At 70.0% G+C, this 55,977-nt stretch carries 57 protein-coding genes (1 of these 57 running past the window's edge); 25 read left to right on the top strand and 32 right to left on the bottom strand.

What is annotated here, in order from left to right; all coding sequences use genetic code 11:
• Positions 1-53 precede the first annotated feature (53 nt).
• Complete coding sequence (locus ABD241_RS04885; RefSeq protein WP_344058983.1) at positions 54-833, bottom strand: hypothetical protein; 780 nt, start codon at positions 831-833, stop codon at positions 54-56.
• An 80-nt stretch (positions 834-913) separates the two neighbouring features.
• Between ABD241_RS04885 and ABD241_RS04880 the strand changes: the two genes are divergently transcribed.
• Entirely contained in the window at positions 914-2,140 is a 1,227-nt protein-coding gene (locus ABD241_RS04880) for a flavin-containing monooxygenase (RefSeq protein WP_344058981.1), read from the top strand.
• A 426-nt stretch (positions 2,141-2,566) separates the two neighbouring features.
• Here the strand turns inward: ABD241_RS04880 and ABD241_RS04875 are convergent, their stop codons facing one another.
• A complete protein-coding gene (locus tag ABD241_RS04875) occupies positions 2,567-2,785 on the bottom strand; it encodes a hypothetical protein (RefSeq protein ID WP_344058979.1) in 219 nt (72 codons plus the stop codon).
• Positions 2,786-3,050: 265 nt separating this feature from the next.
• Here ABD241_RS04875 and ABD241_RS04870 point away from each other — a divergent pair, with 265 nt between their 5' ends.
• Positions 3,051-5,666 (top strand): WD40/YVTN/BNR-like repeat-containing protein, encoded by a 2,616-nt coding sequence (locus ABD241_RS04870; protein ID WP_344058977.1) that lies wholly within the window; start codon positions 3,051-3,053, stop codon positions 5,664-5,666.
• 66 nt (positions 5,667-5,732) lie between these two features.
• Here ABD241_RS04870 and ABD241_RS04865 read toward each other — a convergent pair whose 3' ends face one another.
• The 6 genes from ABD241_RS04865 to ABD241_RS04840 all read right to left on the bottom strand — a co-directional run bounded on the left by ABD241_RS04865 (position 5,733) and on the right by ABD241_RS04840 (position 10,434).
• Positions 5,733-6,110 (bottom strand): nuclear transport factor 2 family protein, encoded by a 378-nt coding sequence (locus ABD241_RS04865; protein WP_344058975.1) that lies wholly within the window; start codon positions 6,108-6,110, stop codon positions 5,733-5,735.
• Positions 6,111-6,206: 96 nt separating this feature from the next.
• On the bottom strand, positions 6,207-6,947 hold the full coding sequence (locus ABD241_RS04860; protein WP_344058973.1) for a GntR family transcriptional regulator: 741 nt from the start codon (positions 6,945-6,947) through the stop codon (positions 6,207-6,209).
• A 69-nt stretch (positions 6,948-7,016) separates the two neighbouring features.
• Positions 7,017-7,430 carry a universal stress protein gene (locus ABD241_RS04855; protein WP_344058971.1) on the bottom strand — a complete coding sequence of 138 codons (414 nt, stop codon included), beginning with the start codon at positions 7,428-7,430 and terminating at the stop codon, positions 7,017-7,019.
• 4 nt (positions 7,431-7,434) lie between these two features.
• The gene (locus ABD241_RS04850; RefSeq protein WP_344058969.1) at positions 7,435-8,259 is read right to left on the bottom strand and encodes an ATP-binding cassette domain-containing protein; all 825 of its coding nucleotides are present in this window, start codon (positions 8,257-8,259) and stop codon (positions 7,435-7,437) included.
• A gap of 1 nt (position 8,260) precedes the next feature.
• Positions 8,261-9,331, bottom strand: a complete 1,071-nt coding sequence (locus ABD241_RS04845; protein WP_344058967.1) for an ABC transporter permease — start codon at positions 9,329-9,331, stop codon at positions 8,261-8,263.
• Positions 9,332-9,435: 104 nt separating this feature from the next.
• Complete coding sequence (locus tag ABD241_RS04840) at positions 9,436-10,434, bottom strand: substrate-binding domain-containing protein (protein ID WP_344058965.1); 999 nt, start codon at positions 10,432-10,434, stop codon at positions 9,436-9,438.
• A gap of 499 nt (positions 10,435-10,933) precedes the next feature.
• On the opposite strand from ABD241_RS04840, the gene ABD241_RS04835 reads away from it, so the two are divergent.
• The 9 genes from ABD241_RS04835 (at position 10,934) to ABD241_RS04795 (ending at position 21,270) form a co-directional block, all read left to right on the top strand.
• Positions 10,934-11,938 carry a Gfo/Idh/MocA family protein gene (locus ABD241_RS04835; RefSeq protein ID WP_344058963.1) on the top strand — a complete coding sequence of 335 codons (1,005 nt, stop codon included), beginning with the start codon at positions 10,934-10,936 and terminating at the stop codon, positions 11,936-11,938.
• A 13-nt stretch (positions 11,939-11,951) separates the two neighbouring features.
• Complete coding sequence (gene iolC / locus ABD241_RS04830; RefSeq protein ID WP_344058961.1) at positions 11,952-12,989, top strand: 5-dehydro-2-deoxygluconokinase; 1,038 nt, start codon at positions 11,952-11,954, stop codon at positions 12,987-12,989.
• Positions 12,986-13,906, top strand: coding sequence for a Cgl0159 family (beta/alpha)8-fold protein (locus ABD241_RS04825; protein ID WP_344058959.1), 921 nt, complete (start codon positions 12,986-12,988; stop codon positions 13,904-13,906). Before iolC ends, ABD241_RS04825 begins: the two co-directional genes overlap by 4 nt.
• Positions 13,903-14,808 carry a 5-deoxy-glucuronate isomerase gene (gene iolB / locus ABD241_RS04820; protein ID WP_344058957.1) on the top strand — a complete coding sequence of 302 codons (906 nt, stop codon included), beginning with the start codon at positions 13,903-13,905 and terminating at the stop codon, positions 14,806-14,808. Before ABD241_RS04825 ends, iolB begins: the two co-directional genes overlap by 4 nt.
• Positions 14,805-16,781, top strand: coding sequence for a 3D-(3,5/4)-trihydroxycyclohexane-1,2-dione acylhydrolase (decyclizing) (iolD, locus tag ABD241_RS04815; protein WP_344058955.1), 1,977 nt, complete (start codon positions 14,805-14,807; stop codon positions 16,779-16,781). Before iolB ends, iolD begins: the two co-directional genes overlap by 4 nt.
• Positions 16,782-16,811: 30 nt before the next feature.
• On the top strand, positions 16,812-17,693 hold the full coding sequence (locus ABD241_RS04810) for a sugar phosphate isomerase/epimerase family protein (RefSeq protein ID WP_344058953.1): 882 nt from the start codon (positions 16,812-16,814) through the stop codon (positions 17,691-17,693).
• Between the two features lie 44 nt (positions 17,694-17,737).
• Positions 17,738-19,237 carry a CoA-acylating methylmalonate-semialdehyde dehydrogenase gene (locus ABD241_RS04805; protein ID WP_344058951.1) on the top strand — a complete coding sequence of 500 codons (1,500 nt, stop codon included), beginning with the start codon at positions 17,738-17,740 and terminating at the stop codon, positions 19,235-19,237.
• Between the two features lie 68 nt (positions 19,238-19,305).
• Positions 19,306-20,238 (top strand): TIM barrel protein, encoded by a 933-nt coding sequence (locus ABD241_RS04800; RefSeq protein ID WP_344058949.1) that lies wholly within the window; start codon positions 19,306-19,308, stop codon positions 20,236-20,238.
• 27 nt (positions 20,239-20,265) lie between these two features.
• On the top strand, positions 20,266-21,270 hold the full coding sequence (locus ABD241_RS04795; protein WP_344058947.1) for a Gfo/Idh/MocA family protein: 1,005 nt from the start codon (positions 20,266-20,268) through the stop codon (positions 21,268-21,270).
• A 125-nt stretch (positions 21,271-21,395) separates the two neighbouring features.
• Here ABD241_RS04795 and ABD241_RS04790 read toward each other — a convergent pair whose 3' ends face one another.
• From ABD241_RS04790 to ABD241_RS04770, 5 genes are all read right to left on the bottom strand, one after another.
• The gene (locus ABD241_RS04790) at positions 21,396-22,130 is read right to left on the bottom strand and encodes a sulfite exporter TauE/SafE family protein (protein WP_344058944.1); all 735 of its coding nucleotides are present in this window, start codon (positions 22,128-22,130) and stop codon (positions 21,396-21,398) included.
• A 9-nt stretch (positions 22,131-22,139) separates the two neighbouring features.
• Positions 22,140-23,042 carry a sugar phosphate isomerase/epimerase family protein gene (locus ABD241_RS04785; RefSeq protein WP_344058942.1) on the bottom strand — a complete coding sequence of 301 codons (903 nt, stop codon included), beginning with the start codon at positions 23,040-23,042 and terminating at the stop codon, positions 22,140-22,142.
• Positions 23,039-24,040: a Gfo/Idh/MocA family protein gene (locus ABD241_RS04780; RefSeq protein WP_344058940.1), complete on the bottom strand. Its 1,002-nt coding sequence runs from the start codon at positions 24,038-24,040 to the stop codon at positions 23,039-23,041. The genes ABD241_RS04785 and ABD241_RS04780 overlap by 4 nt, the downstream gene beginning before the upstream one ends.
• Positions 24,041-24,086: 46 nt before the next feature.
• On the bottom strand, positions 24,087-24,866 hold the full coding sequence (locus tag ABD241_RS04775) for an SDR family oxidoreductase (RefSeq protein ID WP_344058938.1): 780 nt from the start codon (positions 24,864-24,866) through the stop codon (positions 24,087-24,089).
• 132 nt (positions 24,867-24,998) lie between these two features.
• Complete coding sequence (locus ABD241_RS04770; RefSeq protein ID WP_344058936.1) at positions 24,999-26,051, bottom strand: LacI family DNA-binding transcriptional regulator; 1,053 nt, start codon at positions 26,049-26,051, stop codon at positions 24,999-25,001.
• Positions 26,052-26,203: 152 nt separating this feature from the next.
• On the opposite strand from ABD241_RS04770, the gene ABD241_RS04765 reads away from it, so the two are divergent.
• From ABD241_RS04765 to ABD241_RS04755, 3 genes are all read left to right on the top strand, one after another.
• Complete coding sequence (locus ABD241_RS04765; RefSeq protein WP_344058934.1) at positions 26,204-27,385, top strand: phytanoyl-CoA dioxygenase family protein; 1,182 nt, start codon at positions 26,204-26,206, stop codon at positions 27,383-27,385.
• A 120-nt stretch (positions 27,386-27,505) separates the two neighbouring features.
• Positions 27,506-28,459, top strand: coding sequence for a hypothetical protein (locus tag ABD241_RS04760; protein WP_344058932.1), 954 nt, complete (start codon positions 27,506-27,508; stop codon positions 28,457-28,459).
• Positions 28,460-28,598: 139 nt separating this feature from the next.
• Entirely contained in the window at positions 28,599-29,030 is a 432-nt protein-coding gene (locus ABD241_RS04755) for a VOC family protein (protein WP_344058930.1), read from the top strand.
• Between the two features lie 186 nt (positions 29,031-29,216).
• On the opposite strand, the gene ABD241_RS04750 is transcribed toward ABD241_RS04755, so the two are convergent.
• Entirely contained in the window at positions 29,217-29,390 is a 174-nt protein-coding gene (locus ABD241_RS04750) for a CsbD family protein (protein WP_142222125.1), read from the bottom strand.
• Positions 29,391-29,637: 247 nt separating this feature from the next.
• A complete protein-coding gene (locus tag ABD241_RS04745) occupies positions 29,638-29,904 on the bottom strand; it encodes a BldC family transcriptional regulator (protein ID WP_425580688.1) in 267 nt (88 codons plus the stop codon).
• A 293-nt stretch (positions 29,905-30,197) separates the two neighbouring features.
• Here ABD241_RS04745 and ABD241_RS04740 point away from each other — a divergent pair, with 293 nt between their 5' ends.
• Both ABD241_RS04740 and ABD241_RS04735 read left to right on the top strand, forming a co-directional pair.
• Positions 30,198-30,875 (top strand): RNA polymerase sigma factor, encoded by a 678-nt coding sequence (locus ABD241_RS04740; RefSeq protein WP_344058926.1) that lies wholly within the window; start codon positions 30,198-30,200, stop codon positions 30,873-30,875.
• Complete coding sequence (locus tag ABD241_RS04735; protein ID WP_344058924.1) at positions 30,860-31,990, top strand: CU044_5270 family protein; 1,131 nt, start codon at positions 30,860-30,862, stop codon at positions 31,988-31,990. Before ABD241_RS04740 ends, ABD241_RS04735 begins: the two co-directional genes overlap by 16 nt.
• Before the next feature lie 196 nt (positions 31,991-32,186).
• Here ABD241_RS04735 and ABD241_RS04730 read toward each other — a convergent pair whose 3' ends face one another.
• The 8 genes from ABD241_RS04730 to ABD241_RS04700 all read right to left on the bottom strand — a co-directional run bounded on the left by ABD241_RS04730 (position 32,187) and on the right by ABD241_RS04700 (position 40,720).
• A complete protein-coding gene (locus ABD241_RS04730; protein WP_344058922.1) occupies positions 32,187-32,591 on the bottom strand; it encodes an NUDIX domain-containing protein in 405 nt (134 codons plus the stop codon).
• 12 nt (positions 32,592-32,603) lie between these two features.
• A complete protein-coding gene (locus tag ABD241_RS20665) occupies positions 32,604-32,804 on the bottom strand; it encodes a twin-arginine translocation signal domain-containing protein (RefSeq protein ID WP_425580686.1) in 201 nt (66 codons plus the stop codon).
• Positions 32,805-32,930: 126 nt separating this feature from the next.
• Positions 32,931-34,577 (bottom strand): phosphodiester glycosidase family protein, encoded by a 1,647-nt coding sequence (locus ABD241_RS04725; protein ID WP_344058920.1) that lies wholly within the window; start codon positions 34,575-34,577, stop codon positions 32,931-32,933.
• Positions 34,578-34,738: 161 nt separating this feature from the next.
• On the bottom strand, positions 34,739-36,364 hold the full coding sequence (locus ABD241_RS04720) for a GntT/GntP/DsdX family permease (protein WP_344058918.1): 1,626 nt from the start codon (positions 36,362-36,364) through the stop codon (positions 34,739-34,741).
• Positions 36,364-36,903: a gluconokinase gene (locus ABD241_RS04715; RefSeq protein WP_344058916.1), complete on the bottom strand. Its 540-nt coding sequence runs from the start codon at positions 36,901-36,903 to the stop codon at positions 36,364-36,366. The genes ABD241_RS04720 and ABD241_RS04715 overlap by 1 nt, the downstream gene beginning before the upstream one ends.
• A 166-nt stretch (positions 36,904-37,069) precedes the next feature.
• A complete protein-coding gene (locus ABD241_RS04710) occupies positions 37,070-39,445 on the bottom strand; it encodes a zinc metalloprotease (protein ID WP_344058914.1) in 2,376 nt (791 codons plus the stop codon).
• 11 nt (positions 39,446-39,456) lie between these two features.
• Complete coding sequence (locus ABD241_RS04705) at positions 39,457-40,110, bottom strand: peptidoglycan-binding protein (protein ID WP_344058912.1); 654 nt, start codon at positions 40,108-40,110, stop codon at positions 39,457-39,459.
• 388 nt (positions 40,111-40,498) lie between these two features.
• The gene (locus ABD241_RS04700; RefSeq protein WP_344058910.1) at positions 40,499-40,720 is read right to left on the bottom strand and encodes a hypothetical protein; all 222 of its coding nucleotides are present in this window, start codon (positions 40,718-40,720) and stop codon (positions 40,499-40,501) included.
• A 215-nt stretch (positions 40,721-40,935) separates the two neighbouring features.
• Here ABD241_RS04700 and ABD241_RS04695 point away from each other — a divergent pair, with 215 nt between their 5' ends.
• A complete protein-coding gene (locus tag ABD241_RS04695; protein WP_344058907.1) occupies positions 40,936-41,379 on the top strand; it encodes an AAA family ATPase in 444 nt (147 codons plus the stop codon).
• A gap of 70 nt (positions 41,380-41,449) precedes the next feature.
• Here ABD241_RS04695 and ABD241_RS04690 read toward each other — a convergent pair whose 3' ends face one another.
• From ABD241_RS04690 to ABD241_RS04680, 3 genes are all read right to left on the bottom strand, one after another.
• Positions 41,450-42,178, bottom strand: coding sequence for an alpha/beta hydrolase family protein (locus ABD241_RS04690; protein WP_344058905.1), 729 nt, complete (start codon positions 42,176-42,178; stop codon positions 41,450-41,452).
• Between the two features lie 206 nt (positions 42,179-42,384).
• Positions 42,385-42,810 carry a pyridoxamine 5'-phosphate oxidase family protein gene (locus ABD241_RS04685; protein WP_344058903.1) on the bottom strand — a complete coding sequence of 142 codons (426 nt, stop codon included), beginning with the start codon at positions 42,808-42,810 and terminating at the stop codon, positions 42,385-42,387.
• Positions 42,811-43,283: 473 nt separating this feature from the next.
• Complete coding sequence (locus ABD241_RS04680; RefSeq protein ID WP_344058900.1) at positions 43,284-44,192, bottom strand: molybdopterin-dependent oxidoreductase; 909 nt, start codon at positions 44,190-44,192, stop codon at positions 43,284-43,286.
• Positions 44,193-44,398: 206 nt separating this feature from the next.
• On the opposite strand from ABD241_RS04680, the gene ABD241_RS04675 reads away from it, so the two are divergent.
• From ABD241_RS04675 to ABD241_RS04665, 3 genes are all read left to right on the top strand, one after another.
• Positions 44,399-44,935, top strand: coding sequence for an NUDIX hydrolase (locus tag ABD241_RS04675; protein WP_344058898.1), 537 nt, complete (start codon positions 44,399-44,401; stop codon positions 44,933-44,935).
• 407 nt (positions 44,936-45,342) lie between these two features.
• Entirely contained in the window at positions 45,343-45,978 is a 636-nt protein-coding gene (locus tag ABD241_RS04670) for a lytic murein transglycosylase (RefSeq protein WP_344058896.1), read from the top strand.
• A 568-nt stretch (positions 45,979-46,546) separates the two neighbouring features.
• Positions 46,547-47,302 carry a hypothetical protein gene (locus ABD241_RS04665; RefSeq protein WP_344058893.1) on the top strand — a complete coding sequence of 252 codons (756 nt, stop codon included), beginning with the start codon at positions 46,547-46,549 and terminating at the stop codon, positions 47,300-47,302.
• Here ABD241_RS04665 and ABD241_RS04660 read toward each other — a convergent pair.
• The 5 genes from ABD241_RS04660 to ABD241_RS04640 form a co-directional block, all read right to left on the bottom strand.
• Positions 47,275-47,631, bottom strand: coding sequence for a hypothetical protein (locus tag ABD241_RS04660; RefSeq protein ID WP_344059530.1), 357 nt, complete (start codon positions 47,629-47,631; stop codon positions 47,275-47,277). The genes ABD241_RS04665 and ABD241_RS04660 overlap by 28 nt on opposite strands.
• A 124-nt stretch (positions 47,632-47,755) precedes the next feature.
• Complete coding sequence (locus tag ABD241_RS04655; protein WP_344058891.1) at positions 47,756-48,286, bottom strand: hypothetical protein; 531 nt, start codon at positions 48,284-48,286, stop codon at positions 47,756-47,758.
• Entirely contained in the window at positions 48,283-48,696 is a 414-nt protein-coding gene (locus ABD241_RS04650; protein WP_344058890.1) for a hypothetical protein, read from the bottom strand. Before ABD241_RS04650 ends, ABD241_RS04655 begins: the two co-directional genes overlap by 4 nt.
• Positions 48,697-48,954: 258 nt before the next feature.
• Positions 48,955-49,713: an alpha/beta fold hydrolase gene (locus ABD241_RS04645; RefSeq protein ID WP_344058889.1), complete on the bottom strand. Its 759-nt coding sequence runs from the start codon at positions 49,711-49,713 to the stop codon at positions 48,955-48,957.
• A gap of 597 nt (positions 49,714-50,310) precedes the next feature.
• Positions 50,311-50,922: a TetR/AcrR family transcriptional regulator gene (locus ABD241_RS04640; protein ID WP_344058887.1), complete on the bottom strand. Its 612-nt coding sequence runs from the start codon at positions 50,920-50,922 to the stop codon at positions 50,311-50,313.
• A gap of 126 nt (positions 50,923-51,048) precedes the next feature.
• On the opposite strand from ABD241_RS04640, the gene ABD241_RS04635 reads away from it, so the two are divergent.
• From ABD241_RS04635 to ABD241_RS04615, 5 genes are all read left to right on the top strand, one after another.
• Positions 51,049-51,798 carry an SDR family oxidoreductase gene (locus ABD241_RS04635; protein ID WP_344058885.1) on the top strand — a complete coding sequence of 250 codons (750 nt, stop codon included), beginning with the start codon at positions 51,049-51,051 and terminating at the stop codon, positions 51,796-51,798.
• Positions 51,799-51,936: 138 nt separating this feature from the next.
• A complete protein-coding gene (locus ABD241_RS04630) occupies positions 51,937-52,587 on the top strand; it encodes a TetR family transcriptional regulator (protein ID WP_344058883.1) in 651 nt (216 codons plus the stop codon).
• Positions 52,588-52,647: 60 nt separating this feature from the next.
• The gene (locus ABD241_RS04625; RefSeq protein WP_344058881.1) at positions 52,648-53,094 is read left to right on the top strand and encodes a LysR family transcriptional regulator; all 447 of its coding nucleotides are present in this window, start codon (positions 52,648-52,650) and stop codon (positions 53,092-53,094) included.
• Positions 53,095-53,487: 393 nt separating this feature from the next.
• A complete protein-coding gene (locus tag ABD241_RS04620) occupies positions 53,488-54,285 on the top strand; it encodes an alpha/beta fold hydrolase (protein WP_344058879.1) in 798 nt (265 codons plus the stop codon).
• A 179-nt stretch (positions 54,286-54,464) separates the two neighbouring features.
• The gene (locus tag ABD241_RS04615) at positions 54,465-55,424 is read left to right on the top strand and encodes an alpha/beta fold hydrolase (protein ID WP_344058877.1); all 960 of its coding nucleotides are present in this window, start codon (positions 54,465-54,467) and stop codon (positions 55,422-55,424) included.
• 496 nt (positions 55,425-55,920) lie between these two features.
• Here the strand turns inward: ABD241_RS04615 and ctaD are convergent, their stop codons facing one another.
• Positions 55,921-55,977, bottom strand: the final stretch of a protein-coding gene (gene ctaD / locus ABD241_RS04610) for an aa3-type cytochrome oxidase subunit I (RefSeq protein ID WP_425580683.1). The gene runs 1,641 nt beyond the window's last position; the window shows 57 of its 1,698 coding nt (coding positions 1,642-1,698); the start codon falls outside the window, past its right edge; the stop codon is at positions 55,921-55,923.

Raw genomic sequence — 55,977 nt, 5'->3', positions numbered from 1 at the left:
CTCTGGTTGAAGGACCTGGCACGAGGTAGATCGTGGTTCGGTCCCTCGCCGGGTCACCCCTGACGGAGATGGCCCGCGATCGCGGCGAGGGCACGCTTGCGCTCTGCCGGCGTCCACGGCCGCCCGTCGAGGATGACCCAGGCGACGCGCTTGGACGTCAGGAACGCGAACGCGTCGGCCTCGTGCACGCCCCCGACCATGGAGGGGACCTCGCCGGTGACGGCAGACAGTCCCTGAACCTGAGCGGCGGTGCCGTGCGCGCACCGCTGGAATGCTCGCCGCACGAAGTCGGCCACACCCTTCGGGTCGGCGCCGCCCAGCTCGAGCTCGACGTAGGAGAGCGAGCGTGAGACCTGCCCGCCCGAGCTCGACCGACCCTCGTCCGTGCTGACCCCGACACGGCGGACCCGGGTGGCTCCGGATGCGATCGTGAACTGGTCCCAGCCCAGGGACGCCCACGGCGCCGGCTGCCCGCACCAGACGTCGTCCCCGCCAGGAAGCACCGCGCCGCAGCTACCGGCGTCTCTCGCGTCAGGCCCCGGCGTGAACGCGTCGTTCACGTCCACACCGCGGGCCACCCTTCCCTGGAGCAGATCCTTGAACGGCAGGTCGACGCCGGCGTCCCGCCCGAGGTCCTGGTGAGTGACGCACTGCGCCGCCTCGGGCACAGCTGTCATCGTCGGCGCAGCCGTGGTGCCGTGCACTGTGGACGGACGCGGCCCGGTCGCGCCCTCGCTCGTGCAGCCTGCGAGCAGCATGGCGGCGGCCACCGCAACCGTGAGTGCCGGTATGCGGCGTGGTGAGCGTCTGCTGCCTTGCGAGGCTGTGGCCATGCTCGGGAGTGTGCCAGCGGAACTCGCACGCGCATCCGGTTCCGGTGACGGGGCGGACGCCGAGGTGCGACGGTGGGCAGGTGTCCGAGGACATCGACGTCGTCGTCATCGGGGCGGGGCAGGCCGGCCTCGCAACGAGCCATGAGCTGGGCCTGCGCGGAATCGAGCACGTCGTCCTCGAGGCGACCACGGTCGGCTCGTCCTGGCTCGGGAGGTGGGACAGCTTCACCCTGGTCGGGCCGAACCACACCGTGCGCCTACCGGGGGCGGCGTACACCGGCGACGACCCGGGCGGCTACCTGACCCGCGCCGAGATCGCCGGACACCTCCAGGCGTATGCCGGCCGGCTGGGCCGCGTCCGCGAGGGTGTGCCCGTGCGTCGGCTGGGGCGCCGAGAGGCCGGAGGCTACGAGCTCGCCACCGACGGCGAGACCATCCACAGCCGAGTCGTCGTGCTCGCCACGGGGGCCTACCAGCGGCCGCTGCGACCGGCAGCCGTGGCCGGGCTGTCCGCCGACGTCCTGTGCGTCGACGTCCTCGGCTACCGCAACCCGGGCAGCCTCCCGGACGGCCCGGTTCTTGTCGTCGGCAGCGGGCAGAGCGCCTGCCAGATAGCCGAGGAGCTCGTGCTCTCGGGACGTGAGGTGGTGATGGCGTGCGGCCGGGCGCCGTGGTTCCTGCGCCGGGTCGGCGGCCGAGACGTCTTCGAGTGGCTGATCGACTCCTCGTTCTACGAGCAGACGCCCGAGCAGCTGGCGAGTCCGGCCGCCCGGCACGGCGCCAACCTCCAGGCCAGCGGCGCCGGCGGTGGGCACGACCTGCACTACCGGACCCTCGCCGGGCTGGGGGTGCGGCTCATGGGGCACCTGCTCGACGTCGATGGGCACCGTGCCCGCTTCGCGCCCGACCTCCCAGAGGTGATCGCCGCCGGGGATGCCGGCTTCCGCTTCGTGTGCGACAGCGTCGCCGCCGTCTGCCGTCGGGACGGTTTCGCGGTCCCGGAGATCCTGGAGCCTGCGGCCCTGGACACGACCGCCCCGACCGAGCTCGACCTACGAGGGTTCGGCGCGGTCGTGGTCGCCGTGGGCTTCCGGTCGCGCTACACCGAGTGGGTCGATGTGCCGGGCCTGGTGGACGCACAGGGCTTCCCGGTCCATGCGGACGGCGAGAGCCTCGTGGCGCCCGACCTGCATTTCGTGGGGGTGCACTTCCTGCGTCGGCGCCGCTCGTCGCTGCTCTTCGGCGTCGGCGACGACGCGGCCGCCACAGCGAGCCGCATCACCGCTCGCCTCCGCCTCCGCACCTGATCGCCCCAGACCACTCCCCCGCCCCGAAGCGGGTGTGGCGCCGGCGAGAACCGCGGCATTCTCGCCGCAAACGCGGTTCTCGGGTTTCACGTGGACGAGCAATGGCTCACCCTGACCCCTTTGGAAACGAGGTGGACTGAGCTCACCAACTGCGCCCGCGGGACTTCCTGCTTTCGCCGCGTCGCGCCGACCAGAACGACAGCCGTCGGCTCGAGGCTGCTCACAAGCAACCATCTCCGGCGGGGACCGGGCCCGCTGTTCGCACGTGCACAATGAGATACCGATGCGTTGTCGAAAGCGCCGTCGTCCACGTTTCGGCGCCCTGCTCATTATGGCCGCGCACGACAAGATCGGCTCGCCCCGAGATGGGCATGCCGAAGCTGCAGGGCTTGAACGGAAAGACCGGCGGGACGGGCGGCGCCGCCCTCAACGGCGCCGCGAGCGATACGCGCGCCGCAGCATCCAGACCGACAGCACAAAGGCGGCGAGGCCGGCCAGAACCAGTCCTCCCGCACCTTGGTTCGAGCACGAAGTGGCGTTCGGGTCCGGAGCGTCGACGCACCGACCGGAGCGGTCACCGAGGGCAATGACCAGCATCGCCACCGATGCCACCAGGACCGTCCACCACAGCAGAACCCGAGCCATGGGGAGATCTTCCCGCGCCGAGCCGATGTGCGGTGGACGTCAACGCCACGTCCTACGCCGAACACCTGATGCTCAAGCTGTTCTCCTGCCGAGGCCCAATTCCTAAGCCTGTCGAAGAGGCAGCGCCATTCTGCTCGCGGGTCTAAAGTCAAGCCATTCTGTGCCGGACTTCGAGCGGGGACGACCGACACGGGACCCGCATCTCCAGATGACGGGATGACGTGCGCGCCCGACCAAAGGGCGCCCGGCAGGGAGGGTTCTACAGATGATTCTCACTCCTGATGTCTCCGCCACGAAGCGCCGCGGTGTACGCCGAGCGGCCCTTTGCGTCGTGGCCGGCGCGGCTCTTGCATTCACGCCGCTTCTCGCTCTGCCCAGCTATGCCGGCAACGGCGGGGGCGGCGGAGGCGGCGGCGGCCGCTTCGTCGACGCGGGCGACCAGGCGGCCGAGCTGATGACCTCGCAGGCGGAGTTCGCCCAGGCGCGCTCGGCCCCCACCGGGCTCGTCGCCCCCGGGGCCTACGCCGCGGCCTACAGCCAGCTGTCCGCTCTCCCCGCGGCCTCGTCGTCGTGGACCTCGATCACGAACGTCCCGTACAACTCGGACGACCCGCGCTACCGCGACCCGAGCGCGTCGAACAGCAGTGGCGGCGCCGGCTACGTGAGCGGTCGGGTGCAGGCGCTCGCCGTGGACGGCCACTGCATCTTCGCCGGGGGTGCGGCCGGGGGCATCAAGCGCTCCTGCGACAACGGAACCTCGTGGACCCCGATCGCCGATGCCCTGCCGACCCAGTCGATCGGCAGCATGTCGATCGCGCCCGACGGCGCCCTGTGGGTGGCCACGGGCGACGGCACGACCGGCTCGACCACCTACGTCGGCGCAGGCGTCTTCCGGCTCGCGTCGCCCGACACCACCACCTTCTCGGCCGCCTCGAAGGTCGGCGGCACCGAGCTCGACAGCCAGGTCATCCGGCGCATCCTCGTCGACGCGGCCAACGGGCGCGTCTTCGTCGCCGCCTCACGCGGCCTCTACGTGCACTCCCTGTCGGGGGCCTCGAACACCGCGTGGAACCGGTCGCTCGCGCCCTGCGCGCAGGGCATGGTCTCGTGCACCGACGTCAACGCCAGCTACCGCGACATCGCCAACGACGTGGCGGTCCAACCGGGCACCGGCGGCCAGGTGATCCTCGCCAACGTGGCGTGGCGCAGCGGCGCGGCATACAACGGCTTCTACCTCAGCCGCGACGGCGGCGCCACGTGGGCGAAGGTCAACCCGCTGGGGGCGATCAACCCCAAGGACGTGGGCAACGCCACCGTGCAGTACTCCGCTGACGGGTCCAAGCTGTACGTCGTCCTGGAGTCCCCGACTGCCCTGAACTCCGGCGCCGCGAGCGCGCTGGCGGGTGTCTACGTCTCCGACACCGGTGCCGCCGCAGGTCCTTACAACCAGATCGCCAACCCGAGCACCTTGGCCCAGAGCGGGTCGGCCGAGCGCAAGCAGCGGATCGGCAAGGGCTACGCCCCTGGCGTGCAGTCCTGGTACAACCAGTTCATCGGCGTGGACCCGGCGAACGCCAAGCACGTCTACGTCGGCCTCGAAGAGGTCTACGAGTCCTGGGACGGTGGCACGAGCTGGAAGACCATCGGACGGTACTGGGACTTCGGCTTCCCCTGCTGGTCGAACATCGACGCCGACAACACCTGTGACGGCAACGTCCTCCACTCCGACCAGCACACCATCGCCTTCGGCTCCGGGACGAGCGCCGGCCAGGTGTACGTCGGCAACGACGGCGGCCTCTACCAGCGGGCCGTCTCGCCGACGGCCTCGTCCTGGCGCTCGCTGTCGACCTCCGGGCAGCTCAACCTGCTGCAGTACTACTCGGTCGGCGTCGGCAAGGATGTCGCCCACCCAGGGCAGGTGCAGGTGTGGGGCGGCCTGCAGGACAACGGTGTCTCGCTGCTCGACCCCGCCAACAACGGCGTGATGGTCTCGCCCTACGGAGGCGACGGTGGCCAGCAGCTCGTCGACCCCGAGAACGGGTGCCGCACGGTCGGCGAGTACGTCGACCTGACGTTGCAGATGACGACGAACTGCGGTGTCGCCGACGGCAGCGCGGCCTCGGACAGCTCCATCGTCACCATCGCGCCGGCCGACCCGCTGCCTCGCTTCATCGCCCCGTTCAGCGCCGACCAGACCGACCCCAACACATGGGTCGCCGGCGGCGAGTACGTCTGGACCAACACCAAGACATGGGCGAGCACGAGCGGCGCGGACTGGACCAAGGCCGCCGACACCGGCGCGGGCCACTCCATCACGGCACTCGCCAGCCGCAACCACGTCGTGTGGGCGGGCTGGTGCGGCTCGTGCAACCCCGGCTCGAGCTTCGCTCGCGGGCTGATGACGAACGCCAACGGCAGCTACCAGCAGGTGGCCGCGCCGGCCGGCGCCCCCCTGCGGATGGTCACCGGGGTGACGCCGGACCCAGCCGACGCGCACAGCTCGTACGTGCTGTTCGGTGGGTACTCCCGCAGCTGGGTCGACGGGCCGGGCAGTGACCTGGCAGGAGCGGGCCACCTGTGGAAGGTCACCCTCACCGGGGCGACCGACTCCGCGGGCCAGGCGGTGGCCACCTGGACCGACGTCAGCGGCAACCTGCCGGACGTCCCCGCCGACAACCTCCTCATCACGTCGACGGGACGGGTGGTCCTGGCCACCGACCTCGGGGTCGTGGAGACGACGCTCGCGTCGCTGCGCACCGGCTCGCCCCGGTGGTCGCGGGACGCCATCCCGGTCACCATCGCCACGCAGGCGGTCGAGGGCCCGGACGGCAAGCTCTATGTCGCGACCTACGGACGTGGGATCTACCGCACCACCGCGTGACGACCGCTGCCTGCGGGTGAGGCGGGTGCCCGCCTCACCCGCAGGCAGTCCCGGCGTGGTCGCGGGCTACTTCCGGCCCCACACGCGTTCCTGGAGCGCCGTGTCTCCGAAGGGCTGGAACCTCGCGACCTTGCCGTCCGAGCGGAAGGTGACCACGTCGACCTGGTCCGCGGACTGTCCGTCCACCGTGATCCGGGTCAGCACGGCGACGTGGTCGCCCTCTGCGATGAACTGCTGCGGCTCCGTCCGGAAGGACTTGCCGGCGATCGTCCTGAAGTAGCCCGCCACCTCGTCCTTGCCCCGGTAGGTGCCACTGATCCCGCTGTCCCCCGGCACGATCCACTCGATGTCGTCCGCCATGTTGCTCATGACGTTCTCGAGGTCGCCGGCAGCGAAGGCCTTGTAGGCAGCCTCGGCCTGTGCCTTGTTCTCCGATGCGGACATGCCACCCTCCTCAAGGTCGTGGTCCTTCCAGAGAAGTCCCGCGCCCTGGCACCCGTCAAGGCCCCGCCGCGACTGGGAACTGGCGCGCCCGGTCGATCAGCGCTCGTCGAGCATGACCTCGATCGAGTAGTCCTGGGCGCGGTAGCAGTGGTCGCCGTACTCGACGGGGCCACCGATGGCGTCGAAAGCGGTGCGAGACATGGTCAGGACCGGCTGGGACGGCCGCAGGTTCAGGTGCTTGCGCTCGTCGGCCGACGGTGGACGGGCTCCGATGCGCTGGTGGGCGACCACGGGCTTGCCGCCGCGACTGCGGAGCAGCGCATAGAGTCCGTCCCGCTCGAGGTCCTCCCGGCTGACGTCCGAGTATGCCGGCGGCAGCCAGTTGCGCAGGATGGCCAGCGGCCGGTCACCGTCCAGCCTCAGCCGGACGAGGTAGAGCAGGGGGGTGTCGGCGGGTAGGCCCATCGCCGCCGCGGCCACGTCGTCGGTGGTGACCTCGTGGGTCAGCACCACGGTGCGCGGGTCCCCCGAGCCCTCTCGTCGTAGGTCGTCGTAGAGACTCGTGAGCTCGGCCCGCCGGTGGATCTGGCGACCGGCGACCGTGGTGCCGAGCCCGCGGCGGCGCAGCAGCAGCCCCTGTGACACCAGCTCCTGGATGGCCCGGCGCACGGTCGGCCGCGAGAGCCCGAGGCGGTCGGCCATGGCCACCTCGTTCTCGAACGCGTCGCCCGGCTGCAGGTCGCCCCGGGCGATCGCCGCGCTCAGCTGCTCGGCCAGCTGGTGGTAGAGCGGAACCGGCGTCTCGCGGTCGATGCGGACGTCAACGGGCTGGGGCATGGCCGCAGACTAACGACGAGCCGAGGTGGTGGACCACCGTGGTCGTGCCTCTCCCCCGCCGGGACGGCCTCACCGTGGGCTCTTCACCACGAGCACCGGCACCTCGGCGTCGAGTATGAGGTTCTGGGCGACGCTGCCCAGGAAGGCCTTCCCGACCGGCGACCGTCGTCGAGCGCCGATGACCAGCAGGTCGGGGCCGAGCTCCTCCACCGCGCCCAGCAGGGCGGCGGACACCTCCGCGACCTCCCGGCCGCCTGCCACGAGCCGGACGTCCCACCGCAGGTCCGGTAGGTCGGCAGCGCTCAGCGCCTTCTCCACCGCGTCGGAGATGCCGGCCCGGTTGGCCTCGGCGATGTCGTTGTCCAGCGAGTCGACGACGTGGACGACGACGAGGTCCGTCCCGCGGTATGCCGCCTGGCGGGCTCCTTCCTCCAGGGCCGCACCGCTCGAGCTGCTGGCGTGATGGGCGACGGCGACGCTCATGACGTCACCCCGCTCCCTGCTGCAGCTCGTGGGAGAGCTCGGTGAGCTCGTCGCCGCCGGCCATCTGGCGGGTGAGCTCGTCGAGCGCCACCTCGGAGCGTTTCTTGTCGAGCACGGCCTGGCCGAGCTTGAGGATGACGAAGTGGTTGCCGACGAGGTAGGCGTGGTGCGGGTTGTGGGTGATGAAGACGACGCCGAGGCCCGCGTCGCGTGCCGCGGCGGTGTACTTCAGCACGACTCCGGACTGCTTGACGCCGAGCGCCGCCGTCGGCTCGTCGAGGATGAGGACGCGTGCGCCGAAGTAGACGGCCCGGGCGATGGCGACGCACTGGCGCTGGCCGCCGGAGAGCTCGCCGATGGGCTGGTTGATGTCCTTGACGACGATCCCCATCTTGCGCAGCTCCTGGTCGGCGATCTCCTTCATGTCGTTGATCTTCAGCGGCGCCAACGGGGTTCCGCCCGAGACCATCTCGGAGCCGAGGAAGAAGTTGCGCCAGACCTCCATCAGGTTGACGACCGCCAGGTCCTGGTAGACGGTCGCGATGCCGTGCGCCAGGGAGTCACGCGGCGAGGAGAACGAGACCTCCTTGCCGTCGACCTTCATCGTGCCCTCGTTGTGCGGGTGCAAGCCGGAGATGATCTTGATCAGGGTCGACTTGCCGGCGCCGTTGTCGCCCAGGACGCAGGTGACCTCCCCGGCCCTGACGGTCAGGTTGATGCCCTTGAGGGCGCGGACGGCGCCGTAGGTCTTGCCGATGTCGGTCATCTCGACGAGCGGCTCGCCCTTGTGCAGCTCGCGGTCGGCGTGCTCGTGCAGGGTGTCGGTCATGTCAGCCCACCTTCCGGGCGGTCGAGAGTCGCTTGACGTAGGAGTTGACCATCACGGCGAGCAGGAGCATGACGCCGAGGAAGGCCTTGAACCAGTTGGGGTCCCAGCCGGCGTAGACGATGCACAGGCTGGTCATGCCGAAGATGAAGGCGCCGATGGCCACGCCGATCGCGTTGCCGTAGCCGCCGGTCAGCAGCGTGCCGCCGACGACCGCGGCGATGATGTAGAGGAACTCGTTGCCCACGCCGTTGCCGGCCTGCAGGGTGTTGTAGTTGTACAGGTAGTGCATGCCGGCGAACCACCCGAGGAACGCCACGGTCATGAAGAGGCCGACCTTGACCCGGGTGACGGGGACACCGACCGCGCGGGCCGAGGCGGCGTTGCCGCCGACGGCGAAGATCCAGTTGCCGATCTTGGTGCGCTGCAGCACGTAGCCCGACAGCGCCACGAAGAGGAACCACCAGATGACGGTGATGGACAGCGTGACGGAGCCGATCTGCCACTCGTGGGCGAAGACCCAGTTGAGGGAGTCGTAGCCGGCCATCTGGTTGATGTTCGGGCTGGACACCGACCCCGTGACGAGCTTGGTCACGCCGAGGTTCGCCCCCTGCAGCACGAAGAAGGTGCCCAGGGTGATCAGGAAGCTCGGGATGCCGGTGCGCATGACGAGGTAGCCGTTGAGGAACCCGATCGCAAGGCACAGCACGAGCGAGAGGACCGCGCCGACCCACAGGTTGATCCCGAGCTGGTAGCAGAACATCGCGTTGAAGAGCCCCGCCGTGGTGACCAGGACGCCCGCGGACAGGTCGAACTCACCGCCGATCATCAGCATGCCGACCCCTACGGCGACGATGCCGATGGTCGAGGACTGGTAGAGGACGGTGAAGAACGAGGCGGGGGTGCGGAAGGCCGGCGCGACGATCAGGAAGAAGATGAAGATGACGATCGCCGCGACGAGGGCGCCGATCTCGGGTCGAGCCAACAACCGGTTGGACCAGCCCAGCGTGACCCGGTTGGAGGCCTCGGTGGGGGCCGACGGCGACGGGTCCGTCTTGACGGGGGTGCTACTCATGACAGCTCCAGTGCTGTTCGGCGGGGGCCGAGCCCGCCAGGACCATCCTCGGACAGACGGTCCTCGGCGGACGGTCCTGGACGGACCCGGCCCCCTCGAGGCGGTTAGCGGGTGTTCTGCTTGATGAACGGGAGGACCGTGTCGATGTTCGACTTGTCGACGAAGGAGGGGCCGGTCAGCACGGCCTGGCCGCCACCGAGGACGTTGCCGTTCTTCTTGAAGAGGTAGAGCTGGGTGATGGCCATGTAGCCCTGCAGGTAGGGCTGCTGGTCGATGAACCACTGGATCTTGCCGTCGCTGACCGCCTGCGCCGCGTCCGGGTTGGTGTCGAACGTGCCGATCTTGACGTCCGTGCGCCCGGCGGTCTGGGCCGCCTTGATCGTGTCGAGGGCCTGCGGTGCGCCGAGGGTGATGACCCAGTTGATCGTCTTGTCCTCGGTCAGCTTGGCCTGGATCGCGCTCGTGACTGCCGCGTCGTCCGCGCCGTTGACCTGCAGGTTCTCGGTGTTCGGGAAGGACTGCTTGACGCCGGCGCAGCGGTCCTCGAGGGCCACCGACCCGGTCTGCTGGATGGTGCAGAGGATCTTGGTGGCGCCGGCGGCGGCCGCGCGCTTGCCTCCCTCCTCGCCGCCCAGCTTCTCGTTGGAGGCGAAGTGCGTCAGCGACCCTGCCTGCTTGAAGTAGTCGATGCCCGAGTTGAACGAGTCCACCGGGATGCCGGCTGCGACGGCCTTCTTGATCGTGGGGATGAGCGCGTCAGGGGTGACCAGGGTCGTGGCGATGCCGTCGACCTTCGAGTCGATGGCGTTCTGGATCAGCACCGCCTGCTTGCTGGCGTCGGGGTCCGAGGAGTACTTCAGGTTCGAGCCGGTGTCCTTCGCGGCCTGCTGCGCGCCGGCCTTGATGCGGTCCCAGAAGGTGTCGCCTGGCGTCTCGTGCGTGATCATGGCGAAGGTGTAGCCGCTGTTGCCGCCACCCCCGCCGCCACCGGTCGACGTGGTGTTCTGCGCGCCACCGCCGCTGCAGGCGGCCAGGGCCAGCGTCGCTGTGGCGGCGACGGCGACGGCGGCGGTCACACTCTTGCGAGTCCGAGTCGGAGTCATCGTTGATTCCTTTCGTTGCGTCGCGGTGGCCCGGTCGCCGAGTGGCGCGACGTTGGGTGACGGAGGATCCGTCGGTCTGGTGGGGCCGTATGCCGTGTGCCGCCTGGCACGTGCCGGTGCGGGCCGAAGGGGTGTCGGGACAGCCCGACCCCGGTGCTGTCGTGTCATGTGCAGTTGCGAGGGTCTGGCTGGCGTCGCGTCCGAGCGGACGGTGTGGGGCGAGGTCGTCGCCCGGAGAATCTGTGGAACTTGCCGAACCGGCGGACGTGGTGGGCCGTCGGTGGTCACACTGGTGTGTGCGCCGTGGCAAGCATCGCCACTCGTGAATGAGATGCCTGCCGGTCCCGGCGTCAGTGCCTGCGATTGGAGAATGCCTCTGCTTCTGATGTCGTGTCAAGGGTTTGAGCAAACATCAGAATGTCCTGACATTTGCTTGACACGGCGTGTGGCCGGGCTGGACGATCGTCCCACCACCGAGACCACTTGAGGGAGTGTGCACATGCGCATCGGACTGGCCGGAGTCGGCCGCATCGGGGCGTTCCACGCCGAGACCCTGCGCGACCTGCCGGACGTCGACGAGGTCGTCGTGGTGGACCTGGACGCCGATGCGGCTCGCGCAGTCGCGGACAAGCTCGAGGTCGGCTTCGCCGCCTCGCCGGCGCAGCTGCTGGACTCCGGAGTCGACGGCTTCGTCATCGCCACCGCGACACCCGGTCACGCACCACTGCTGCGGATGGGTCTCGCGGCCGGCGTGCCCACGTTCTGTGAGAAGCCGGTCGCCGCCACGCTGGAGGAGACGCTGGCCCTTGCCCGGCTCGTGTCCACGACGAGCACCCCGGTGCACGTCGGCTTCCAGCGCCGCTTCGACTGCGGCTACCAGCGCGCGCAGCAGGCCGTCGCCACCGGACGGCTCGGCTTCGTGCACAGCATCCGGGCGCAGACGCACGACCAGTCGCCGCCCCACGCGGCGTACATCCCCACGAGCGGTGGCCTCTTCCGCGACTGCTCGATCCACGACTTCGACATCATCCGGTTCGTCACCGGCCGTGAGGTTTCCGCGGTCTACGCGACCGGAGCCAACAAGGGCGCCGACTTCTTCTCGAAGGCCGGCGACGTCGACACGGCCGCCGCCGTGCTCACCCTCGACGACGACACGCTCGTCTCGGTGTCGGCCACCCGCTACAACGGCGCCGGCCACGACGTGCGCATGGAGGTCCTCGGCAGCGAGGGCACCGTCGGGGTCGGCTACGACGACTCCCTGGCCGTCACCTCCGCCGAGGGGGGCGCGACCTTCCCGTCGGGCCCTCGCCACCGGTCCTTCATGGAGCGCTTCCTGCCGGCCTACCGCGCCGAGCTGACGGCCTTCGCCGCCGTGGCCCGCGGAACGCTGGCCTCGCCCTGCACGGTGGCGGACGCCCTCGAGGCCTTCCGCGTCGCCGAGGCCTGTGAGCTCTCCCGCCGCGAGAACCGCCCGGTCTCGCTCGGCGAGATCCCGGCGCTGTGAAGGAGGGACCACGGTGAGCACCGAGAGCACGAGCCCGACCACGGCACCCGGCGACACGGCATACGACCACGTCTACGACGTCGTCGCGATCGGCCGGACCGGCGTCGACATCTACCCTCTGCAGCACGGCGTCGGTCTGGAGAAGGTGGAGACCTTCCAGAAGTTCCTCGGCGGCAGCGCGACGAACGTCAGCGTCGCAGCGGTCCGGCACGGGCACCGCGTGGCCCTCATCACCCGCACGGGTGAAGACGCCTTCGGCCGCTACATCCACGAGGCGCTGCGCGACTTCGGGGTCGACGACACCTTCGTCTCGGCCGTGCCGGGGCCGCCGACGCCGGTCACCTTCTGCGAGGTCTTCCCCCCGGACGACTTCCCGCTGTGGTTCTACCGCTACCCCACCGCCCCCGACCTCCTGGTCGAGGCGGACGAGATGCCGCTCGAGGCGATCCGCGACGCCGGCGTCTACTGGTCGACCGTCACGGGGCTGTCCCAGGAGCCGAGCCGCTCGGCGCACTTCCGCGGCTGGGAGGCCCGAGGACGCCGCCCGCACACCGTCCTCGACCTCGACTACCGCCCGATGTTCTGGTCGAGCGCCGCCGAGGCCGCCGAGCAGGTCGGTCGGGCCCTCGAACACGTCACCGTCGCGGTCGGCAACCGCGAGGAGTGCGAGGTCGCCGTCGGCGAGACCGACCCCCAGCGGGCGGCCGACGCGCTGCTCGAGCGCGGCGTCGAGCTCGCCGTCGTCAAGCAGGGGCCCAAGGGCGTGCTGGCCGCGACCCGCGACGAGCGCGTGGAGGTGCGGCCCCACCCCGTCCAGGTCGTGAACGGCCTCGGCGCCGGGGACGCGTTCGGCGGGGCGCTGTGCCACGGCCTGCTCGAGGGGTGGGACCTGACGCGCACCCTCGAGTTCGCCAACGTCGCCGGCGCGATCGTCGCGGGGAGGCTCGAGTGCTCCACCGCCATGCCGACCACTGCCGAGGTCGAGGAGCGCCTGGCCCGCCGCGACCGGCAGGCCCCACCCAACGCCCGCGTCACCGAGGAGGCACGATGACCACCGCGCCCACGCCCGTGAGCCCGACCGTCCGGGTCGCCGACCTCACCGAGATCCGGGTGCGCGAGCCCCAGCGCATCGCGGCCGCCTGGGCGGCGCGCGAGCGGCGCCCGCTCGTCCGCGAGGACGGCCGGATGCTCCTCGTCGCGGCGGACCACCCGGCCCGCGGCGCCCTCGGGGTCCGGGGCGCCGGCGCCGCCATGGCCAGCCGCAGCGACCTGCTCGAGCGCCTCGTCACCGCACTGGGGCGGCCCGGCGTCGACGGCGTGCTCGGCACCCCCGACATCCTCGACGACCTGCTCCTGCTCGGAGCGCTCGAGGGCAAGGTCGCGATCGGCTCGATGAACCGTGGTGGCCTCCAGGGAGCCAGCTTCGAGCTCGACGACCGCTTCACGGCCTACAGCGCGGCCGAGATCGCCGCGCGCGGCCTCGACGGCGGCAAGATGCTGACCCGGATCTGCCTGGACGACCCCGGCACCGTCGCGACCCTCGAGGCGAGCGCCCGGGCCGTCACGGAGCTGGCCGAGCACCGGCTCATGGCCATGGTGGAGCCGTTCCTCTCGGTCCGCCAGAAGGGCCGCGTCGTCAACCAGCTCGATCCCGACTCCACGATCAAGTCGGTCCACATCGCCGCCGGCCTGGGCGCCTCGAGCGCCTACTCGTGGCTCAAGCTGCCCGTCGTCGACGAGCTCGAGCGGGTGATGGACGCGACGACGCTGCCCACCCTCCTGCTCGGCGGCGACCCCCAGGGCGACCCGCAGGACACGTACGCGTCGTGGGGCCGCGCGCTCGAGCTGCCCGCGGTGCGTGGCCTCGTCGTCGGCCGCGCCCTGCTCTTCCCACCCGACGGCGACGTGGCCGCCGCGGTCGACGTCGCGGCGGGCCTCGTCCACGGCGCCGGGGACGGTGCGGCATGAGCTGGCACCGGCCGCACGGCAGCACGTCGCGCGACGGCTGGGACGTCGTCGTCGAACCCGACGCGTCGGGGTGGGAGCACACCGGCCTGTATGCCGGGCGGCTCGCCGACGGTGAGACACGCACCTTCGAGGGCGGCCACCGCGAGCACGTCGTCGTGCCGCTGTCCGGGTCGGTCGTCGTGGTGGCCGAGGGGTCGAGCGGCAGCGACGAGGCGAAGCTGGACGGTCGTGCGTCGGTGTTCACCGGGCCCACCGACGTCGCCTACGTCCCTGCCGGGTCGAGCCTTCGGGTCACGGCGGTCGGGGACGCGCGGGTCGCCGTCGTCTTCGCCGTGACCGCCTCGGCGACGGCCCGCTTCCCGTTCCGGCACGTCGCGGCCGCAGACGTGCCGGTGGAGCTGCGCGGGGCCGGGATCGCGTCCCGGGAGGTGCGAAACTTCGGCACCCCGGGCGTGCTCGACGCCGACTCGGTCATCGCCTGCGAGGTCGTCACGCCGGCCGGCAACTGGAGCTCGTGGCCGCCGCACAAGCACGACGAGGAGCGGCCGGGCGAGGAGACGCAGCTCGAGGAGATCTACTACTTCGAGATCGCTCCCGAGGCCGGCACCCCGCCCGCCGCGGGGACCGACCCCATCGGCTACCAGCGTGTCTACGGCACCGAGCACCGTCCCATCGACGTGCTCGCCGAAGTGCGCTCCGGCGACGTCGTCCTCGTGCCGCACGGCTGGCACGGACCCGCGATGGCCGCGCCCGGCTACGACCTCTACTACCTCAACGTCATGGCCGGCCCCGGTGAGGAGCGCGCCTGGCTCATCTGCGACGACCCCGCACACGGCTGGGTCCGCGACACCTGGTCCGACCAGCAGGTCGACCCCCGACTCCCGCTTGGAGGCACCCGATGACGCGCGATGACCAGCAGACCTCCTCGACGGTGCGGCTCACCGTCGCCCAGGCCGTCGTCCGATTCCTCGCCAACCAGTGGAGCGAACGCGACGGCGAGCGGCAGAAGCTCTTCGCCGGCTGCTTCGGCATCTTCGGTCACGGCAACGTGGCCGGGCTGGGCCAGGCGCTGCTGCAGAACGAGCTCGCATGCGACCAGGCGGACGGCGCGGACGCTGCGGAGCGCCTTCCCTACGTCCTGGCCCGCAACGAGCAGGCGATGGTGCACACGTCTGTCGCCTACGCCCGGCAGAAGGACCGCCTCCAGACGTGGGCGTGCACGGCGTCCATCGGCCCCGGCTCGACGAACATGCTCACCGGCGCCGCCCTCGCGACGATCAACCGGATCCCCGTGCTGCTGCTGCCCTCTGGCACCTTCGCGACTCGGGTCAGCGCCCCCGTGCTCCAGGAGCTGGAGCTGCCGTATGCCGCCGACGTGACGGTCAACGACGCCTTCCGCCCGCTGTCGAAGTTCTTCGACCGGGTCAGCCGGCCCGAGCAGCTGCCGTCCGCGCTGCTCGGCGCGATGCGGGTGCTCACCGACCCCGTCGAGACCGGTGCCGTGACGATCGCCCTCCCGCAGGACGTGCAGGCCGAGGCCCACGACTGGCCGGTCGAGCTCTTCGCGCCGCGCGTGTGGCGCGTCGCGCGCCCCCTGCCCGAGGCCGTCGACATCGCCGACGCCGCCGCCATCGTCCGCTCCGCGAAGCGTCCGCTGGTCGTGGCCGGCGGTGGCGTGCACTACTCCGGCGCCGAGGACGCGCTGCGCCGGTTCTGCGAGGCCACCGGCATCCCCGTCGGCGAGTCGCAGGCCGGGAAGGGCTCGCTCCCCCACGGCCATCCCCAGCAGATGGGCGCGGTCGGCTCCACCGGCACGACCGCCGCCAACGCGCTGGCTGCCGAGGCGGACGTCGCCATCGGGATCGGGACGCGGTGGAGCGACTTCACCACCGCCTCACGGACCGCCTTCCAGGACAGCGGGATTCGCTTCGTCAACATCAACGTCGCCCGCTTCGACGCCGGCAAGCACGCGGGGCTGTCGGTCGTCGCCGATGCCCGCGAGGCACTCACCGCCCTGACCGACGCCCTCGAGGGGTATGCCGTCGACGACGCCTACCGGGGGCGCCAGGCCTCGCTGTGGGCCGAGTGGGACGCCGCTGTCGAGGGTGCCTTCAACCCGCCCACCGACGTGACGGACCGGCTCGCCGAGGGACTGCTGACCCAGGGCCAGGTGCTCGGCGCGGTCAACGAGCTGACCGACCCGCGCGACGTCGTGCTCTGCGCCGCCGGCTCGATGCCCGGCGACATCCACAAGCTGTGGCGGGTGCGCGACCGCAAGGCCTACCACGTGGAGTACGGCTACTCCTGCATGGGCTACGAGGTCCCGGCCTCCATCGGCGTGCGGCTCGCCGACGAGTCCCGCGACGTCTTCGCGATGGTCGGCGACGGCGGCTACCTCATGATGCCCACCGAGCTCGTGACCGCCGTGCAGGAGCGGGTCAAGGTCGTCGTGGTACTCGTGCAGAACCACGGCTTCCACTCGATCGGCTCGCTGTCGGAGTCGCTCGGCTCGCAGCGCTTCGGCACCGCCTACCGGTTCCGGGACCGGCGCTCGGGTCGGCTCGACGGTGAGGTGCTCCCGGTGGACCTGGCCGCGAACGCGCGCTCCCTCGGGGCCCACGTCATCGAGGTCCACTCGGTCGACGAGCTGCGCCAGGCGATCAAGGAGGCCAAGGCGTGGCCGGCCGACGGCGGACCCGTCGTCATCCACGTCGAGACGGACCCCAGGGTCTACGCCCCCGACAGCGCGGCGTGGTGGGACGTGCCGGTCTCGCAGGTCAGCGACCTCGAGACGACGCGGACGGCATACGCGGAGTACGTCGACCACAAGGGCGCCCAGCGCCCGCTGCTCGCCCCGCCTCACGCGGGCCACTGAACCACCCGGCCGACGAAGGAGTCCGCCCGCATGAAGCTTGCCCTCGACCCCTACATGTTCCGTGGCACGCCGCTGCTCGAGCTGCCCGGCCTCGTGGCCGACCTCGGCTACCAGTGGATCGAGCTGTCACCGCGGGACGACTTCATCCCCTTCTTCAACCACCCCCGGGTCGACGACGCCGGGGTGGCGGCCTTCCGCAAGGCGCTGGCCGCGGCGGGCGTCGGCGTCTCGTCGGTGCTGCCGCTCTTCCGCTGGTCCGGACCGGACGAGGAGGACCGGCAGGCCGCCGTCCGCTACTGGAAGCGGGCCGTCCAGATCGCCAGCGACCTCGGCGTCGACACGATGAACTCCGAGCTCAACGGCAACCCGCGTGAGGCCGCGGCCTGCGAACGACAGTTCTGGCGCTCGATGGACGAGCTGCTGCCCGTGTTCGAGAAGGAGGGCATCCGGCTCGTGCTCGAGCCGCACCCCGACGACTGGGAGGAGGACGGCAAGCGCGCCGTGGACATCGTCCGCGGCATCAACCGCGCCGACGTCTCCTTCCTCTACTGCGCACCGCACACGTTCCACCAGGGCAACGACTGCGACGGGATCCTCGACAGGGCAGGCGATCTCGTGACGATGGTCCACGTCGCCGACGCCTACGACCACACCGCCTCCTCCGGGCTGCGCTACATCGTCAACCCGCCCGGCGCCCAGGTCACCGTGCACCAGCACCTCGACATCGGACAGGGCGAGGTCGACTTCGCCCAGCTCTTCGCCGGCCTCGAGCGCATCGGCTTCGACGGGATCGTCACCTCCTGCGTCTTCGCCTGGGAGGACCGCGCGCGTGAGTCGAGCACCTACATGCGCGACACCATCCGCTCCTACCTCGACAAGTGGGCCACGCCGCCCACCCTCGTCTCCCCCTGACCCGGCCACCCGGCACACGCCCTGTCTCACCCGAAGGACCCAGCATGAGCACGCCCACCCGCATCACCCACCTCGTCGACGGCCGGCCCTGGTCCGGCACCGCCGAGCGCACCTCCCCCGTCTTCAACCCCGCGACCGGTGAGCAGACCGGCACGCTCGACCTGGCCTCGGCGTCGCTCGTCGACGAGGTGGTCACGTCGGCCGCGGCTGCCTGGGAGTCGTGGGCCGACGCGTCACTGGCCAGGCGCACGCAGGTGCTCTTCGCCTTCCGCGAGCTGCTCAACGCCCGCAAGGACGAGATCGGCGCCCTCATCACGGCCGAGCACGGCAAGGTCCTGTCCGACGCCGTCGGGGAGGTGACCCGCGGCCTCGAGGTCGCCGAGTTCGCCTGCGGCATCCCGCACCTGCTCAAGGGCGGCTTCACCGAGAACGCGTCCACCAGCGTCGACGTCTACTCGATCCGCCAGCCGGTCGGCGTCGTGGCCGTCATCTCCCCGTTCAACTTCCCCGCGATGGTGCCGCTGTGGTTCATCCCGATCGCCATCGCGTGCGGCAACGCCGTGGTGCTCAAGCCCTCGGAGAAGGACCCGTCGGCGGCCGTGGCCATCGCCGCGCTGTGGAAGGAAGCCGGCCTGCCTGACGGCATCATGCAGGTCGTCCAGGGCGACAAGGAAGCCGTCGACGCGCTGCTGACGCACCCCGACGTCAAGTCCGTGTCGTTCGTCGGGTCGACGCCGATCGCGAGGTACGTCTACGAGACCGGAACGGCCCACGGCAAGCGGGTCCAGGCCCTCGGCGGCGCGAAGAACCACATGCTCGTGCTGCCCGACGCCGACCTCGACCTCGCCGCCGATGCTGCCGTCAACGCCGGCTTCGGTTCCGCCGGTGAGCGGTGCATGGCGATCTCGGCGCTCGTCGCCGTCGAGCCGATCGCCGACGAGCTCATCGGCAAGATCAAGGACCGCATGGGCAAGCTCGTCACCGGTGACGGCACGCGAGGCTGCGACATGGGGCCGCTCGTGACGAAGCAGCACCGCGACAAGGTCGCCTCCTACCTCGACTCCGGGGTCGCCGACGGCGCGACTCTGGTCGTCGACGGGCGCGAGGGGGACGTCGACTCGGACGGTGAGGGCTACTTCCTCGCGCCGACCCTCTTCGACAACGTGCGCCCGGGGATGTCGGTCTACGACGACGAGATCTTCGGCCCTGTTCTCTCCGTGGTGCGCGTCGGGTCCTACGACGAGGGGCTCGAGCTCATCAACGCCAACCCCTACGGCAACGGCACGGCGATCTTCACCAACGACGGGGGCGCGGCGCGGAAGTTCCAGCGCAACGTGGAGGTCGGCATGGTGGGTGTCAACGTGCCGATCCCGGTCCCGGTGTCGTACTACTCGTTCGGCGGCTGGAAGAACTCGCTCTTCGGCGACACGCACGCCCACGGCATCGAGGGCGTCCACTTCTTCACCCGCGGCAAGGTCGTGACGTCGCGCTGGCTCGACCCGAGCCACGGCGGCCTCAACCTCGGCTTCCCGCAGAACGACTGACGCGCTGGCGTCCCCAGCCCGACGCGTACGTACGCCTCCCCCGCCCTCCCTTGAAAGGACCTTTCACGATGGCCGAGTCCAAGGCCCGCAACACCGACGACCGTTACTGCAAGCTGACGATCGGCGTGTGCCCCGACCAGTGGGGTGTCTGGTTCCCGGATGACGACAAGCAGATCCACTGGGAGACAGCGCTCGACGAGATGGCCGAGGCCGGCTTCTCGGTCATGGAGACCGGGCCGTTCGGCTACTTCCCCAAGGACCCGAAGCGCCTCCAGGAGGAGATGGACAAGCGCGGCTTCCGCGTCGTCGCCGGCACCGGCTGGGGCATCCTGCACAGGCCGGAGGCCTGGGCCGACACCGAGAAAACGTTCCGTGAGATCGCCGAGACGCATGCCGCCGTGGGGGCGGAGTACATCGTGCACCTGCCGCCGCTCTTCCGCGACGACAAGACGTGGGAGTTCACCGACGACCGGGTGCTCTCGACCGAGGCGTGGAACGCCTACATCCGCAACGCCGACCGGCTCGGCCGCATCATGAAGGAGGACTACGGCCTGCAGATGGTGCTGCACCCGCACGGGGACAGCCACATCGAGACGCCCGAGGACATCGACCGCATCTTCCAGGCGACCGACCCGGACTACGTCGGCTTCTGCCTCGACACCGGTCACGTCGTCTACGGCGGCGGTGACCCGATGGAGCTGTGCCGCCAGTACCCCGAGCGGATCTCCTACGTCCACATCAAGGCCATGGACGAGGCCCTCGTGAAGCAGGCCCACGACGAGGACTGGCCTTTCGGCCTCGCCGTCGCCAAGGGCTGCTCGGTGGCTCCGCCCGCCGGAGCGCCCGACATGCCCTCGCTCGTCGAGGCGCTGGCCGACCTCGACAAGGAGCTCTACGTCGTGTGCGAGCAGGACATGTACCCCTGCGACCCGTCCTACCCGCTGCCCAACGCCATCCAGACCCGCGAGTACCTCGCCTCCATCGGCCTCGGCCTCCGCTGAGCCCCACGTGACGAAGGAGTCACCGACATGACCGTTCGAATCGGGATGATCGGCCCCGGAGGGATGGGCCAGGCCCACATCGACCGCATCCACACCGTCATCGGCGGCGGCCGCGTCGTCGCCGTCAGCGACGTCGACGAGGTCCGCGCCAAGGAGGTCGCGGCGCGGATCGGTGGGACGGCGTACGCGTCGTCGGCCGAGCTCATCTCCGCCGCCGAGGTCGACGCCGTGATGATCTGCAGCTACGGGCCGGCGCACGAGGTCGACGTGCTCGCGGCGATCGCGGCCGGCAAGCCCGTCTTCTGCGAGAAGCCGCTCACGCCGACCGCGGAGGCCGCGCTGCGTATCATGCATGCGGAACAGGCGGCTGGACGGCGCCTCGTGACCGTCGGGTTCATGCGTCGCTTCGACCGGAGCTACCGGCAGATGAAGGCGCTGCTCGACTCGGGCGAGCTGGGCGAGACGCTCATGGTCCACTGCGCCCACCGCAATCCCACTGTGCCCCAGCACTACACGTGGGACATGGCCATCAACGACACGGCGATCCACGAGGTCGACACGATGCGCTGGCTGCTCGGTGAGGAGTTCGTCTCGGCGCGCGTGGACAAGCCGAAGAAGACGTCGCTGCGCTTCGGGCACCTGCAGGACCCGCTCGTGCTGGTCCTCGAGACGGAGTCGGGGGTGCGCGTCGACGACGAGATCTTCGTCAACTGCCAGTTCGGCTACGACATCCGCTGCGAGGCCGTCGCCGAGAAGGGCACCGTGTCACTGGCCGACCAGAACGGCGTCGAGGTGCGCGACGTCGCCGGCCACCGGAACTCGATCGCCCGGGACCACAACGACCGCTTCTGGGGCGCGTTCGTGACCGAGGTCCAGGAGTGGATCAGCGCGGTGGCCCGCGGTGAGCACACGGGATCGACGTCGTGGGACGGGTATGCCGCCGCGTGCGTCTGTGACGCCGGCGTCAAGGCCCTCACCGACGACGGGGTCGTCGAGGTCGAGATGATCGAGAAGCCGGCCTTCTACGCCTGAGCGCCCCTCGAAAGGGCCCGACGTCACGCGAACCGGGTCCGGTCCGGCGACCTGTCGCCGGACCGGACCCGTCTGTCCGTTCTGCGCCCCGGATCACCTTGAAGTCCTTCTCCGCGCCGCGTGGGTCAGCGCACGACGAGCGCCAGCGCTGACACGACCGTCGCGGCGAGGACCGCCTGGTCGAACCGGGCCTGGCTGAGCCGGCGTGCGACGTGCAGGCCCACCCTGGCGCCCAGCAGGACGAACGGCGCCAGTGCCAGGGTGCGCCACAGCGTGCCCGCAGTGAACAGCCCGAGGCCGGCGCTGAAGGGCACCTTGCAGAGGTTGACGCCCAGGAAGAAGAGCGCCCCGGTCCCGAGGAACCGGCGCTTCTCGACGCCCTGCGAGACGAGGTAGAGCGTCATCACGGGCCCGGCCGCGTTCGCCGTCATGGTCGCGAACCCGGACCCGAGTCCGGTGCCGAGCGCGGCGAATCGCGAGTCGGAGATCCGGCTCGTGTCGGGGCTGCGCCACACGAGGACGAGCTGGACAACGGCGAAGACGAGCAGCAGCACCCCGATGGTGCGGCGCAACGTGGCGTCATCGACCCACGCGAGGAACAGCGCGCCGAGCGCGAGTCCGGGCAGCACCGCCGGTATCAGGCGACGCAGCAGCGCGAGGTCGGCGTCCCGCCGGTAGTGCCACACGGCATACGCGTCGCCGACGAGCAGCAGGAGCAGGATGGCCGCCGTCGACTCCCGCGTCGGCATCGCGAGAGCGAAGATCGCGACCGAGATGCTCGCGACGCCGCCGATCGCCGTCTTGGCGAACCCGACGAGCAGTGCGGCGACACCGAGCAGCACCAGCGTCGTCATCGCCATGGCGCGGACTCAGCCACTGGGCGACGGGTCGAGCACCGCGCGGGCGCCGGCAGCCGCGCGGGCGACCGCCGCGTCGACCGGCAGGGCGCGGTGCTCGTCGGCGAGGATCTCGACGCCCCATGGTCCTGTCCAGCCAGCGGTGCGCAGGGCCGAGATCATCGCGGCGAGGTGGAAGCTGCCTTCTCCGCAGTAGCGGCGGCGGTGGACGGTGTCCTGGAAGAGGGTTCCCTCGACGTGCTCATCCGCGTCGTCCAGCTCGACGCCGACGATCCTGTGCAGCGGAACGGTCGACAGCGCGGACGGAGGAGTGCCTCCGCGAGCGATGTGCCAGGTGTCAATGACCACCCCGCCTGCCTCATGACCTGCCTCCTCGACCAGCTGCAGGCCGTCGCTCAGCGTCTTGACGTTCGACCAGGGGAAGAACTCGATCCCGAGCCGGGCGCCCACACCTTCTGCCTGCGCCGCGAGCTCGGCGAACCTGGCGGCCCAGAGGCCGCGGTCCCATGGGCCGTCGTCACCGTCGGGGGTGACCTTGATGTGCCGGGCGCCGAGCGCCTCCGCCGCCTGGAGGAGCCCATGGCGGACGCGGTCGGACTCCTGTCGCTGCGCCCCGTCGTCCCACCAGTACGGGATGCCCTCGAGCTCGAGATGGACCATCGCGTTGTCGTCGAGCATCGCTCGGATCCCGCTGAGGCCGTATGCCGCCACCGCTGCAGGCAGGTCGTCCGACAGCAGGCCGAAACCCCGGAAGCCGGCCGCCGACGCGGCCTCGATGCGTTCACGCAGCGAGAGTGGGCTGCGCAGGTCGCCCCGGTCCGGGGCGGCGTCGCCGGCGGTCGTCCAACAGGTGGCGAGCAGCTCGTCGGCGGGCGCTGTCACGGCCCCGTGGCCCTCGAGGGCATCACTGATCACTGTCGCACTTCGTCGATCCGCACCGGACGGTGGTCCTGGAGCGACAGGGCAGCCGCCTCCGCGATGAAGGCGACCGCCAGGGCGTCGTCCACGGTGCACGGTGATGTCCGGGCACCGGCGACGACGTCGGTGAAGGCCTGCAGCTCGGCGCAGAAGGCGCTCGCGAGGCGGTCCATGAAGAAGGTGGCAGGCGGACCGGCCGGCCAGCTCACTCCGGGCTCGAGATTGCGCAGGGGCGTGCTGTCGCTCCATCCGGCGGCGACGCTGTCGCCGGTGCCGTGCAGCTCCAGGCGCACGTCATAGCCGCGTTTGTTGTAGCGCGTGTTCGACACGATCGCGGTGGCCCCGTCGTCCAGGGTGAGCACGCTGGCCGCAGTGGCTACGTCACCGAGCTCGGCGAAGAAGTCGGCACCCCTGGCGCTGCCGGTGGCGTAGATCTCGACGACCTCACGGCCGGTGACCCACCTGACGGTGTCGAAGTCGTGCACGCTGCAGTCCCGGAAGATCCCGCCTGACGTCTCGACGTACCCGCGAGGGGCGGGCGCAGGGTCGAGGGTCGTCGACCGGACGGTGTGGACCCACCCCAGCTCTCCGGCCTCGACGGCCGACCTGGCCGCGCTGAAGGCGGGGTCGAAGCGACGCGGGTATCCCACCTGGACAGGGACGCCACTGCTGCTGACGTAGCGTGCGATGTCGATCGCTTCCGAGAGGTCCCCGGACAGCGGCTTCTCACAGAACACGGGGAGGCCCGCCTCGACGCCGGCCCTGACGAGCTCGCCGTGCGCGGGGGTGGCGGCGGCGATGACGATGGCGTCGACGCCGCTGCCGATGACGCTCTCCGGAGAGTCGGCCAGCTCGGCACCGACCCGTTCCGCGACGGTCCGGCCGACGGCAGGCACCGCGTCCGTGACGACCAGGGACTCGACGACGGGAAGCCGCGACAGCGTGTCGGCGTGGAACGAGCCGATCCTGCCGAGTCCGATGAGGCCAAGACGCATGGTTGTCTCCTTGATACGAGGTGGGGGTGCGCGCGGTTCGGGCGCGTCAGCCGAGGCCGCCGATGACGTTCTGGTCCCAGTCGATGACGGACCCGGTGACCACCCCGCTGCGGTCGGAGAGCAGGAAGACCACGAAGTCGGCGATCTCGTCGACCTGCCCGAGCTTGCCCATCGGCAGCTCGGCGGCGGCCTTCTCCTGCCAGTCCGCGCCGGCGTCGTTCGTCTGCTGCTGGGTGACGTCCTCACCGTCCGTGGCGGACCACCCCATGTTGAGTCCGTTGATCCGGATGCGGTCCCACCGGTGGGCGTGAGCGGCATTCTTCGTCAAGCCCGCGAGCCCGGCCTTGGCGGCGACGTACGGTGCGAGGAACGCCTGACCCCCGTGGGAGTCGATGGAGATGACGTTGACGATGGTCCCCGGCTCTCCGCGCCGCACCATGTCGGCGATCGCTGCCTGCATGAGGAAGAAGGGGGCTCGCAGGTTCACGGCGATGTGCTGGTCGAACAGCTCTGGCGTGGTGTCGAGCATCGTCCCTCTGGCCGTCATCCCGGCGGCGTTGACGAGAGAGTCGATGCGTCCGTGCCGCTCGAGGGTGGCTGCGACCGCGGCCCGGGCCTGCGACACGTCGCAGAGGTCGGCGCGGACGAAGACGGCGTCGGTCCCGGTGGCCCGGAGCTCGGCCGCGACCGCCTCGCCGCGCGCCGTGTTGCGGCCGGTCAGGACCACGCTGGCGCCTTCACGGGCGGCCGCCCTGGCGATGCCGGCACCGAGACCCTGCGTGCCGCCACTGACCAACGCCACCTTGCCGCTGAGCAGGTCCTTCATGCCACCTCCCGGACTTCAGTGGTGTGGTTCGCCGCGTGGTCGAGTGGCTTCAGCGTGGCCAGCGACACCGTCAGGGTCAAGCGATCCGCACCCCTCAGAAACCCCTCAGTCAACGACCGACCCCGGGGCGAGTCACCTCGCCTGGATACGGGGAGGGATGTTGTACGGGGTGACGACCTCTACGTTGGCTGCGACGGAGGTGGGGGCGCCGCGGAGCAGCCGGTGCGCTCGCAGCACCTGCCGCACCCCGGCCCGCATGTCGGCGTGGAGGTCGTGGTGCAGCACCGACGTCAGGACCCCCGAGCGCAGCAGCTCCACGTTGTCCTCGTCCAGGTCGTGCGCGATGAAGGCCGTGGTGGGGCGGCCGTGCAGCGCGAAGGCTTCGGCGATGGCGCGGTTGCCGCCGCCGACGGAGTAGACAGCGCGAACCCTCGGTTGCGCTGCAAGAAGGTCGGAGACGAGAGAGCTCATCGTGGCGTCGATGCCGTCGCTGTCGGTGATCGAGTGCACACGCCGCCGGGGCGCCAGGCGCGCGAGGGCCGCTGTGAAGGCGTCGGCCCGCTCGCGCTCGCCGAAGAAGGACGACCTGCTCAGCGTCAGCAGCACATCCCCGGACCGCTCCCCGAGCACCTGCGTGAGAAGGTACGCCGCAGTGGCGCCGGCAGCTGCGTTGTCGAGCCCGACGTAGGCGACCCTCACGCTCTCGCGCACGTCGGTGACGAGTGTGACGACGGGTATCCCCCGTCCTGACAGCCGCGCGATGGCCGCGGCCACTCGGTGGTCGTCGGGCGCCTTGAGGATGACGCCGTGGCAGACGCGACCGCGACGACCGAGGCCGTCGAGCACGTCGACGGCAGCCTCCACGTCGGCGTTCTCCCGCAGGTGGAAGCGGGCCCGTACCGCGGCCGGACGAAGGGCCGGCAGCTCGTCCTCGAGCGCCGCCCTGACCGCGGAGCTGAAGCGGGCCGGTGCCTGGATCACCACATCGATCAGCAGGGTGCGCGCGGCCAGGCGAAGCTGGGTCTGCTGGCGGTCGAGGTCGAGCACAGCCTGCTCCACGGCTCGCACGGCGCGGGGGCTGGCACCGGCGCGGCCGTGCAGCACCCGGTCGATCGTCGCCTCCGAGAGCCCCGACTGCTCGGCGATGTCGCGGACCCTGTGCGACGTCGAGCGCTGCGGTGCCATGTCCGGAGCGTAGCCTCCGGCGCTGCCCGCATGAGGTTTTTCTGAGGTCTTTCGCGGCACTGTCGGCAGTGGCCACGCCCGCATTCTTGAGAGACCACGCAGCCACCCGCCCGCCGTCCACCGGCGAGCGCAGAGCGCCCGAGGAGGGCACCATGACCCACACGTCGATCAGCTCCAGCACGGACTGGATCCGTCCCGAGGACGCCCGACTGTCCGACCTGCTCGAGGTCCTCACCGCCGAGACCGAGCTCGACGACTTCCCGCATGCCAGCCGCGTCGAGCAGCAGGTGCTCGTCTACGACTGGGCCACGTTGAGACCTGATGCGGCGGACCCCACCTCCCGCCGCGACGTCCGGGCCGAGCTGGCGCGGGCGCTCTCGGAGGGACCGGGAATCGTCGTGCTTGCAGGCGCATTCGACGCACAGCCCCTCGACCGTGCGACAGCCGCCCTCGAGCGGATGGTCGTCGACCAGCGCTCGAAGGGCATCGCGGCCGGCGACCACTTCGCCAAGCCCGGTGCCAACGACCGCATCTGGAACGCCCTCGAGAAGCTGGCCGTCGCCGACCCCGCGGCCTTCGTCGGCTACTACGCCAACGACGCCCTGGCGCTCGCGGCGGAGGCCTGGCTCGGGCCCGGCTACCAGGTGACCTCCCAGCTCAACGTCGTCAACCCCGGCGGTGCGGGACAGACGGTCCACCGCGACTACCACCTCGGATTCCAGTCGGCAGAGGTCTGCGCGGCCTACCCGGCCCACGTGCACGCACTCTCGCAGGCGCTCACCCTCCAGGGGGCCGTCGCACATGTCGACATGCCGCTCGAGTCCGGACCCACCCTCTACCTGCCGCACAGCCAGAAGTACGCGCACGGTTACGTCGCCTACCAGCAGCCCGAGTTCCAGTCCTACTTCGTCGAGCACCACGTGCAGCTGCCGCTGGCGGCCGGCGACGCCGTCTTCTTCAACCCCGCGCTCTTCCACGCCGCCGGCAGCAACCACACGAGCGACGTGCGCCGCATGGCGAACCTCCTGCAGATCAGCTCGGCCTTCGGACGCGCCATGGAGACGGTCGACCGCGCCCGCGTCGTCGAGGCGATCTACCCCGCGTTGCTCGCAGCCCGCGCGGCCGGTATGCCGCCGCGTGACGTCGCCAACGTGGTGGCCGCGACCGCCGAGGGTTACGCCTTCCCGACCAACCTCGACCGCGACCAGCCCATCGACGGCATGTCACCCCCGACACAGGCCGATCTCGTCACCGATGCCCTGGCTGCCGGCGTCTCGCAGGTCGAGCTGCACGATCGCCTGGAGCGGCAACAGGCGCTGCGCGTCAGCCACTGAACGAGCTGGCCTCCAACCTCCCTGCACCGCCGGTCGTCCTCCCAGACCCCGCCGAGCGGACGCGGCTACCCTGCGGGCCATGTCGAGCAGAGAGCTGCGCGTGTGCGGACGGTCGCGATCGTGAACGGCCACGACACCCTCGCGGCCCGGGTGGCAGCGGCCTCGAGCGGAACGGCATACGCGGTCGTCGTGCCGGCGCCGGCACCCGGTGAAGGGAACTGGGTGGGAGCCCCGAGCGCGGCCCTCGACGACGACGGGAGCTTCGTCGTCGCGTACCGAGTGCGCACGGCGGCGCTCCGCGGAGCCGCCACACTGGTGGGGCGATCGCCCGATGGGATCAGCCTGACGCCGGTCGTGACCCTGGACAAGGAACGCTTCGGGGCCGAGTCGCTCGAGCGTTCGGCTCTCGTGCGCACCGAGAAGGGCCGGTGGCGTCTCTATGTCTCGTGCGCGACGCCGGGCAGCAAGCACTGGCGCATCGACGCCCTCGAGGCCGACGACCCGGCCGGGCTCGACGCCGCCGAGCCACGGACGGTGTTCGCCGGGGACGCCCACGAGGGCGTCAAGGACCCGGTCATCCGGCGAACCACACGAGGCTGGCACGCATGGGTCTGCTGCCATCCGCTCCAGGTACGTGGCGAGGAGGACCGGATGTGGACGCGGTACGCGAGGAGCGACGACGGGCTGCGCTGGCAGTGGCACGGGGTGGCGCTCCGTGGCCGCCAGGGGTCCTGGGACGCGCGTGGCGCGCGGGTGACCGCGGTGCTTCCCGACGGGTCGGCCACCTACGACGGCCGCGCCAGCAAGGCGGAGAACTTCTCCGAACGCACCGGGACCGCGGTCCCCGGAGCCACGCCGGGCTCCCTCGAGGCAAGGGCGGACGAGCCCGTCAGCACGGCCCGCTACCTCGACGCCGTTCCGCTGCCGGCGGCGAGGCCGGGCTCGACGAGCGGCTTCCGGCTCTACTACGAGGCGCCACTGCCCGATGGCAGCCACGAGCTGCGCACTCGGATGTTGATGCTCGAGGAGCTTGGCGGCGCTCCGCGTGGACGGCCGGTCGCCCCCTCGTCGTAGCGGCGGCGGCGCCTCCGTGTGAGGGCCCGGACCTGCCTGGCCGTGCACCGCCGAGCGGAAGCTCCGGTGTCCGTGGACGAGGGACCGCGCGCGGGTGGACCATGGCAGGACAGGGTCGCTGCGACGAGGGAGTATCGCGATGGCACAGGTCAGCACCTACCTCAACTTCCAGGGCCAGACCGAAGAGGCCTTCGCCTTCTACGCCAAAGCCTTCGGCACCGAGGTCGGCATGCTCACCCGCTACTCGGACATGCCCGCTGCCGGGCCCTCCGACCTCCCGGAGGCGGAGCGCCCGTTGGTCATGCACGCCCAGCTCCCGATCGCCGGAGGGCACCTGCTGATGGGCACGGACATGCTCGACTCGATGGGGCAGCACGTCCGCATCGGCAACAACACGACCCTGTGCATCGACGTCGACTCCCGGGACGAGGCCGACCACCTCTACGACGCGCTCGCCGAGGGCGGCTCCGAAGGGTCCCCGATGGCCGACATGCCGTGGGGCGCCTACTGGGGCGTCACCCTGGACCGCTACGGCATCCGCTGGATGGTGACCCACACGCCGACGAGCTGATGGTCGACCTCCCCTGCGCAGCTTTCGTGGGTGCGGGAGGCCTGCGGGCGCACCCGGCCATCGGCACGGCGCCGGGCAGTCGACAACGGCAGCAGCCGTGCCCTCGACGACTGTCGAGGGGCACGGCTGCCGGTGTGCTGGCGCGAAGCCAGGCAGGTGCTCCAGTTGCGGAGGTCGTGGAGCAGGTCAGTCCTTGAAGGCGTCCTTGACCTTCTCGCCGGCCTGCTTGAGGTTGGCGCCTGCCTGCTTCCCCTTGCCCTCGGCCTCGAGGCTGTCGTCACCGGTCGCCTTCCCGGCGGCCTCCTTGACCTTGCCCTCGGCGTTCTGCGCGGTGTTGTTGACCTTGTCCTCGGTCCCCATGGGGTCCTCCTCGACTCGGGTTCACGGGCCCGGTGGGCCCACATCGAGCAGACTGCATCGATGCCGTCTTGTCAGTACCCAGAGCGAGGCCCGCAGTCACGACCCCTGCGTGTCGAGCGCCCGGTCGAGTCTCGTCCCGCCGGGTGACCCTCGACCCGCTGACGGGCCAGGTGAGGACGTGCCACCGGTGCAGACACCGGCGACTCGGACGCGCACCCACACAGCGCGCGCCGACAGGGGTGGTCGCTCAGCACGCCGCCTGGACGCTGAGAAGCTGCTCGATCTGGGCCCGGCTGAAGCGGCGGTGACCACCGAGCGTGCGGTATGCCGTCAGGCGACCGGCCACAGCCCAGCGGGTCACCGTCTTGGGGTTCACGCAGAACAGGGCCGCGACCTCGCGCGGCGTGATCAGATCCTGGGGAACCGTCGGATCGCCGACACGTTCCCCGGCTCGGGCCACGTCGGACACTCGAGCCGAGTGCGCGTCGACGGCCTCAGCAATGACGTCATACATGGTGTCTCCCCCTGCTCACGAGCCGCGATGGTGCGGCGCCGTCCCGTGGTCTCGACCGAGACCATCTCCACGTCGGATGCTTGCACGGTGAATCGTCATCGATTGGTAATGAATGGGTAAATTGCGGCAATCTTGCGCAAAGACCTGCGGGGGCCTGCGAGACGCAGCGACGCCACCTCCCGCAGGTCGACGAGCCCCGCAGGTTCTCAGGTGTAACGCTGTGCCGGTGGCGGACATGTGGTGCACGTAGGCCCATGTCGGGCCGCTTGAGCCATGTGACAGGGAGAGCACCCATGGGCGAGAACACGCACGGCGAGGTGCCACGACGGGACGTCGACATCGATCGCCGAGCCGCGTTCGAGGCGTTGTTCGCCGGCACGCACCTGGCGTTGCTTGCGTATGCGGTCCGCCGCGTTGCGGAGCCATCGGATGCCGCGGACGTGGTCGCCGACGCATTCCTGGTGGCGTGGCGTCGGATCGACGAGGCTCCTACGGGCGCCGACGCACGCCCCTGGATGTTCGGCGTCGCCCGCGGCTGTCTGTCGAACTACTACCGGGGACAACGCCGCCGCTCGGCGTTGGCAGACCGGCTGCGGCAGGCGCTGACCGAGACTCCCCCGCTGGAAGACGCCAGCACCCAAGCCATCGCGATCCGGCAGGCCCTGGCCCGCCTCAGCAGCAGTGACCGCGAGCTGGTGCAGCTCGAGGCGTGGGAGTCGCTGAGCCGCGCCGAGATCGCGGTGGCGCTGGGCTGCTCGCAAGCCACGGTACGCGTGCGTCTGCACCGCGCACGGGCGCGCCTTCGTCAAGCGCTGTCCGAGCCCGAACCAGACGCCGGGACGCCCTCGAACGGGCGCCCCTCCGCAGCCTCGAGACCAGCCCTTCAGCTCGTCCCCGCTTCCGGAACGACGCGAAGGCTCGGCTCCCGCCCGACCACCACGACCGAGGAGGACTCATGCGTTCAGAACTGACCACCAAGGTCGCCGCCGCCGACCCCGCCACCCACCTGCAGATGCCGCTGTCCGACCGCGAGTGGCAGGAGATGGCGCAAGCCATCATGAGCTCGGGAACAGCTCCCGCAGCAGCTGGCGATGCCGGGGCCCTCGTCGCTGACCGCCTGACCATCACCGGACCGAGCGCTCGAGCGATTCCGCGGCGGGTGCGCCGGAGCGTGGCAGTGCTCGCCGCGGCGTGCGCCCTGATCGCCGCGCCCGTGGGTCTCAGCCTGACTGGCCGCCCGGCCGGGGCATCGGTGGCCGCCGCCGGCGTCCTGGACACGGCCGCGATCCACGCGACCGACCCGCCGGCGTCCGGAGACCAGTACTGGAAGATCACCACGACCGGCGGACATACAGCGACACGCCACGAGACCCGCAACGCCTCTGACCTCTCGTCCACCTGGTGGGTCCTGGACCGCACCATCGCGTACGTCGCCGTCGACGGCGCCCGGCCGACGTACACCGAGTGGGCACCTGGCATCAGTCAGCGGCAGCTGACCGGCGGACCCGGCTGGTCCCCCGTTCCGGGTGGAACGAGCATCGAGACCACGAACCTGGCACCGAACGAGCTGCCCGGCGGGTGGCAGACCCCCAACCCGGCCTTCCTCGCGGCGCTGCCACGCGACGTCGACCACCTTCGAGACCGGCTGTACGCCGACGCCCAGGGACACGGCTCGTCCGTGGACGGTGAGGTCGTCGTCTATGTGGCGGACGTCCTGCGCAGCGGGCTCGTCCCCGCCGACCTGCGCGCGGCCCTCTTCCAGGTGCTCAAGACCGTCCCCGGTGTCGACGTCACCAGCAGGGCCGTCACGCTGCAAGGCCAGCTCGGGGTGGGCATCGCCCGCACCGAACCGGTCAACGGAACACGCCAGGAGATCATGGTCGATCCCAGCACCGGACTGCTCATCGGCGAACGAACCGTGGCCGTCGAGGGGACCTCGGGGGTTCCGGCCGGCACGGTCGTCACCGAGACCCGCGTGCGCACCACGCTCGTGAACGAGATCCCCGCCGCGACCAAGGACGCCGCCCACCACGCGATCTGCACCGCGGGCGCCGACAGCGTGATCACATGCTCCAAGGCGCCCTGACGGTGTGGGCTCTCCCCGTCCCGCAGACCACAGGGGCGACCTGACCAAGCCGCCATCGCGGGTTCCCCACGCCGTCGAGCCGACCGTTCCCAGCGCCCCGCTCCAGTACCTCGACCGAGACGCCGCGGCCGTACGAGAAGCATTGCGCGAGCGTGCGGACCGAGCCCCCGAGCAGTCGTGCCGACGCCCCCGATCCTCAGTCGCGGTGACTGCGCATCACATCCACCAGGGCCGCGCGCAGGTGTGGATGGCCAGGGGGAGGAAACTCCTCGACGGTGAACCATCCGATGTCGTCGTGTTCCTCGGGGGCGAGGTTCGCCGGCGTTCCGTGCCAGGCCCGCACCAGCCAAGCGCTGAGCAGTGCTGGTTCGTCGCGAGGTCCTGCGGTCACCCGGCACAGATGAGACGCCGATCCCGTCACGATCTGCACGCCGAGCTCCTCGTCCAGCTCCCGCGTCAGCGCGTCCAGCTCGGACTCGCCGGCCTCGACAAGCCCGCCTGGCAGGTCCCACACGCTCGGGTACGCACGCTTGTCGGCCCTGCGATGCGCGAGCAGGACACGGCCGTCACGGACCAGCGCACCGACAACGACCGCCTGCATTCGCTCATGAGATCACGGACATCTGACAAGGCCTCGGACCAGCAGGGCACTGGTTGTTGCACGCTCGCGTCGGCTCGCGGCGTGGGCTGCGCTGCGGCGCCGCTCTGCCTTGCGTGGCCCGGCGTGGTGGCGTGGGCTGCCGCTGATGGCGATGCCGAGACCGGTGGCGGCGGCCCCACCGAGGAAGTTGCGGCGGTTGACTGACGAAGACATGGTGAGTTGCCCTTCGAAAGGTTGATTGGTCGGAACTCCTATCCGATGTCGGATCGTCGCCGGTTTCACCCACCCCCAGATGGCGGCACGGTGAACGCTGTGCTGCCACACGCCTCGCTTGCAGGACTACCCGATGACGATGGCATCGCCCACGGGTCGCTCGCCGGAGGCGTCCGAAGGATGGGTGACCAGCCGGCCGTCGAGGCTCATGGCCGTGGAGCCACCTCCGTCGAGGTTCATCGCCTCCCGCATCCCGAGCGCCCGCGCGACCTGCGCTTCCTCCGGGATCGACAATCCGAGCTCGTCGGGCTGGCGGCCGTCGACCGTGACGAGCAGGGTTCGGCCGGCCGCGTCCTCACCGGCGAAGGTGCGCGGGTTGCGCTGCAGCACCCATCCGTAGGCGAAGGACGGGTCGGTGGGGTGCACCATGCCGTCCGTGCCCTGGGTGATGTACTCGGCGCCGCCGCGAAGCAGCTGCGGTCCCCCGTTGACGACGGTCGTCCGCGGCCGGACCAGGTTGCCGCCGCCGGGTTCGATCAGGCGCAGGTCGAGCCGCGCGACCTGCCCGGGACGCAGGCCCGCCAGCTGCGAGGTGAGGCTCCCGGTGGCCTGCACCGAGCGCTGCCCCGGTTGGAGCGTCGTGCCTCTCTGTGCGTCGACCCGGACCACCCGGTCGTGGCGGTCGAGCACGACCTCGACGCCGGGACCGGCCGGGGTCGAGGGTCCGTAGGCGGTGGTGAACGCAACCAGCTCGTCGGGGTCCGTGCAGGTGGTGTCGTGAAGAGGGTGGTCGGTCGGCTGGTCGCCGGCATCCCCGCCGCAGTTGCGGATCAGGCCCGGCACCCGGTTGATGCCGTCCAGGTGGAGACTCGAGGCTCCGTGGAGCAGGCTCCCGCTCCACACCGGGCGGGCGATGTGGGTGTGCAGGGCTCGTTCGTCGAGGACCAGGGACGGGCGGCCGGCGACGGTCTCGGACTCGAGGATGCCGCCGTAGACGCCGACGCCGGCCGGGTCCCCCGGAGCCCCCGCCTTGGGGTCCAGGACGAAGAAGCCACCGTTGACGGCAGCTTTGGCGTGGGCGTACGCGCCGAGCGCCGTTGTGGTCTCCCGGTCCACCAGGTCGGGTCCGAAGGTCGCACCCAACCGCCCGCGGAACTGGCGCGGGTCGATGGTCAGCACGTTGATGCTCCATTGACCCTTGGCCATGCTGGCCCCGTCCCACCCGGCGTACCAGGTGCGGGCCGAGAAGCCTGCTGCCTCGAGCCGGGTGACGTATGCCGTCGCGTCGGCCTGCGTCGAGAACGTGGCGGTCGCACGAACCCGGTAGCCGATGGTGCCGGCCGGGACGTCGGCGACCGCGGGCTGGCGTACCGGTTGGCTCTGTGCGTCGAAACCCGCAGCCGCCAGGCGGCGGACCAGGTCGTCGGCGCTGCCCTGGTCCTGCACCGATCGTGGCGGCGCGTCCGGGTCCGGGCTCGTGCTGCCGGAGGGGATGCTGAGCTCGACGACCCACGGTGTGCTGGGGTCGTAGGCGCCGCGCACGATGTGGGTCATCGTGACGCCCGGCTCGACGGCCGTCGTCGTCCGGGTCTGGGGGAGGTCGGCGGGCCCCAGCGGCAGCGGCGCCGACCCGGCATACCCGGTGTGACCCGTCGGCAGCGGGGCAGCCTGGGTGGACGCGGCCGTCGTGCAGCTCACGGCGACCACGAGGGCCATGCCCAGTGCGGCCTTGGGCATCGGGAGGGATCGGTGTTCGGTTCGCGCCAGTGACATGCAGACCACTCTGGCCCAGTCGGGCCCCGCGGAACCCGCGAGGAGGTGAACGATCTGTGAACCTGACGGTATGGGCGGCCGCGCGGCAGGTCAGCGGCTGCCGGCAGCCGCTGACCTGCCCCCCGCGCCCCGGCGGGAACTCGACGGGGAGCCGACCAGCATCACGCGATGATGACGCTGGCCAGCATCACCAGCGCGAAGCCGAACACCGAGATGACGGTCTCCATGACCGACCACGACTTGATGGTCTCCCCCACGGTCAGGCCGAAGTACTCCTTCACCAGCCAGAAGCCCGCGTCGTTGACGTGCGAGAAGAAGAGCGAGCCGCAGCCGACCGCCAGCACGAGCAGCGCGAGGTGGTTCGCCGACAGGGTCGGGGCCAGCGGCGCCACGATGCCGGCCGCGGTGATCGTGGCGACCGTGGCCGACCCGGTGCCGAGTCGGATGAGCACGGCCACGAGCCACCCGAGAAGCAGCACCGAGATGTTGACGCCGGTGGCCCAGTCCTTGATGACGTTGCCGACACCGGCGTCGATGAGGGTCTGCTTGAACCCACCGCCCGCGGCGACGATGAGGATGATGCTCGCGACCGCCGGCAGCGCCGACCCGACCGACTCGCTCACCTGCCGCTTGTCCAGCCCCGACCCCAGTCCCAGCGCGATGTAGCAGTAGAGCACGGCGATGAGCAGCGCGACGATCGGGGTGCCGATGAAGTCCATCAGCGTGCGGACCCCGGCCTTCTCGTCCGTGACGGTCAGCTTGGTGATCGCGTCGACGAGCATGAGCACGACCGGCAGGGTGATGCCGATGATGGCGGTGGCAAAGCTGACCCGCTTGCGTCCAGGTGCCAACGGCTCGTCGAACGAGCCCGGCCCCTTGTTGGCTCCGGCGTCCTCACCGGCTGTTGCGGTGGCGCGCGTCCCCGGAGCGTCGGCGTCCGTCAACGTGTCGGTCCCCCCGCCCGACAGGCCCCTGGTGGTCTGGTCGCCACCACCCTGCGCCCGGGCACCGACGACCGCCGAGGCCCGGGGCTGCCCGGCCGCGCCGCCGGCCGACGAGCCCAGGAACACCAGGTCGTCCGCGGACTTGGGCACCCACCGGTCGACGTAACGCGCGAGCAGCGGTCCGGCCACCACGACGGTGGGGATCGCGATGATGATGCCGAAGATCAGCGTGCGCCCGAGGTCGGCGTTGAGCAGGCCGATCGCGGTGAGCGGACCGGGGTGCGGCGGCACCAACCCGTGCAGCACCGAGAGACCGGCCAATGCAGGAATGCCGACCTTCATGAGCGACAGGCCCGTTCGCTGGGCCACCAGGACGACCACCGGCACGAGCAGCACCACGCCGACCTCGAAGAACAGCGGCAGCCCGAGGATCGCGGCGATGGCCGCCATCACCCACGGCAACCGACCGGGGCCGACGCGACCCACCATGGTCCCGACGATGCGGTTGGCTCCGCCGGAGTCCTCGAGCAGCTTGCCGATCATCGCCCCGAGCGCGATGAGGATCCCGACCGCGCCGGCGGTCGAGCCGAACCCCGCGACGAAGCTCTTGACGGTGTCGCCCGCCGGCATCGTCGCCACCGCCCCCAGGACGGCAGAGCCGAGCATCAGTGACAGGAAGGGATGGACCTTCGCCCACGTGATGAGCACGACGACGGCGAGGATGCCGAGGACGCATGCCGCCACGAGCTGGGCGTTGCCGGCATACACCGGGGCTGCGGCGGCGGTCGGCAGACCGCCGGGGACGGCCGCCGACACGGCGGCGGGAACTTCGATGAGAGACATCAGGCGTGCTCCTTCCGGTGTCCGAGGGCGGCGAGCGCACGGTCGAGGACCTGGGCGGCGCTCCCCTCGTTGGTGATGGTCACGCCGGGCTCGTCGGCGGCAAGGGGCTCGAGCGTGGCCAGCTGGCTGGGCAGCAGTGACGGTGGCATGTAGTGACCCGGGCGGTGCTCCATCCGGTCGCGGATCACATCGGACCCGGCCGTCACGTGCAGGAAACGGACGTGCGGCCTACCGGCACGCAAGAGGTCCCGGTAGGCCCGGCGCAGCGCCGAGCAGGTGACGACCGCGGACTCGCCACGGCGCTCCTTGTCCGAGATCCACGCACCGATGGCCTCGAGCCACGGCCAACGGTCCGCGTCCGTGAGCGGGATACCGCTGCGCATCTTGGCGACATTGGCCTCGGAGTGGAAGGCGTCGCCCTCGGCGAACTCCCACCCGAGCACCGTCGACAGCCCTTTCGCGAGGGTCGTCTTGCCGCTGCCGGAGACTCCCATGACGACCACCACGTCCGGGTCTGGACCGCTTTCGCTGTCCGTCATCCTCCGAAGGTAACGCGCGCGCCCCGCGCAGAAGGACTTCGCGAGGGGTGCACTTCCGACGGCCTGGACACGGCCTCGCGACGCGCTCCCGGACGAACCGGCGCCGTGCCCGGTGACGCCAGGTGAGTCGAGCTCAGAACGGACGGGGCGGCCGCGCGCGGTGGCCTCACGGCGTCGTGGTTGCGCTCACAGCTGATGTCGGCGCGGTGGTGCCCGGTGTCCCTGAGGTGCTGCCCGTCGGTGTTGGTGGTGGTGTCGACTCCGTCGGCTGTGGCGTCGAAGACGGTGAGGGAGGCACGCTGGCCGAACCCGTCGGGCCGGCCACGGTCGTGGGGGTGCCGCTCGGTGCGGGTGTCGGTGCCGTCGTGGTCATGGACGGTGACGGGGTGGTGCTGGGCGTTGATGTGGCGGGGTCGTTGGCAACGAGGGACCGGATCTGGTTCTGGTAATCGAGGAGCTTGGACCGGATCTGGTCGAGCGGCAGGCTGTTGATGGTGCTCGCGAAGGTCGTGATCTGCTGCCACAGTGCGTCCAGGCGCTGTCTGGTCGCCGGGCTGGGGTCGCCCGGCACAGTGAGGACCAGCTGCTGCGCCAGGGCGTAGGTAACGCATTGGACGCAGGAGTAGTTGACGGCGCCGGAGATGTTCTGGGGAATCGCGACGCGCGCGTCTCCGGTGATGAGTACGACCTGGAAGGCCACGGCCACGGTCTTGCATCCGCGGCAGCTGGCGAAGGCGTACGCCTGGTTGCTGTTGGTGACGCTGCTGCCGTCGGCCCACACCAGGGCGAAGGCGACGTCGTAGAGCGTTGACCCGTCCGTGGTGTTGACGGCCAGCGCCTGGTTGTCGCCTGCACCGGGAGCGCCCGGGCGGTTGAACGGGAAGACCCAGCTCGGGGCGGCGTCGGTCGAGCCGGCAGCCCCGGACTTCGGGACGAGCACGAGCGCGAGCACGGGGTGGTCCTTGGTCGGCGGGGCTGTCGCCGAGGCCCACACGGACCGTTGCCCTTCGATGATCTGGCCGTCGGACAGCGCAGGGGTGCGACCAGCGAAGCTCGCACTCCGGAGGCCTTGGACCACGGTGCCCTGCTCGAAGGGTTGGATCGGTCGGTAGCGGTTGGCGTCGGGCCACCAGGTCCAAGCGAGGCCGGCCGCGACGGCTGCCACGAGCAGGCCGGCGACGGCGCGCCGGCCGGGGTGGCCGGCGGTCCGGCGCCGGAGCGAGGCGAGGACCGTCTTGACGAGGCGGGCGAGCACGATGAGGGAGCCGACCACCGGCACGCTGACGGCCAGGATCGCGAGCAGTCTGACCGCTACGCCGGTGACGTCACCGCCGGACCAGTCGACGGCGAGGGCGTCCGCGTGCTTGACGACGCTGCTCCACGCCGTCCCCAGGACTCGAGGGAGCGCCACGACCATGAGGACGAGGGTGACGAGCAACAGCGGCACGATGACCAGCACCCAGGCAGTGACGACGCCTTTGGCCCAGCGCTTGAGCTGCGTCGCGGCCGGTTCGGGTGCACGGCCCGGCACGAGGCTGCGCAGCGTCGGCCCGATGCGCGAAGACAGGTCGGGCACCCCGGTCAGGTCGGCGAGGACGTGGTAGCCGTCGAAGCGGACCATGGGCGCGAGCTGACGCACCATCTGCAGCAGCTGCGCGGCGAGGATGAGCAGGAGGGCGTCCCAGCGCGTGGCGAACCAGATGCCGAACATCGCCACGGTCATCAGCGCGTTGAAGTAGAGGCCGCCGAGGTCGACCCGCAGGCGTCCGGCGCGTCCGAGCCGATAGCTGTCGGTGACATCGGTGTAGAAGGCAGGCCACACGAGGTAGAGGCCGGTGCCCATGGCGCCAGGTGTCGCACCGCCGTAGCGGCAGGCGGAGGCGTGGCCAAACTCGTGGAAGCCGGCGGAGAAGATCGTGATGACGAAGACCAGGATCAGCAGCAGAGGCTGGTCAAAGGCCTGGTGGGTGGCTGAGGCCAGTCCCTTGGTGAACAGGACCCAGCCGGAGATGACCGTGAACGCCACGAGCACGACCACGACGACGATGGGCGCGAACAGGGCGGCGAAGGGCGCGGTCACCCGCCTGGTCACCGCCGGGTCGGAGACGACCCACCGGAAACGTAGGGCAAGGAGAGGGTTCGCCTTCTGCACCTGCGGTTCGGACCCGTCAGCCCCGCGCACCAGCCCGAGCGGCCGCAGGCGTGACTCGGTGAGCTGTTGCACGTCCTGCGGCCCGAGTCGCCGCCCGTATGCCCTGCTGACCTCCTCGGCCACCTCGGCATACGTCCGACGACCGTCGATCGCCTCGAGCACCAGATAGAGCAGCGGAGTGAGCTGCACCGTCTGGCCGTCGGCGCGGCGGACCAGCGACGGAGGGTTGCGATACCCCGAGCCGGTCAGAGACCCGAGCAGCTCGATCCCCGTCGTGCGGACGGGCGCCTCCGCCGAGGCGTCGTCGCGATCGCCGGCGGACGGCAGTGGCGATCGGTCGGCAACACGGTCCGGACCGGTGGCCCTGCCGTCCGCGGACGTGAGAGTCACGGTCGGACCGTCTACTGCTGGATCTGCGAGGTCTGGTCGGCCGTGGCCTGAGCGGTCCCCGTGAGGTGCTGCACGATCGAGCCCTGCTGGTCCGCGATGGCTGTGGCCTCGGAGCCGACGGAGCCCACGTTGGCCGACACGGAGGCGTCGATCGGTGCCGCGACGTTCGCGTTCGCAGCCACGGCGCCGTCGATCGGCGCTGCGAGTTTGGCATCCGCGGCGGCGTTCACGTCGATGTTGAGCAGGTCGCCGCTGAGCGCCGAGGACGACGTCGGTGCGGTGGTGGGTGCGGGTGCCGGCGCGGTCGAGGAGGCGGTCGGATCGGTCGTCCCCGCGGTCGGGGTCGTCTGGTCGATCGTGCTGTGCTGCGGCGCGTGCGCGACGGCGGTCCCCGAGAGGTCCTGGTCGATGTTCACGCCTTGGTGGGCGACGGCCGCGTCGGCCGAGCCCACGGAGAGGATGTTGGCGCCCACGGCGCCGTTGATCGGGGCCGCCACGTTCGCGTTCGCGGCCACTCCGAGGTCGATCGGAGCCGCGACGTCCAGGGCGAGGTTCAGGTCGGCGTTGAGATCGAGGAGCGACATCACCTCCTTGTCCGGAAGGGCGGTCCCTCCTTCGGCGGCGAGCTCCTCTGCAGAGATCGGGGGCAGGTCAGCTTCACTCATCGGTGGCTCCGTTTCGGCACAGGCGTGCCCGTCGACAGCATGACGAACGCCTCATACCCCCGCGAACTCACCCCGCAACCCTTCTGGGATCACGAGGAACCCGACCCTGAGCGCTCCGTAACGCCTGTTGCTGCGTCGTTGTCTGTTCTTGAAGACGAGGTGCGGTCGGTTGTCGTAGCGCCCGACCCCGACTTAGGGACCGGGTGGGTGAATCCGGCGTACGCAGAAGCCTTTGCGAAATGGCGTCAGGAATGACCTTTGATTCACACTGAGAACGCGGACGTCGCACGTCCCATCATGCCGCGCTGACGACGGCTGCGCTTCTGCCACCTCTCTGCCGATCGCCGCGCGCTAGGAGCTGGCGCTACGGCCAAACGCGGCCGTCGACTCAGACCCCGAGATACTCGTCCATCGCCTCGTCTGTAGCGAAGCGCAGTGTCGCCCAACCGATCGGCATTCGAGTGATGAGGCCACCGGGCTGCAGGCGGAGCACCTGGGAAAGTGACGCGTCCAGCTCCAGCAAATGGCTGAAGTGCAGTACTTGCACGTTCTCCTCAGTGCCCTTGGTGTCGCCGATGAACTGCCAGACGTCGTTGTGCTGATGGATCACCAGGCCAGCCCGTTCTGCGCGTCTGCCACAGGATCGGTTGTCACGACCGGCTCATCGAGCTCGAGCGTCACGGGGCCAAGATCCTTCATGCCTGGACCTTAGTGGCAGGGCACAATGGCAAACGTCCGGAAATGCTGCGTTGGGGAGGGACCTCCGACCATGCCGCTGCTGGCGCGCAACTCAAGCGTTCATCGCGCTCCCACTACGGTTCCGGCATGGCACGAGTGCTGCTGACCGGGATGTCAGGCGCAGGCAAGAGCACCGTCCTCGACGCCGTCGCCCGCCGCGGCTACACAACCGTGGACACCGACTACGACGGCTGGGAGCTGCCCGGCGCCCTGTGGGACGAACCCCGGATGAGCGCGCTGCTCAGCCAGCACGACACCATCGCCATCGCTGGGACAGCACAGAACCAAGGCCGCTTCTACGACAGATTCGAGCACGTGATCTACCTGCGCGTCCCGTTGCAGGTGCTCCTTGACCGTGTGCGCACCCGGACGAACAACCCCTACGGCAAGACCGCTGACCAGCGCACTGACATCACCAAGTACGTCGCCCAGGTCGAACCCCTCATCCGACGAACCGCAACGCTCGACCTCGATGGCTTGCTGCCGGTGCCGGACCTGGCCGCCCATATTGAGCAGTGTCTACGCTCCTGACCCGCGTCCTCCTCAACTGCCGCACTGGCTGCGTTGGGTCGTGGCATGGAGGGGACGCCGAGACGAGGTCTCAGCCGAGGGCGTCGCCCCACCAGGCGATCGAGCGCTGAATCGCGTCCCGCGCCTCCTCGGTGTCGTCCACCGTCTCGAATCCGTGGTGGCCGCCGGGCACCTCGAGGACTTCGACGGCGCGACGCTGGCTCGCGCAACGTTCGAGAAGCTCCGTGCTGGCCGTCGCGATCCACTCGAAGTCGTTCTCAGGCCTGACCAGCAGCAAGGGGACGTCGCTGAGCTCAGCAGTGCTTGTGGCGCGTAGAAGTTCGGGGTCCTCGAGGTCAGGGTCGTCAGGTGCCGCGTAGGTGCCGGCGACGGCGGCCACGCCCCATGCCGACGGGTCTGCAAGCACCGAACCCATGAACAGTCCGCCCGCGGAGACGAACCACATCCCGAACCGCTCTGGATCGACGCGAGGATCCGCGCGCAGCGCCTCGGCGGTATTGCGAATGTTCTCCTGTGCGGCGGGGAAGCTTTCGTCGTCGACGAATCCGTGCTCGAACATCCCGCAGACGAACCCCGCCTGCGCCAGCAGCGCGCCGTAGCCGCGGAAGGCCGGCCACTGAGGCGGGCGCACCTCACGCTGACGTGGGACCGGGCCACCGTGCACCATCAGGACGGCCGGTGCGGGCGTCGATGTCGGAAGGTAGAGATCGAGATTCCCCGAGCGGATCGGCTCGACTTCTTCGTAGGGAAGGACGAAAGGTCGCAGGTGGGGCGGGAGACCCGGCGTGTCGCTGCTCATTGCGGTCGATCCAACCACGCCCAATCCCCCGTCGTCGCGAACCATGTTCTTGGTGACTTGGACGCCATCACCAGTGCCTGCCGTCCGAGACATCGTCAGGCGAAGGAGAGGCCCTGACTTTCACGCATCTGCCGCGAGCGGCGCGGCCGTGCCGACGTGCATGCATGGGTGTGCAGCGGCTTCCGTAGTTCGACGGAGAGTCGAGGCTAGAACCCGCCGAAGGCTCGGCCGGTGACCCCTTCAACGGTGATCCCGATGAAGACGGTGCGCACCCCCGCAGCCCACGGCTGCGCCCCTTCGATCATCCACAGATGGTTCAGCAGGGGCGGTGAAGCGATGGCTTCGGCCCGGCCGTGGACGAGAAGGCTCCAGCCGGTGTGCCGAGTGACGTCGAGGTCATCCACCTCCAGGACCACCTCGGTGGGACGCACCAGCTCGGAGAGCAGCCCGAACGGGGAGGTGCGGAAGACCAGGAGGTCATTGACCGGCATGTAGCTGATGGGGAGGATCATCGGACCGCTGAGGGCGTTCCACCCGATTCGGCCCACGTTGCGGGAGTCAAGCAGTCTCTGGCACTCGGCAGGCGTGATGTCGCTCCAGTTGACGAGATGAGAGGCGGGGAAGTGGGTCACGGGTTGAGTCGGTGGCTCTGCCGGGGTCTCGGGGACGGTCATGTCGCACCTCCGGAGGATGGAGCGGTCGGTGGGGGCCGCAGGAACGGCAGCCCGCGTTCTCGTCCTGGCTCACGGCGCCTGAGCGACGTCGGCACCACCGACGATGGTGGTTCGGCGAGGGCCGGAATCGCTGTAGCCCCAGGGACAGTCGAACCTGTCAGTTCCGGTTCAAGGGTAGAAGCCGCCGTCGCACCGCGTCCCCAGGACAGCACCTGCAACCTCAGGAACCACAAGCGTGCCTAGTACGACGTCCCTGCCATCGCCGGGGTGGTGGGCGTCAGATGGGCCGCGGTGTATCGAGCCCTGAGTCGACCCAACACGGAAGAGCCCAGGCAGAAGGACCCAGGCGCCCGTCGTGGCGGTATGTCGTGCGGCGCAGCGATACGCCCGGTTCGCTTCAGTGGTGCCGCACCAGGTGAGCGCCTGCAGGTTCACTGGAGCGGGAACGGCGGCTGCACCCATGACGGGCTTGGTTCAACGCTGACCTGGTCGACCCACTTGACCCACCAGAACCCCCGGCGGCCAGGGGCCACCAACCTGACCGGCCCGCCATGACCCGGGGAGAGCGGGGCGCCGCCGACATGCGTGGCAAGAAGAAGGACGGCGGCTTCCTCGGCCGGGAAGCGTCTGGTGTAGCCGGTCACCGAGTGCACGGTGATGGATCCCTGTTGCGGCATCCCGAGGAGAGTGGCCAGTCGCACTCCGCGCCAGACCTGTTCGGCCCACCAGCCCCCGGTGCAGTCGAGCACGGCCGACTCGTCGACGACGCTGTCCATCGCCACGAGGTCGCCGTGAGTCAGATGCAGCGCCCGGCCGTCGGATCCGCTGACCTCGAGCCTGTACGTGGCCAGGTCGATGCGCGGCACCCTGTTGGTGAACCACTGGGTGACGGGCATACCGGCTGGTCGGCCGGACCCGACCTGGTAGGAGCCCGTCTCACGCCGCCTGGCTCCGGGCAGGTCGGCGACCAGGGTGATGGCATCCTGGGCGGCGTACGCCAGCGCTGCCACGGCCCCCAGGCCGGCGGCGCGCAACACCACCCGGCGGGAGACATCGCCCGGTCGCAGCCGCTGCCGACGACGGGCCACGTGGCTCACCGCGAACGGCACGGCGGCGACCGCAGCCGCGACGTGCACGGTGAGCGCCGTGACGGTGCCTACTTCGAGTCGGCCGAACGTCGAATGGGCGAGGCCAGCGAGCAGACTGACCGCGAGGGCGACCGCGAACACGATCCCGACCGTGTGCCCACGCGGCCGGCGCAGACCCCGCCTTGCGATCACAGTCTTCCACGGCGCCAGGACGAGGATGCCGAGCCCCGCGGCGCCGTGGGCGATGGTCACGAGCCTGGACTCGGGGGCACGCCCGACTCCGAACGCCGCACAGCCGCTGACGAAGCAGCCAACCAAGAGCACCAAGAGTGCGATGTTGGTCCGTCGCCCGGGTCGGCGCCCTGCCACCATCGGACCAGTGTGCTCCTGTCAGCCGCGGCCGACGCTCGCGTTTCCTCCAACCCGGCCGCGGAGAGGTGGCCGGTTAGGGTCCTGCCATGCCGGACGAGCACCTGATCGCGACGACACCGCGGGCTCCCTGGCTCCCCCCGGGCAGTTCCGCCGAGGTCTGGGCAGGTGACGACTGCGCTGTGGCAGTGCCGGCGATCATCGTCCGACTGCTGTTGACAAAATGGCCCGCATACGGGGATCCCCGGTTCTTCTGTGTACCGACCGCCAAGGGCCTGGACCTACCGACGCGATTGCTCGGTAGCGACCAAGAGCGGGGCCGCCCGTCGGCGGGTCTGGCCCCGCTGCTCTACGACGTATTCGGCGGCAGTGAAGTTGTGACCCGCTGTGTGGGGTACGTGCGCAACGTCGTGCCGCATCCGGATATGGACTACCCGCACCCCACGCCATGGGCCCACGTGCCGGTCTTCGTCGCCATGGACGCCGTCGAGCCCATCGTCGACGGCGAGTGGATCACCTTAGAACGCGGGCGCCGCGAGCTCCGACCTCGACATTGGTGGCCCATCGTCGACAATCACCTCACCACGGCCGCCGATACTCAACGCTCGCTTGATCGGCTCGAGTAACTAGATCTGCCGCTCGCTGGACGCTCGGCCGGCCCACCATCGCTCGCGCGGATGTCCTGCGCACATCGCGAGGGTTCGAACGTCGTGCAGCGTTGGGGCCTGATGCACCAAGATGGCGGTATGCGAAGCACTTCCTGGAATGTCTGGTCCTCGGCCATGAGGGCCGGCCTGACGGCCCAGGGCCAGAGCACCGCCGACGACCTCACCGGCCGGTTCGGCTAACGGTGCCTAGACGGTCGCATCACCGCCCCCGCCGCCGCTCGGCTCACGCAGCCGTACTCGTCCTCCCTCTCGCCCTCCTCGGCACGGCGTGGCTCACTGGCCACCGGGGCCAAAGTGTCGTCGAAGCGCCTGCGTCGAGGTCCCTCGTCAACATCGTCGACACCACCGCCCTGACCGCACCCGCCGTGAGCGATGCCGAGGCCTCGTCGACGGGGGCCGGCCACGATGCAAACGCGACAGCCTTCGTGGTCGAACCCGACCCGATGTGGTTGGCGCGCACCGCTGAGCGCACCGGTATCCCTCCGGTGGCACTGCGCGCCTACGGCAGGGCGTCAATCCTCGAGGCCAAGGGGCGCCCCAGGTGCCACGTCGGCTGGGCGACGCTGGCGGCTGTCGGTGAGGTGGAGTCCGCCCACGGGACGATCGCCGGGATTCGTCTGCTGGAGGATGGGCGCACCTCCCGGCCGATTGTCGGCCCCGCGCTCGACGGCGAAGGCGGGGTGGCTGCGATCCGACCCGCGCCGGGCGGACCGCGCCTGCACGGTGACGACACCTGGGAACACGCCATCGGTCCGATGCAGTTCCTCCCCGGCTCATGGCGCACTTTCGGCGCCGACGCAGACGCGGACGGCGTCGCAGACCCCTCTGACATCGACGATGCGGCATGGGCGGCGGCGCGACACCTGTGCTCGGGCGGACTCGATCTCCGCAACAGCGCCGACTGGACGCAAGCCGTGCTCCGCTACAACGCCTCTGACGCGTATGTCCGCAAGGTGGCCAGCGTCGCCGAGGCCTACGCGCGATCGGCCTCGAAAGGCTGATCGGCCGGCCACTGCAAAGCGAAGACCCAGCTTGGCCAGGGCGCACAGGACGACATGGCCCAGCAACCGTTCGAGAAGCTCGATGAGTGGGCCCTCCGCCGCCACCAACTGCGCCCAACAGCTCCGTGACAGGCGGCGTCCCCAGGCAACGCCGGACAAGGAAGGACGCCCGCGCAGGCCACGTGGGCGGGGACCGTGTCGGCCATTAGCGGGCGGCGGGCGCCTGGCCGCAATGTTGCGATGTGGTCGCACCCGCGACGCTGCGTCACCGCACCGACAGCTCTCAGGCGGTGCCACTCGCCCATGGAGCGCGGCCTCCCCCGGCGCAGGCGATACCCTCCCGCGAAGCCGCGGGCTGCCTCGGTGTAGCTCGATCGGTGAGGCACGTCCAGCTGCGAACAGGAGATGGACGGCAGGGTGCCGTCGCAGGTGCTGGACATCGATCTGGGCCGGCAGGTCTGGGCCTGCTGACACCCCGGCGGCGCTACTGTGCCCCGGGGAGAATGAACGGCACATCAATCCCATGCAGGCCAACCGGTCCAGCGAGACGCACACAGGGAGACGACGGGTGAGCGGTGTGGAGGCCTACTACTGGGAGCATGCCCGGGAGTTCTCCTATGGCCGGATCAGCCCTCTGGGCCTGGGTGCGGGAGGCTGCGGGCTTCTCGCGATGGGCCTGGCCATGACGTTGCAGCACGCCGGTGGCGTGTTCGACGCGCTGGTGGCGGCCTGCGTCCTTGGGATGCTCCTGTTCCTGGCGGATCTCGCGGTCGCGGCCATGGTGGGTCCGCGACCCGCCGACCGTGTCCCCGTGGTGCGAGGGCCCGGGCAGACGCTCACCTTCGCCACCGACCGTCAGGTCGTGGTCGCGTCCCTTCTGTGCGGCGGGGGCATGGGAATGTCCGTGTATGGCGGGACCACTACTGGGTTGATACCGGGGTCGCCGATCGTGGTCGCTGTCGTCGCCGTGGTGGTGGCCCTCTGGGGAGGCGTCTGGGTGGCCAAGAGCCGGGGGCTGAGTGTCACCGTCGACGACAGCGGTGTGCGGGATGACACGGTCCCGTTCCGGCACCGCGTCGCAACCTGGGATCGCATCGTGTCAGCATCCGTGTTCGCCACGACGCCCGGCACCGGCCAGGTTGTCCTGAGGCTGCGCCCTGCGACGGCCCCGGCCGGCTCCGCGGAAGCGCCGGGCGGCGGGAGCAAGCGGCTGCGCATCTCGTGCCCGACCCTCACGGTAAGCGCCGACGAGCTGTTGCAGATCATCACCGCGGACCCGATGTCCCGAGCCGGGCATCAGCAGGTCGCCGACAACGGGTCGTGACTCGCCCAGCACCCGCTGCCAACCGTCAGGGCTGCCACCCGGATCAGCCAGCGTTCGGAGTAGAGCAACGTCCCGGAATGCCGCCCAGCGCGCGGTTGATCGTGCCGATCTGAGTGCGCCGAGTCGCTACCGCGAGAGGGTGGGGAAGGTCCACGCCTTGCTGAGGATCTCGGGGCGGGGCCGGTAGAGCCTGACCAGGTAGTTCCAGCCTTCGGTGATGGGCAGGGAGGGACCGTGACGCTGCCGTCGTCGTTGTGGCGGGCTGTGATGTTGTTGACGCTGTAGGCACCGCGATCGTTCGGTTCGAAAAAGCCCTCGGCGTTGTACACCGAGATGGACCAGAACCCATCGACAGGCACATCGGGACCCACGGTGAGTTCGTACACCTGGCTTCAGGTGTCACGGAGCTCAAGACTCCGGCTCACCACCGTCGCGGCGATGCACGTCGGCGCGCTACACGAGGTGGCGGTACTTCTGCGGGCAGAAGGCTGCGACGGAGCGCTCGAGCAGTTCACGCGACTCAGTCCATGAGGCTCCGGTCTCGCGGCGGATGACCGCGGTCACCGCCGTTCCGGAACCGGTCGGCGCCTCCGACAGCATGTCGCAGTAGCCGGTCACGACCTCGGTCAGCAGCGGACCGCCGGGGTCCAGTCCCGGCAGGTTCAGCGACCCGACCCGGTGCGTGGCCGCCCACAGGTAGAACGACTGCTGCTCCGCGTCTCCGGGGAATCCGCCCTCGCTGGCCAGCGTCGCCGCAGGCGTGCTTGGAGCGGCCGGGGGCGTCACGGTTGGCGACGGCGTGCTCGCGGGAGCAGCCGCTGCGCTGCGCGAGCCGCGCTCCGGTGCCAGCGCGTGTGCACCCGCGAACAGGACGACGCCTGACAGCGCCAGCCCCGCACCGACGATCCCGACAGCCCTGCGTGTCTGCGACTTCGACTCCGATCCCGCCTGCGGGCTCCTGTCGAGGACTTCCCTGTCCGTCATGCATCTCCCCTGTCACGCGGCACCCGCTGCGTAACCGCCGCGACACCCGACCCGGCATTGCCGGCCACGAGCATTCTGAACCATCCGTGCCGCCAGCGCTCGATGTGTACTCGAGCGCTGGGCCGAAGCCGGGTCACGGCGTCGGGATCAGCGGCGGGTGCGGCCCCCGTCGGTTCGAAGGATCGTTTCCCGGCGCAGACCACGGGAAGCGACAGCCCGTCCGACTCGATCCTGACGTACAGCCGGCTGGCAGTGACGATCAGAACCAGCGCCACAGCCAGGACGATCGGCCCGATCGGCGGTCCGGGGAATGACCAGGCGATCACGGCGACAAGGACGCATCCCACCGCGCAGGACGCGAGCGTCAGCGCCCAGCCGCTCCAGATCGTCTTGCCTTTTGCGAGGATCACCCGGGCATTCTCCATGACCAGGTTCGACTCGCCACGACACCGCTCGCTCGAAGCGGTAGTTGTGTGCCGGACATGCCGCGCTGAGGGAACGCATCCGCCATATCGGCCGAGGAGGGCTGCTTGGCACGGCCGTACGGCGCTGTGCTTTGCGCCCACGAGGAGAACTCAGTCTGGCTGGTTTGTGCAAGGTCCTCGATCTGCGCGATCGGCACGTCGTACGGGCACGTCTTTCCGCCGCTTGCCCACTTCCTCCCCGGATCAGGCCAGCGCGTCCGCGAGCAGCTCGGTGATCTCGCTAGGCCGCTCGAGGCTGGGCAAGTGCCCGGCCCAGGGCAGAACCACGCGGCGCGCACGAGGAAGTCTGTCCGCGATGGCGTCGGCTGTCAGCCCGAAGTAGTCGAGGTCCCGAGAACCGTTGATCACGTATGCCGGCATGGTGGCCCGCGTCAGGTTGATGGCAGGACCCGCCTCGCGCGGCACATTGTCACCTGCGGCGAGCTGGACCTCGAATGCGTTGCGCTGCATCTCACGCACCAGCGCCCGGCTCTCTTCGCTCGCCTCAGGACCGAGCCATGTCTCTACGTTGAGCTCGACAGCACCGGCGATGTCACCGGTCCTGAGCAGTTCCTCCTCGTGCTGGGCGAAGGAGCGCACCGCTGGTGTCGGGTCGACGCCGTCGGTGTCAGCACACATCAGAATCAGCCGGCTGACCCGTTCCGGCCATGCCGAGGCAACCTGCTGAGCAACCACACCCCCGCCTGAGGAGCCAACCAATGCCGCCTGTTCGATGCCGAGCTCATCAAGGAGATCGAGCGCATCCTCCGCGTCCGAGTATCCGGGAGCCTGCTCAGTGGGCAGAACGCTTCTGCCCCAGCCGCGCCGGTCATAACGAACCACGTGGAAGCTGTCGGCGAGTGCTTCCCAGTGCGGATCCCACTGGCGCAGATCGGTGACGCCAGAGTGGAGGAAAACAACGGTCGGGCCCTGGCCCTTGGTCTCGTAATAGAGGTCAGTCATCGCCCGACAGCCTCGCCCACGGAGCCCTCCTCAGCAATCGGTTTTCACGCCGGCGCGTCGGGCCCCGACACCGTCTCGTACAGTCCCACGACATCCACACCCGGTGGTGTTTCGGTAGGAGCGGGAGAGCGACCCGAAGACGCAACGAAGCGCCACCGCATCGGAGTCCTGAGGTCTCGCGGTTGCCAGCAACCGCACACGCCCTCAGCGGGGGCGCGACCCGTCGGGCGGGCTGCCTGTTCGTGTCCCCGCTCCTCCGGCAGCGGACTCGGTGGCGCGCGGCTGGGATCCGTGCCCTTCAACAGTCGTCTGACGGATGTGGCGGTCGACGGGGTGCGGTGACAGTTGGGCGTCGGGGTTTGGTCCGCTTAGAGCTGACCAACCCTCGGCTTCTGCTCATCTTGGCAACGGGCCGGAGGGAGGCACGGAGGTGAACTCATCAGCACTCATCGGCCTGGCTCGGTCAGGCGAAACTCCGAAATTGCCTGTCGGGACTGGGCATTGCCCGGCGAGTCCGGTGATGCGCTACTCGGGACCGGAGTGCGTCGGGTCGACGCGTGCGCGGATCAGTGAAGGTCTCGGAGGTCCGGGGCCGTCCTAGTGGTGACCGGTGGATACGTGCGCGAAGAACGCCGACAGGGCGATGTCGGTGGCCGTGTGGAGATCCTCGGCGCTGACCCCCGCTGCAGCGTGCACCGCATGGCCTTCGGCGACGACCATGACAAACCGAGCCAGGCCTGCGGCGTCGGTACCAGCAGGCAGATCACCCTCGTCCACGGCGCGTTCGAATCGCTCTGCGAGATGCCGCTCCCCCGCCAGTCGGCTGGCGGCCAGGAACTGGGCGACGGCTTCGTTCCCGGCGCTGCACGCAGTGCCGCCTTGGACGGTGAGGCAGCCAGCCGGGCGGCCGGGACGAGTGACCGCTTCCACGTTCCGGCGCAGGAGCGAGGCGGCCACTGCAGCTGCGGTCGGCTCCGCGAGCGCCTCCCGCGCGTACGCCATGTCGACCTGGGCGTAGCGAGCGACTGCGAGCCGGAAGAGCTGCTCCTTGTTGCCGAAGGCCGCATAGAGGCTGGGCCGGTTGATGCCCATGGCGCTTGTCAGGTCATCCAGCGAGGCGCCCTCGTAGCCGTGGCGCCAGAACACGTCAACCGCTCGGTCGAGCGCGGTGTCGACGTCAAACCCGCGGGGTCTGCCTCGTCTGGTCACGGATCTCACCTCTCCTCGGTGAGATCATAACAGTTTCGAACCGAACGGTACAGATTTGCCACCGCCCCGAGGATCGCCTAGCCTTTTCTGTACCAAGCGATACACAACTATGTGGGAGAAGTCATCATGGGACAGCTCAACGGCAAGAACGCCCTCGTCACGGGCGCCACCTCGGGCATCGGCCTCGCGGCCGCGCGCCGCTTCGCCGCGGAGGGAGCCCACGTCTTCATCACCGGCCGCCGCCAGGAAGCACTCGACGAGGCAGCCGGATCCATCGGCGAGGACGTGACGGCCATTCGGGGCGACGTCAGCAATCTCGAAGACCTCGACCACCTCGTCGACGTCATCCGTAGGCACGGAGGCGGTCTCGACGTGCTGATGGCCAACGCCGGCGGGGGCGAGTTCGCCCCGCTCGGTGCCATCACCCCCAAGCACTTCGCCGACACCTTCAACGGCAATGTGGGCGGCACCCTGTTCACTGTCCAGAAGGCCCTTCCGGTCCTGAACGATGGTGCAGCCATCGTTCTGCTGGGCTCCACCGCCGCCACCTCGGGAACTCCCGCGTTCGGCGTGTACGCCGCATCCAAGGCGGCCATCCGATCCTTCGCTCGTACTTGGGCAGTCGAGCTGGTGGGACGCAACATCCGAGTCAACACCTTGATCCCGGGCCCCACTCAGACGCCCGGCGTGGAAGGGCTGGCGGCGACGCCGGACGAGAAGCAGGCGCTGCTCGAGGGCCTCGCATCCACCGTCCCCCTGGGCCGGATGGGCCGCCCCGAGGAGATCGCGAACGCCGCGCTCTTCCTTGCCAGCGACCAGAGCAGTTTCATGACGGGCGCCGAGATCTTTGTCGACGGTGGCGCCCAGCAGGTCTGAGCGGTACGCCGGTCGGTCGGCAGAAGATGAACGGCCCCGCTCCAAGCTCGGAGCGGGGCCGAGACGACAGCGGCCGCCGGTCGATCATCGAGCAGGCTTGACGTACTCATGACCCGACGGGCGGCGTACCGTCGAGTCATGCGCACTCGTCAGGATCCCGGCGTCTGCGACGACCGTCACACTCTCGATGAGCCGCGACCCGACTACCTCCGTGAGAGGTCCCGACGACGGGAAGAGTCGCGTCAGCGGGTTGAGACGGTGGCCCTTGACCTCTTCACCGAGCGGGGCTTCGACGAGGTCACCGTGGAGCAGGTGTGCGCTCGAGCCGGAATCGCCACCGCTACCTTCTACCGCTACTTCGGCTCGAAGGAAGACGTCTTCTTCGGCTACGAACCGCTGTTCCTCCATCAGGTCGCTCGATGCGCGGAACAGATCGACGTCACTGACCCACCCGTGCAACAGGTGCTGCGTTTTGTCGAACGCTTCGCGGAGTTCCTCGAGACCCAGCGGGACTCCCTCGCGCAACGTGACCGCCTCGTTCGCCGTGTACCCAACTTGTGGGCACGCACCCTGGCCAACCAGAAGGAGTGGGAGGACACCCTCGCCGCCGCACTGGCGTCGCAACGCGGCCACGACCGACCAGACAGCGACGACGAGCTGGACGCCTCTTTGTGCCTTCTCGTCCTGCGTGGAACCTTGCGGGCATGGCGGGCCAACCCCCGCGCACCGTTGGCGCAGGGCGCGACCCGGGTCGTGAATCGCCTGGGTCACCGGCTTCAGGAAGCGTAGACAGGACCGTGGCTCCTTCAGGTGGTGAGAGGTACTCTCACCACCGAGGGGGTGAATTCGGTGGAGTCTCGAGAGTTGCGCTATTTCGTCACGGTGGCGGAGGAAGGAAACTTCACCCGCGCGGCGGCGCGCCTCTACATGACGCAGCCTGCGCTGAGCCGGGCCGTGCGCCAGATCGAGCGTGATCTCGGAACGGTCCTGTTCATCCGGAATCACAAGGGCGCTTCCTTGACTTTTGCGGGGCAGGTCCTGCTCCGCGAAGGGCGGGCTGTTCTTCAGACGCTTGACCAGGCGGAGGCGCGCACCCGCGCGGCCGGCAACATCTGGGGGCTGCGCCGGACGGGACCGGCTTGGGCCTCATGCGCCCCCAGTGCGACCACTCGCGCCTCTGACGAGACGGCGACCCGCCCCTGCAGGCCCGAGGGCCCATCCGTCCCCTCGACCTTCCCGGCCGCCCGACCAGCCGTCGCAGTGACCGGACTCGTCACGCGGCAATCAGCCTGCTGAAGAACGCCGCCGCCAGAAGAGCACTTCGCGTCCGCGACCACTCTCGAGCTCGGCTGCACGTCGTGAACACACGCCAGAGCGGTTTTCCGCTGTCAACTCGGCAGACCAGCACAGTCAATCGACCGATTCCAAGGACCCAGGGGGGCGCGCATCCTCGACGTGCCCACTCCCCGGTGGACCTCATCCACCGGACCCGTACCGACCTGCGGCCTTAGGTGCAAGACGGATGGCCCTTCGACCGCTCGTTTTGACCGGTGAGCTCACGAAAGGACCGTCATGACTCAGCATCCTTCTGCTGTTCCAGATCAGCCTGGAGAGGCAACCACCGCATCGACCGCCCCCAGCCGCCGATCACTTCTCCGAGCCACGGCGGCCGTCGGCACAGCCGCGGGGTTGAGCGCCGTCAGCCGTGCGGGAACAGCGCATGCCACTGATCGCGTCGGGGGCGGGGGGCCGATGGCCCCGCATGACCACCGCAAGGCGACCATCGTGCTGGCCCACGGGGCGTTTGCGGAGTCCTCCAGCTGGGACGAGGTGGTCAGCATCCTGCAGCAACAAGGGCACCATGCCGTCAGTGTCGCGGTGCCACTGCGTGGCGTTGCGTACGACGCCGCCTACTTCAGTGACGTACTCCGAACTCTGACAGGGCCGCTCGTGCTGGTGGGGCATTCCTACGGCGGCGTCGTCATCAGCAGCGCCGATGCGGAAGCCGGCGACATCCGGGAGCTCGTCTACGTTTCAGGCCTTGCCGGAGACAGCGGCGAGACCGGAGCCAGTCTCGTCGGCAAGTTCCCCGGAAGCACCCTCGGACCCACCCTCACCGTCGTCAACCTGTCCTCGGGCGGCCACGACCTGTACATAGACCAGGACAAGTACCACGCGCAGTTCTGCGCCGACCTGAGTAGCCGCAAGGCCGCACAGATGGCCACGAGCCAGCGGCCCATCCTGGAGTCGGCATTCAGCGAGCCCTTCGGATCGAATCCGCTGTGGAAGACGGTTCCGTCGCGGTTCATCTGGGGCGAGCTGGACCGCAACATCCCGCGCCGTACGCACCGATTCATGGCCACCCGAGCCCGAGCCGTGGAGGCGATCGAGGTGCCCGGCTCCTCGCACGTGGTGGGCATCTCCCACCCGCGTCTGACGGCAGCCCTCATCGAGCGCGCCGCCCGCGCCGCCGTCCGGACCCGCTGACCAACCACCACACCCATCGGCCCCACGGCTTCCCCTGCGACCGGGGAGGCCGTGGCGGCACCTTCCGCACGAGGTGACGAATGCCCCCCGCACGGCGCGACCCCGACCGGCTGCACACGACAGATCTCCCCCATGAGAAGGACGCAAGTGCGCCGCCGCCACTGGGCCCGATCCAGCGCGTGAAGACCGACGTTCTGGACGTCGCGTATGTCGCGCAGGGCCCAGCAGATGGCCAGGCCGTCCTCCTGCTGCACGGCTTCCCGTACGACATCCATTCCTACGAACGCGTCGCACCGTTACTCGCCGAGGCTGGCCTGCGGGTCATCGTGCCCTTCCTCCGCGGCCACGGCCCCACCCGGTCCCTCGGTGGCAGCGCTGCACGCTCCGGCGAGCAAGCGGCCCTTGGCGTTGACGTCATCGAGTTGCTCGACGCTCTCGGAATCGACTCCGCTGTCCTCGCCGGCTACGACTGGGGAGCACGAGCCGCCTGCGTGGCCGCGGCACTGTGGCCCACCCGCTGCACAGGGCTCGTCGCCGTGAACAGCTACCTCGTGCAAGACCTCACCGCAGCAACGCAGCCGCTGCCACCCGCTGTCGAGGCTGGGTTCTGGTACTTCTGGTACTTCTGCACCGTCCGGGGCGAGAACGCGCTGCGAACCAACCCCCGCGGCATAGCTGAAGTCATCTGGGCCCACAACTCCCCCGCGTGGGACTTCGACGAGCAAACCCTGGCTCGAACCGCGGAGGCGTTCGACAACCCCGACTATGCCGATGTGGTCCTGCACTCCTACCGCCACCGGCTCGGACTCGCCGGCGGCCACCCCCGCTACGCCGCGGTGCAGGCAGCCCTGAACGCACTGCCCGTCATCACGGTGCCAGCGGTGACGCTCGAAGGGCTGGCCGACGGCAACTTCCCCGCCACCGAGGCTTCCGCCGCGGCAGCACACTTCGCCGGGCCGCGCGTGCACCGGCACGTGCCGAACGCCGGGCACAACCTGCCCCAGGAGTCGCCACAGGCGTTCGCCGACGCCGTCCACGAGACCCTGGCCCTGTCGCGCAACGGCCTCACGGGAGAACCCCACCCGCTCCACACCGATGTCGGTGCTGCTGCCGATCGGCCCAGCCGAGCAGCTGATTGACGGGTGACCGTGGACCACGAGTAGTCGCGGGGGTCAGCCTGGACGTCGTCCCCCCGAACGTCGACACCGCCGCCGACGACACTCATGGTCCACTCCCCTGGCGACTGCACCACCAACCTCAAGGCCCAACTCGACGGGCAGAGCCTGGCCCGTGTATTCGTACGAGGACGAACCTCTTGCTCCCGTCCGCGGCGGCCCCTGCCGCTCGGCTACTGGTCCGCACCTACACCTGCGGAAGTCAGCCAAGCCCCAAGCCAGCCCGAGCCCGCCCTGCTGGTCGGCGGTGGACCCGGCGTCGTTCCGCTCGGTGCGATGCGCCGCGCCCTCCAGCTGGGCCACGCCCGCTCCGCCATGCACCTGCACCATGCCGTCCGCCCCCCAAGGCCGGTCCTCTTCCGCCCCAGAGCTGCTGCACCTGGACGCCACGGACGTCACCGTCGTCTGCACACGGACCGCACTGCCCGCCCGTGGCGACCGAGCAGCCGCGCTCGACCAGTCATTTCTGCCCGGACGCCCCCGCCTCGGGGTGGTGCAGGTCGAAGGCCGGCCGCTC

Origin of the sequence: Terrabacter lapilli, assembly GCF_039531305.1 — a bacterium.
GTDB classification, from domain to species: domain Bacteria; phylum Actinomycetota; class Actinomycetes; order Actinomycetales; family Dermatophilaceae; genus Terrabacter; species Terrabacter lapilli.
The sequence above is the reverse complement of the archived record's forward strand: the minus strand, read 5'-3'. Positions and strand labels throughout refer to the sequence as shown.

Coding starts and splice junctions, on each gene's coding strand:
- ABD241_RS04885 (WP_344058983.1), bottom strand. CDS start 833: ATGGCCACAGCCTCGCAAGGCAGCAGACGCTCACCACGCCGCATACCG.
- ABD241_RS04875 (WP_344058979.1), bottom strand. CDS start 2,785: ATGGCTCGGGTTCTGCTGTGGTGGACGGTCCTGGTGGCATCGGTGGCG.
- ABD241_RS04870 (WP_344058977.1), top strand. CDS start 3,051: ATGATTCTCACTCCTGATGTCTCCGCCACGAAGCGCCGCGGTGTACGC.
- ABD241_RS04865 (WP_344058975.1), bottom strand. CDS start 6,110: ATGTCCGCATCGGAGAACAAGGCACAGGCCGAGGCTGCCTACAAGGCC.
- ABD241_RS04860 (WP_344058973.1), bottom strand. CDS start 6,947: ATGCCCCAGCCCGTTGACGTCCGCATCGACCGCGAGACGCCGGTTCCG.
- ABD241_RS04855 (WP_344058971.1), bottom strand. CDS start 7,430: ATGAGCGTCGCCGTCGCCCATCACGCCAGCAGCTCGAGCGGTGCGGCC.
- ABD241_RS04850 (WP_344058969.1), bottom strand. CDS start 8,259: ATGACCGACACCCTGCACGAGCACGCCGACCGCGAGCTGCACAAGGGC.
- ABD241_RS04845 (WP_344058967.1), bottom strand. CDS start 9,331: ATGAGTAGCACCCCCGTCAAGACGGACCCGTCGCCGTCGGCCCCCACC.
- ABD241_RS04840 (WP_344058965.1), bottom strand. CDS start 10,434: ATGACTCCGACTCGGACTCGCAAGAGTGTGACCGCCGCCGTCGCCGTC.
- ABD241_RS04835 (WP_344058963.1), top strand. CDS start 10,934: ATGCGCATCGGACTGGCCGGAGTCGGCCGCATCGGGGCGTTCCACGCC.
- ABD241_RS04825 (WP_344058959.1), top strand. CDS start 12,986: ATGACCACCGCGCCCACGCCCGTGAGCCCGACCGTCCGGGTCGCCGAC.
- iolB (WP_344058957.1), top strand. CDS start 13,903: ATGAGCTGGCACCGGCCGCACGGCAGCACGTCGCGCGACGGCTGGGAC.
- iolD (WP_344058955.1), top strand. CDS start 14,805: ATGACGCGCGATGACCAGCAGACCTCCTCGACGGTGCGGCTCACCGTC.
- ABD241_RS04810 (WP_344058953.1), top strand. CDS start 16,812: ATGAAGCTTGCCCTCGACCCCTACATGTTCCGTGGCACGCCGCTGCTC.
- ABD241_RS04805 (WP_344058951.1), top strand. CDS start 17,738: ATGAGCACGCCCACCCGCATCACCCACCTCGTCGACGGCCGGCCCTGG.
- ABD241_RS04800 (WP_344058949.1), top strand. CDS start 19,306: ATGGCCGAGTCCAAGGCCCGCAACACCGACGACCGTTACTGCAAGCTG.
- ABD241_RS04795 (WP_344058947.1), top strand. CDS start 20,266: ATGACCGTTCGAATCGGGATGATCGGCCCCGGAGGGATGGGCCAGGCC.
- ABD241_RS04790 (WP_344058944.1), bottom strand. CDS start 22,130: ATGGCGATGACGACGCTGGTGCTGCTCGGTGTCGCCGCACTGCTCGTC.
- ABD241_RS04780 (WP_344058940.1), bottom strand. CDS start 24,040: ATGCGTCTTGGCCTCATCGGACTCGGCAGGATCGGCTCGTTCCACGCC.
- ABD241_RS04775 (WP_344058938.1), bottom strand. CDS start 24,866: ATGAAGGACCTGCTCAGCGGCAAGGTGGCGTTGGTCAGTGGCGGCACG.
- ABD241_RS04770 (WP_344058936.1), bottom strand. CDS start 26,051: ATGGCACCGCAGCGCTCGACGTCGCACAGGGTCCGCGACATCGCCGAG.
- ABD241_RS04765 (WP_344058934.1), top strand. CDS start 26,204: ATGACCCACACGTCGATCAGCTCCAGCACGGACTGGATCCGTCCCGAG.
- ABD241_RS04755 (WP_344058930.1), top strand. CDS start 28,599: ATGGCACAGGTCAGCACCTACCTCAACTTCCAGGGCCAGACCGAAGAG.
- ABD241_RS04750 (WP_142222125.1), bottom strand. CDS start 29,390: ATGGGGACCGAGGACAAGGTCAACAACACCGCGCAGAACGCCGAGGGC.
- ABD241_RS04745 (WP_425580688.1), bottom strand. CDS start 29,904: ATGTATGACGTCATTGCTGAGGCCGTCGACGCGCACTCGGCTCGAGTG.
- ABD241_RS04740 (WP_344058926.1), top strand. CDS start 30,198: ATGGGCGAGAACACGCACGGCGAGGTGCCACGACGGGACGTCGACATC.
- ABD241_RS04735 (WP_344058924.1), top strand. CDS start 30,860: ATGCGTTCAGAACTGACCACCAAGGTCGCCGCCGCCGACCCCGCCACC.
- ABD241_RS04730 (WP_344058922.1), bottom strand. CDS start 32,591: ATGCAGGCGGTCGTTGTCGGTGCGCTGGTCCGTGACGGCCGTGTCCTG.
- ABD241_RS20665 (WP_425580686.1), bottom strand. CDS start 32,804: ATGTCTTCGTCAGTCAACCGCCGCAACTTCCTCGGTGGGGCCGCCGCC.
- ABD241_RS04725 (WP_344058920.1), bottom strand. CDS start 34,577: ATGTCACTGGCGCGAACCGAACACCGATCCCTCCCGATGCCCAAGGCC.
- ABD241_RS04720 (WP_344058918.1), bottom strand. CDS start 36,364: ATGTCTCTCATCGAAGTTCCCGCCGCCGTGTCGGCGGCCGTCCCCGGC.
- ABD241_RS04715 (WP_344058916.1), bottom strand. CDS start 36,903: ATGACGGACAGCGAAAGCGGTCCAGACCCGGACGTGGTGGTCGTCATG.
- ABD241_RS04705 (WP_344058912.1), bottom strand. CDS start 40,110: ATGAGTGAAGCTGACCTGCCCCCGATCTCTGCAGAGGAGCTCGCCGCC.
- ABD241_RS04695 (WP_344058907.1), top strand. CDS start 40,936: ATGGCACGAGTGCTGCTGACCGGGATGTCAGGCGCAGGCAAGAGCACC.
- ABD241_RS04690 (WP_344058905.1), bottom strand. CDS start 42,178: ATGAGCAGCGACACGCCGGGTCTCCCGCCCCACCTGCGACCTTTCGTC.
- ABD241_RS04675 (WP_344058898.1), top strand. CDS start 44,399: ATGCCGGACGAGCACCTGATCGCGACGACACCGCGGGCTCCCTGGCTC.
- ABD241_RS04655 (WP_344058891.1), bottom strand. CDS start 48,286: ATGACGGACAGGGAAGTCCTCGACAGGAGCCCGCAGGCGGGATCGGAG.
- ABD241_RS04645 (WP_344058889.1), bottom strand. CDS start 49,713: ATGACTGACCTCTATTACGAGACCAAGGGCCAGGGCCCGACCGTTGTT.
- ABD241_RS04635 (WP_344058885.1), top strand. CDS start 51,049: ATGGGACAGCTCAACGGCAAGAACGCCCTCGTCACGGGCGCCACCTCG.
- ABD241_RS04630 (WP_344058883.1), top strand. CDS start 51,937: ATGCGCACTCGTCAGGATCCCGGCGTCTGCGACGACCGTCACACTCTC.